Origin of the sequence: Rhodococcus sp. BL-253-APC-6A1W (assembly GCF_012843405.1) — a bacterium.
In the GTDB taxonomy this organism is placed as follows: Bacteria; Actinomycetota; Actinomycetes; order Mycobacteriales; family Mycobacteriaceae; genus Rhodococcus.
Genome location: NZ_JABAFB010000004.1, coordinates 57672 through 115342 on the forward strand (window position 1 = coordinate 57672; position 57671 = coordinate 115342).

51 protein-coding genes, 3 tRNA genes and 1 pseudogene (2 of these 55 cut by a window edge) are annotated in these 57671 nt (G+C 67.0%); 31 read left to right on the plus strand and 24 right to left on the minus strand.

Translation table 11 applies throughout. The features are described 5' to 3' along the window. Positions 1–824: the 5' portion of an alpha/beta hydrolase gene (locus tag HF877_RS06900; RefSeq protein WP_169620446.1), read on the minus strand. It extends 22 nt beyond the left edge of the window; the window shows 824 of its 846 coding nt (coding positions 1–824); its start codon is at positions 822–824; its stop codon lies beyond the left edge, outside the window. 24 nt (positions 825–848) lie between these two features. Beyond that, positions 849–1490, minus strand: coding sequence for a TetR family transcriptional regulator (locus HF877_RS06905; protein ID WP_169620447.1), 642 nt, complete (start codon positions 1488–1490; stop codon positions 849–851). Between the two features lie 152 nt (positions 1491–1642). On the opposite strand from HF877_RS06905, the gene HF877_RS06910 reads away from it, so the two are divergent. From HF877_RS06910 to HF877_RS06920, 3 genes are read left to right on the plus strand one after another with little or no spacing between them, the layout of a single operon-like run. Continuing rightward, complete coding sequence (locus HF877_RS06910) at positions 1643–2764, plus strand: ferredoxin reductase (protein WP_169620448.1); 1122 nt, start codon at positions 1643–1645, stop codon at positions 2762–2764. 44 nt (positions 2765–2808) lie between these two features. Next, positions 2809–4029 carry an acyl-CoA desaturase gene (locus tag HF877_RS06915; RefSeq protein WP_169620449.1) on the plus strand — a complete coding sequence of 407 codons (1221 nt, stop codon included), beginning with the start codon at positions 2809–2811 and terminating at the stop codon, positions 4027–4029. Positions 4030–4040: 11 nt separating this feature from the next. Next, a complete protein-coding gene (locus HF877_RS06920; RefSeq protein ID WP_169620450.1) occupies positions 4041–4274 on the plus strand; it encodes a hypothetical protein in 234 nt (77 codons plus the stop codon). 105 nt (positions 4275–4379) lie between these two features. On the opposite strand, the gene gdhA is transcribed toward HF877_RS06920, so the two are convergent. From gdhA to HF877_RS06950, 6 genes are all read right to left on the minus strand, one after another. Further along, complete coding sequence (gene gdhA / locus HF877_RS06925) at positions 4380–5723, minus strand: NADP-specific glutamate dehydrogenase (RefSeq protein ID WP_169620451.1); 1344 nt, start codon at positions 5721–5723, stop codon at positions 4380–4382. A 360-nt stretch (positions 5724–6083) separates the two neighbouring features. Next, a complete protein-coding gene (gene bsh / locus HF877_RS06930) occupies positions 6084–7055 on the minus strand; it encodes a choloylglycine hydrolase (RefSeq protein ID WP_169620452.1) in 972 nt (323 codons plus the stop codon). A 228-nt stretch (positions 7056–7283) separates the two neighbouring features. After that, positions 7284–7360 (minus strand) — tRNA-Arg (locus tag HF877_RS06935). Between the two features lie 49 nt (positions 7361–7409). Beyond that, positions 7410–8090, minus strand: a complete 681-nt coding sequence (locus HF877_RS06940; RefSeq protein ID WP_169620453.1) for a DedA family protein — start codon at positions 8088–8090, stop codon at positions 7410–7412. 96 nt (positions 8091–8186) lie between these two features. After that, positions 8187–8828, minus strand: a complete 642-nt coding sequence (locus tag HF877_RS06945) for a response regulator transcription factor (RefSeq protein WP_169620709.1) — start codon at positions 8826–8828, stop codon at positions 8187–8189. A 78-nt stretch (positions 8829–8906) separates the two neighbouring features. Then, positions 8907–10133, minus strand: a complete 1227-nt coding sequence (locus tag HF877_RS06950; RefSeq protein ID WP_169620710.1) for a histidine kinase — start codon at positions 10131–10133, stop codon at positions 8907–8909. 195 nt (positions 10134–10328) lie between these two features. Here HF877_RS06950 and HF877_RS06955 point away from each other — a divergent pair, with 195 nt between their 5' ends. After that, on the plus strand, positions 10329–10946 hold the full coding sequence (locus tag HF877_RS06955; protein ID WP_169620454.1) for a DUF4352 domain-containing protein: 618 nt from the start codon (positions 10329–10331) through the stop codon (positions 10944–10946). A 106-nt stretch (positions 10947–11052) separates the two neighbouring features. Next, complete coding sequence (locus HF877_RS06960) at positions 11053–13086, plus strand: cytochrome c oxidase assembly protein (RefSeq protein WP_169620455.1); 2034 nt, start codon at positions 11053–11055, stop codon at positions 13084–13086. Positions 13087–13116: 30 nt separating this feature from the next. Here HF877_RS06960 and HF877_RS06965 read toward each other — a convergent pair whose 3' ends face one another. Then, positions 13117–13962, minus strand: coding sequence for a tryptophan-rich sensory protein (locus HF877_RS06965; RefSeq protein WP_169620456.1), 846 nt, complete (start codon positions 13960–13962; stop codon positions 13117–13119). Between the two features lie 152 nt (positions 13963–14114). On the opposite strand from HF877_RS06965, the gene HF877_RS06970 reads away from it, so the two are divergent. The 6 genes from HF877_RS06970 (at position 14115) to HF877_RS06995 (ending at position 23459) form a co-directional block, all read left to right on the plus strand. Then, positions 14115–15224, plus strand: coding sequence for a lipase family protein (locus tag HF877_RS06970; protein ID WP_296550964.1), 1110 nt, complete (start codon positions 14115–14117; stop codon positions 15222–15224). Positions 15225–15296: 72 nt separating this feature from the next. Beyond that, entirely contained in the window at positions 15297–16970 is a 1674-nt protein-coding gene (gene ettA, locus HF877_RS06975) for an energy-dependent translational throttle protein EttA (protein ID WP_169620458.1), read from the plus strand. A gap of 4 nt (positions 16971–16974) precedes the next feature. Then, positions 16975–17415 carry an acyl-CoA thioesterase gene (locus tag HF877_RS06980; protein WP_240952149.1) on the plus strand — a complete coding sequence of 147 codons (441 nt, stop codon included), beginning with the start codon at positions 16975–16977 and terminating at the stop codon, positions 17413–17415. A 163-nt stretch (positions 17416–17578) separates the two neighbouring features. Next, positions 17579–22330 carry an NAD-glutamate dehydrogenase gene (locus tag HF877_RS06985; protein ID WP_240952150.1) on the plus strand — a complete coding sequence of 1584 codons (4752 nt, stop codon included), beginning with the start codon at positions 17579–17581 and terminating at the stop codon, positions 22328–22330. 3 nt (positions 22331–22333) lie between these two features. After that, positions 22334–22768, plus strand: a complete 435-nt coding sequence (locus tag HF877_RS06990; protein ID WP_169620461.1) for a thioesterase family protein — start codon at positions 22334–22336, stop codon at positions 22766–22768. Beyond that, positions 22761–23459, plus strand: coding sequence for a hypothetical protein (locus tag HF877_RS06995; protein ID WP_169620462.1), 699 nt, complete (start codon positions 22761–22763; stop codon positions 23457–23459). Before HF877_RS06990 ends, HF877_RS06995 begins: the two co-directional genes overlap by 8 nt. A gap of 5 nt (positions 23460–23464) precedes the next feature. On the opposite strand, the gene HF877_RS07000 is transcribed toward HF877_RS06995, so the two are convergent. Continuing rightward, on the minus strand, positions 23465–25081 hold the full coding sequence (locus HF877_RS07000) for a glycoside hydrolase family 13 protein (RefSeq protein WP_169620463.1): 1617 nt from the start codon (positions 25079–25081) through the stop codon (positions 23465–23467). 80 nt (positions 25082–25161) lie between these two features. Between HF877_RS07000 and HF877_RS07005 the strand changes: the two genes are divergently transcribed. Continuing rightward, the gene (locus tag HF877_RS07005; RefSeq protein ID WP_169620464.1) at positions 25162–25584 is read left to right on the plus strand and encodes a cupin domain-containing protein; all 423 of its coding nucleotides are present in this window, start codon (positions 25162–25164) and stop codon (positions 25582–25584) included. A gap of 18 nt (positions 25585–25602) precedes the next feature. Here HF877_RS07005 and HF877_RS07010 read toward each other — a convergent pair whose 3' ends face one another. Beyond that, the gene (locus HF877_RS07010; protein WP_169620465.1) at positions 25603–25995 is read right to left on the minus strand and encodes a globin; all 393 of its coding nucleotides are present in this window, start codon (positions 25993–25995) and stop codon (positions 25603–25605) included. Between the two features lie 185 nt (positions 25996–26180). Between HF877_RS07010 and HF877_RS07015 the strand changes: the two genes are divergently transcribed. The 3 genes from HF877_RS07015 to HF877_RS07025 all read left to right on the plus strand — a co-directional run bounded on the left by HF877_RS07015 (position 26181) and on the right by HF877_RS07025 (position 27597). Beyond that, positions 26181–26807 (plus strand): HNH endonuclease, encoded by a 627-nt coding sequence (locus HF877_RS07015; RefSeq protein ID WP_169620466.1) that lies wholly within the window; start codon positions 26181–26183, stop codon positions 26805–26807. Between the two features lie 63 nt (positions 26808–26870). Continuing rightward, the gene (locus tag HF877_RS07020) at positions 26871–27137 is read left to right on the plus strand and encodes a hypothetical protein (RefSeq protein ID WP_169620467.1); all 267 of its coding nucleotides are present in this window, start codon (positions 26871–26873) and stop codon (positions 27135–27137) included. Then, entirely contained in the window at positions 27124–27597 is a 474-nt protein-coding gene (locus HF877_RS07025; protein WP_169620468.1) for a DUF5130 family protein, read from the plus strand. The genes HF877_RS07020 and HF877_RS07025 overlap by 14 nt, the downstream gene beginning before the upstream one ends. Positions 27598–27741: 144 nt before the next feature. Here HF877_RS07025 and pepN read toward each other — a convergent pair whose 3' ends face one another. Next, a complete protein-coding gene (pepN, locus tag HF877_RS07030) occupies positions 27742–30324 on the minus strand; it encodes an aminopeptidase N (RefSeq protein ID WP_169620469.1) in 2583 nt (860 codons plus the stop codon). Positions 30325–30508: 184 nt separating this feature from the next. Between pepN and HF877_RS07035 the strand changes: the two genes are divergently transcribed. The 3 genes from HF877_RS07035 (at position 30509) to HF877_RS07045 (ending at position 32535) form a co-directional block, all read left to right on the plus strand. Next, positions 30509–31135, plus strand: a complete 627-nt coding sequence (locus HF877_RS07035) for a DsbA family protein (RefSeq protein ID WP_169620470.1) — start codon at positions 30509–30511, stop codon at positions 31133–31135. Positions 31136–31254: 119 nt separating this feature from the next. After that, positions 31255–31728 carry a ribose-5-phosphate isomerase gene (locus HF877_RS07040; RefSeq protein ID WP_169620471.1) on the plus strand — a complete coding sequence of 158 codons (474 nt, stop codon included), beginning with the start codon at positions 31255–31257 and terminating at the stop codon, positions 31726–31728. 9 nt (positions 31729–31737) lie between these two features. Continuing rightward, positions 31738–32535: an Fpg/Nei family DNA glycosylase gene (locus HF877_RS07045; RefSeq protein ID WP_169620472.1), complete on the plus strand. Its 798-nt coding sequence runs from the start codon at positions 31738–31740 to the stop codon at positions 32533–32535. Here HF877_RS07045 and HF877_RS07050 read toward each other — a convergent pair. Together HF877_RS07050 and HF877_RS07055 are read right to left on the minus strand one after the other, a co-directional pair. Then, positions 32523–33710, minus strand: coding sequence for a wax ester/triacylglycerol synthase domain-containing protein (locus HF877_RS07050; protein WP_346765085.1), 1188 nt, complete (start codon positions 33708–33710; stop codon positions 32523–32525). The genes HF877_RS07045 and HF877_RS07050 overlap by 13 nt on opposite strands. 155 nt (positions 33711–33865) lie before the next feature. Continuing rightward, positions 33866–33939 (minus strand) — tRNA-Gly (locus tag HF877_RS07055). A 140-nt stretch (positions 33940–34079) separates the two neighbouring features. Here HF877_RS07055 and HF877_RS07060 point away from each other — a divergent pair. The 5 genes from HF877_RS07060 (at position 34080) to clpX (ending at position 38570) form a co-directional block, all read left to right on the plus strand. Further along, positions 34080–34156: transfer RNA gene (locus tag HF877_RS07060), tRNA-Pro, on the plus strand. Between the two features lie 74 nt (positions 34157–34230). Further along, positions 34231–35613: a trigger factor gene (gene tig, locus HF877_RS07065; protein ID WP_169620474.1), complete on the plus strand. Its 1383-nt coding sequence runs from the start codon at positions 34231–34233 to the stop codon at positions 35611–35613. Positions 35614–35723: 110 nt separating this feature from the next. Continuing rightward, positions 35724–36350, plus strand: a complete 627-nt coding sequence (locus tag HF877_RS07070; protein ID WP_169620475.1) for an ATP-dependent Clp protease proteolytic subunit — start codon at positions 35724–35726, stop codon at positions 36348–36350. 51 nt (positions 36351–36401) lie between these two features. Next, a complete protein-coding gene (locus HF877_RS07075; RefSeq protein ID WP_169620476.1) occupies positions 36402–37064 on the plus strand; it encodes an ATP-dependent Clp protease proteolytic subunit in 663 nt (220 codons plus the stop codon). A gap of 228 nt (positions 37065–37292) precedes the next feature. Beyond that, entirely contained in the window at positions 37293–38570 is a 1278-nt protein-coding gene (clpX, locus tag HF877_RS07080) for an ATP-dependent Clp protease ATP-binding subunit ClpX (RefSeq protein WP_169620477.1), read from the plus strand. 102 nt (positions 38571–38672) lie between these two features. On the opposite strand, the gene HF877_RS07085 is transcribed toward clpX, so the two are convergent. Continuing rightward, positions 38673–39596: a 3-oxoacyl-ACP reductase gene (locus HF877_RS07085; protein ID WP_169620478.1), complete on the minus strand. Its 924-nt coding sequence runs from the start codon at positions 39594–39596 to the stop codon at positions 38673–38675. 382 nt (positions 39597–39978) lie between these two features. On the opposite strand from HF877_RS07085, the gene HF877_RS07090 reads away from it, so the two are divergent. From HF877_RS07090 to HF877_RS07115, 6 genes are all read left to right on the plus strand, one after another. After that, positions 39979–40608 (plus strand): TetR family transcriptional regulator, encoded by a 630-nt coding sequence (locus tag HF877_RS07090; RefSeq protein WP_169620479.1) that lies wholly within the window; start codon positions 39979–39981, stop codon positions 40606–40608. A 125-nt stretch (positions 40609–40733) separates the two neighbouring features. Further along, positions 40734–41897 carry a steroid 3-ketoacyl-CoA thiolase gene (locus HF877_RS07095; RefSeq protein ID WP_169620480.1) on the plus strand — a complete coding sequence of 388 codons (1164 nt, stop codon included), beginning with the start codon at positions 40734–40736 and terminating at the stop codon, positions 41895–41897. A 30-nt stretch (positions 41898–41927) separates the two neighbouring features. After that, entirely contained in the window at positions 41928–44117 is a 2190-nt protein-coding gene (locus tag HF877_RS07100; protein ID WP_169620481.1) for an acyl-CoA dehydrogenase, read from the plus strand. 7 nt (positions 44118–44124) lie between these two features. Continuing rightward, positions 44125–44994, plus strand: coding sequence for a MaoC/PaaZ C-terminal domain-containing protein (locus HF877_RS07105; protein ID WP_169620482.1), 870 nt, complete (start codon positions 44125–44127; stop codon positions 44992–44994). Then, entirely contained in the window at positions 44991–45647 is a 657-nt protein-coding gene (locus HF877_RS07110) for a PaaI family thioesterase (protein WP_169620483.1), read from the plus strand. Before HF877_RS07105 ends, HF877_RS07110 begins: the two co-directional genes overlap by 4 nt. A gap of 42 nt (positions 45648–45689) precedes the next feature. Then, positions 45690–46478, plus strand: coding sequence for an SDR family oxidoreductase (locus HF877_RS07115; protein WP_169620484.1), 789 nt, complete (start codon positions 45690–45692; stop codon positions 46476–46478). Between the two features lie 10 nt (positions 46479–46488). Here HF877_RS07115 and fdhD read toward each other — a convergent pair whose 3' ends face one another. Then, positions 46489–47319, minus strand: coding sequence for a formate dehydrogenase accessory sulfurtransferase FdhD (fdhD, locus tag HF877_RS07120; protein WP_169620485.1), 831 nt, complete (start codon positions 47317–47319; stop codon positions 46489–46491). A 246-nt stretch (positions 47320–47565) separates the two neighbouring features. On the opposite strand from fdhD, the gene HF877_RS07125 reads away from it, so the two are divergent. Next, positions 47566–48903 (plus strand): ammonium transporter, encoded by a 1338-nt coding sequence (locus HF877_RS07125; protein ID WP_169620486.1) that lies wholly within the window; start codon positions 47566–47568, stop codon positions 48901–48903. Between the two features lie 66 nt (positions 48904–48969). Here the strand turns inward: HF877_RS07125 and HF877_RS07130 are convergent, their stop codons facing one another. The 7 genes from HF877_RS07130 to HF877_RS07160 all read right to left on the minus strand — a co-directional run bounded on the left by HF877_RS07130 (position 48970) and on the right by HF877_RS07160 (position 56504). After that, on the minus strand, positions 48970–49617 hold the full coding sequence (locus HF877_RS07130; RefSeq protein ID WP_169620487.1) for an XRE family transcriptional regulator: 648 nt from the start codon (positions 49615–49617) through the stop codon (positions 48970–48972). An 86-nt stretch (positions 49618–49703) separates the two neighbouring features. Further along, a complete protein-coding gene (locus tag HF877_RS07135; protein ID WP_169620488.1) occupies positions 49704–51029 on the minus strand; it encodes an FMN-binding glutamate synthase family protein in 1326 nt (441 codons plus the stop codon). Positions 51030–51060: 31 nt separating this feature from the next. Continuing rightward, positions 51061–51756, minus strand: a complete 696-nt coding sequence (locus tag HF877_RS07140) for a protein glxC (protein WP_169620489.1) — start codon at positions 51754–51756, stop codon at positions 51061–51063. A 43-nt stretch (positions 51757–51799) separates the two neighbouring features. After that, complete coding sequence (locus HF877_RS07145) at positions 51800–52687, minus strand: glutamine amidotransferase (RefSeq protein ID WP_169620490.1); 888 nt, start codon at positions 52685–52687, stop codon at positions 51800–51802. An 18-nt stretch (positions 52688–52705) separates the two neighbouring features. After that, positions 52706–54106 (minus strand): type III glutamate--ammonia ligase, encoded by a 1401-nt coding sequence (gene glnT / locus HF877_RS07150; RefSeq protein WP_169620491.1) that lies wholly within the window; start codon positions 54104–54106, stop codon positions 52706–52708. 142 nt (positions 54107–54248) lie between these two features. After that, complete coding sequence (locus HF877_RS21275) at positions 54249–54791, minus strand: pentapeptide repeat-containing protein (RefSeq protein WP_169653227.1); 543 nt, start codon at positions 54789–54791, stop codon at positions 54249–54251. Between the two features lie 522 nt (positions 54792–55313). Continuing rightward, positions 55314–56504 (minus strand): FAD-binding oxidoreductase, encoded by a 1191-nt coding sequence (locus HF877_RS07160; RefSeq protein WP_169620493.1) that lies wholly within the window; start codon positions 56502–56504, stop codon positions 55314–55316. A gap of 113 nt (positions 56505–56617) precedes the next feature. Here HF877_RS07160 and HF877_RS07165 point away from each other — a divergent pair. Next, positions 56618–57222: pseudogene (locus tag HF877_RS07165) on the plus strand (GNAT family N-acetyltransferase). A 24-nt stretch (positions 57223–57246) separates the two neighbouring features. On the opposite strand, the gene HF877_RS07170 reads toward HF877_RS07165, so the two are convergent. Then, positions 57247–57671, minus strand: the 3' portion of a protein-coding gene (locus HF877_RS07170) for a hypothetical protein (RefSeq protein WP_169620494.1). It continues 604 nt past the right edge of the window; 425 of the gene's 1029 nt are visible here — the last part of the coding sequence; the start codon falls outside the window, past its right edge; the stop codon is at positions 57247–57249.

Below are 57671 nucleotides of genomic sequence, written 5' to 3' on the forward strand. Positions count from 1 at the left end.
GCCCGGCGCCGGATGGCGTCGGCGGCGGCGGCGGGTGCTTCTTCCGGAATCCAGTGCGAGACGTCCGGAAGTACGACGAATTCGTAATCGGCATCGACGAATTCGTGGCACCGCTCCGCCGCGGCGGAACCGATCGCCGAGTCCCCGGTGCTCCAGACGTAGGTTGTCGGCACCTGTACCGGCGGGGTCGACTCCCACTCGCGCGACATGGCGCGATACCAGTTCAGTGCCGCGGTGAGCGCGCCCGGACGGGACAGCGTCCGGACGTAATGGTCCACCGAGTCGCGGTCGACGCTCGGATCGAACATCGCCCGCAGCCTACGGGCGTCGTCCTCGAGCAACACGGATTCGGCCTTGTCCTCCATGCGCAGCAGCTGGATGTACGACGAGCGGGCGCGCTGGTCGTCGTCCTCCCGCAGTGCCCAGCCGTACGCAGCGAGATGCGGCACCGAGAACCCGGTGAGCGTGGAGACGCGGTCGCGGTGGTGCGCGGCGGTGTGCCATGCGACCGCGGCGCCCCAGTCGTGTCCCACGAGGTGAGCCTGGTCGATCTCGAAATCGTCGAGCAGTCCTATCACGTCTCCGGCGAGGGCGGAGATCCCGTAATGCCCCACGCCCTCGGGTCGTGCACCGGGAGAGTAACCGCGCTGATCGGGTGCGATCACCCGGTATCCGTCGCGTACGAGCAGGCGGGCGACGGCCGTCCAACTCCGTGCAGTCTCGGGAAAACCGTGCAGCAGCACCACCGGAGGGCCGCCGGGCGGTCCCGCAACCCGGACATCGAAGGTCAGATCACCCAGTGTCGTTTCGGCGTTTCCGCTCATGACCTCCACGGTACGGAGATCGGGTCAGTTGTGTGTCGGCTTCCAGGCGGCCATGCCGAGCAGGATCAGCCGCATCTGTTTTTCCGCGCGGGTGATCACTTCTGCTTCCTCGGGGCTACCGGGGCGTGGCACCGACAGCAGTTCCAGCACGACGTCGAGCATCGCGGTGACCAGCAGGTCGGCCACCATCTCGAGGTCGTCGAACGGCCACTGTTCGAGCCCGGGTGTGCGGGCGAGGTCTGCGGCCAGTTCGCCGGCGAGCAAACGCAGTTCGGTCGTGATGGCGCGCGCGACTTCCGGTTGGCCTCCGTGACGTTCACGCGCGAGGAAGCGGAAGGCGGGCTCGTGTACCCGCACTTCACGCACCAGGATGCGGAGTGACTCGCGGGCGGTGGCGGGACCGGGGGAGCGTCGCGCGTCGCGCAGCAGGCGTCGCAACACGCGCATCGTATCGGCGGCGAGGGTGACGCCGAGCTCTTCCATGGAGGCGAAGTGGCGGTAGAACGCGGTCGGCACGATTCCGGCGTGCCGTGCGACCTCGCGCAGGCTGACGCCGGCAAGGCCCCGGTCCGAGGACAGCTCGAGCGCCGCGTCGAGAAGTGCCTGACGGGTGCGTTCCTTGCGCTGTGCTCGGGTCGTGGAGGACGGGGCGGGTGCTGCGGACACGGTTCGAGTGTAGGCAGATCGGTGGTCGGCACGGGCAGCGGGTGTAATCGGGGTCACAAACAGGTTGACACGGGGGAGCTACCGCCTGTCACACTTACTTGAGTGCACGGATGTGCACTCAGAATCCGATGTCGTTCGGAAGGCAGGCACCAATGATTGCGCGCCACCTCCCCCCTGTAGACCATGCGCGGACCTTCGCTCGAAAAGTGCTCGTCAGCGCCCTGGGGACCCTCTCGAGTCCGCATCATCCCGATCGGTACCTCGAGCTTGTCGATCCTCTGCTCGCCACTTCCGTCACCCGTGCTCGGATTACACACGTGGACCGAAATGCCTCAGGATCGGTGACGTTCACCGTGAGCCCGGCACGTCCCGTGCGGTTCGAACCGGGAAGCCACGTTCCGCTGTCGATCACGGTCGACGGCGTGCGGCACACCCGGACCTACTCACCTGCGTACGCCCCCGGTGCAGTACGTGACGGCAGCGGGCCGATCGTGTTCACGGTGGGCTTGCACCCGGACGGGATCGTCTCCCGCCACCTCTACGAACACGCGCAACCCGGACTCGTCGTCGAACTCGGTGAACCGGCGGGCGATTTCGTGCTCCCCACACCGCGATCCGAGCGACTCATCCTCATCGGCGGTGGATCGGGGATCACCCCGGTGCTGTCGATGCTCGAGGGACTCGCCGCCGAAGGGCACACCGGTGCCGTCACGTTTCTGTACTACGCCCGGACTCCGGCGCATGTCCCGCGGCGGGAGGCACTCGATGCCCTTGCGGCGCTCCCCAACGTCGAGGTCGTTGTCGTGTACACCCGGTCCGGTGACGGCGCTCTGCAGGGGCGTTTCGACGCCGCCCACCTCCAGGCTGTCGCACCCTGGTTCGCCGGTACTCCGGTATACGTGTGCGGGCCGGCGGGCCTGGTGTCCCGCGTTCGGGACGTCTACGCCCGAGACGGCGCCGAGAACCTCGTCCACGTCGAGGAATTCACACCGCCGACCTACACGGTCGACCCGGACGACGCCACCGGCACGGTGTCGTTCGCCTCGTCGGGGGTCGTCGCCGACAACACCGGCGTCACGGTTCTCGAGCACGCCGAGAACGCGGGTCTGACACCCGAGCACGGTTGCCGGATGGGAATCTGCCACTCGTGCACGGCTGTCCGGCTCTCAGGCTGCACCCGCGACGTGCGGACCGGTGAACTCGATTCGGAGCCCGGAACGCGAATCCAGATCTGCATCAACGCCCCGGTCGGCGACGTCGCCGTCGATCTCTGACGCTCGACTCCACAGCATCCAGACCGATACCACTGGAGGACACCATGTTCGGACTGTCCCTGCCCTCGATTCCCTTCCTGCCGTTCCTCTCGGGATCCTCCGCGCCCGCGGATCCCGAACCGCTGGTGCTCACCCGGGAACACATCGACGAACTGGGCCGCGAGCTCGACGCGTTGCGCGAGGAGACCGTGGCATCGCTCGGCGACGAGGATCGTGAATACATCTATCGCATCATCAAGGCGCAGCGCGGATTCGAGGTCACCGGCCGCGGCCTGATGTACCTCGGCTTCTTCCCGCCCGCGTGGGTTGCGGGGGTCGCGGCACTGAGCGTGTCGAAGATCCTCGACAACATGGAGATCGGGCACAACGTGATGCACGGCCAGTACGACTGGATGAGGGAGCCGTCGCTGAACTCGCGCACCTTCGAGTGGGACACCGTGTGCCCCTCGGACCAGTGGCGGCATTCGCACAACTACATGCACCACACGTTCACCAACATCGTCGGCAAGGACCGTGACATCGGGTACGGGATCCTGCGGATGGACCCCAACCAGAAATGGCACCCGTACTACCTCGGCAACCCCGTCTATGCGGCGGCACTGATGCTGCTGTTCGAGTGGGGAGTGATGATGCACGACGCCGAGGCGGAGAACATCGTCGCCGGCACCCGGTCGTGGCGAGACGTCCTTCCGCTCGCGCAGGGCTGGTGGCGCAAGGCGCGTCGTCAGGTCGTCAAGGACTACGTGGCGTTCCCGCTGCTCACCGGCCCGCTGTTCGTGCCCACTCTGGTCGGCAACGCGACCGCGAATGTGGTCCGCAACGTGTGGGCGTATTCGATCATCTTCTGCGGCCACTTCCCGTCGGGCGTGCAGTCGTTCAGCGAGGACGAAACGGCCGAGGAGACGCGGGGCGAGTGGTATGTCCGGCAGCTGCTCGGGAGCGCGAACATCTCCGGATCGCCGCTGTTCCACATCATGTCGGGCAACCTGTCGCACCAGATCGAGCACCATTTGTTCCCCGACCTGCCGGCGCACCGATACCCGGAACTCGCGCCGCGTGTCCGGGAGCTGTGTGAACAGTACGGATTGCCGTACAACAGCCGCGGCCTCACCGCCCAGGTGGCATCCGTGTGGAAGAAGATCTTCACGTTCGCACTGCCGCCGAACTGGGTGTCGCAGACCCCCGACATCTCGGTGCTTCTCGAGCGTTCGCCCCGCGAGCAGGCCGACGACGCTGCGGGTACCCTCGCACGGGAGAACGTCTGAGGGGGAGTGCCATGGTCGGGAAGTTCGAACGCAACAAGGACACCATCCAGGAGATGACCGAATCGGCGGCGACGCGAGTCGGCGCTATCGCGGGGATCATCACCGGAGCAGTCCGTGACGTCACCCGCGAGGTCGGCGGGTGGATCACCGATGGCATCGAGATGCGTGAAGCTGCCCGCAAGGCGCGTAGCGACGAGGAGCGCGGGGCTGCCGAGGGCGGCCCGACGGTCTCCACGACGGAGTAGCGCGCCGCGCACGCTGCCGGAAATCACGCAGCACAGTAGTCGGCCGCAAACGGCGGGCCCCGGAAAAATCCGGGGCCCGCCGTTCGTCGTCGGTGCGGAGAAACGTCAGATGACGCCGAGTGCGAACATGGCGTCCGCGACCTTCACGAAGCCCGCGATATTGGCGCCGTGGATGTAGTCGCCGGGCTTGCCGTACTCGGCAGCGGTCTCGATGCAGCGGCCGTGGATGTCGCGCATGATGCGGGCGAGGCGCTCGTCGGTGTAGTCGAAGTGCCACGAGTCGCGCGAGGCGTTCTGCTGCATCTCCAGCGCGGAGGTCGCGACGCCACCGGCGTTGGCGGCCTTGCCCGGGGCGAAGCCGACACCGGCGTCGCGGAACACGGCGATGCCGCCGGGGGTGGTGGGCATGTTGGCGCCCTCGGCGACGACCTTCACGCCGTTGTTGACGAGGGTCTTCGCGGATTCCTCGTCCAACTCGTTCTGTGTGGCGCAGGGGAGCGCGATGTCGCAGGGGACGTTCCAGATGTTGCCGCCGGGGTAGAAGTCGGCGTCGCCGCGCTCGTCGAGGTACTCGGAGATGCGTCCGCGCCGGACTTCCTTGATCTCCTTGAGCAGCTCGACGTCGATGCCCTTGGGATCGTGGATGTAGCCCGAGGAGTCGGAGCACGCGACCACGGTGCCGCCGAGCTGGTGGATCTTCTCGATGGCATAGATCGCGACGTTTCCGGAGCCGGAGACGACTGCGGTGCGGCCTTCGACGGAGCTGCCGGCGTGCTTGGCCATCTCGGCGACGAAGTACGCCGCGCCGTAGCCGGTGGCCTCGCGGCGCACCTGCGATCCGCCCCAGGTGATGCCCTTGCCTGTCAGCACGCCCGACTCGTACGAGTTCGTGAGGCGCTTGTACTGGCCGAACAGGTAGCCGATCTCGCGGCCGCCGACTCCGATGTCACCGGCCGGGACGTCGGTGTACTCACCGATGTGGCGATGCAGTTCGGTCATGAAGGACTGGCAGAAGCGCATGATCTCCTGCTCGGACCGGCCCTTGGGGTCGAAGTCCGAACCGCCCTTGCCGCCGCCGATGGGCAGGCCGGTGAGCGCATTCTTGAAGATCTGCTCGAACCCCAGGAACTTCACGATGCCGAGGTTCACGCTGGGATGGAAACGCAGTCCGCCCTTGTAGGGGCCGAGCACGCTGCTGTACTGCACGCGGAACCCGCGGTTGACGTGCACCTGACCGTGGTCGTCGATCCACGGCACGCGGAAGATGATCTGGCGTTCGGGCTCGCACAGGCGCTCGATGAGGCCGTATTCGAAGTAGCCGGGGTGGCGCTCGAGCACGACATGCAGGGACTCGAACACTTCGGCAGCTGCCTGGTGGAATTCAGGCTCGCCCGCGTTCCGGGCCTTGACCTGCTCGTAAATCTCTGCGATGCGGTCCGAAGTCGACACGCTACCTACCTGACTATGTGAGGATTCTGTAACACGGCCTTTACATCTGAACTATAGGACGTGCCGCCGATCCACTGTTAGCCCGGTCTGCCGGTGCGATCGGAAACACACGGCTCTGAAGGGTGTCCGGCCACAAAAGCCCAGGAAATGATGTATGTCCGTGGGGTCCGAGGATGTCCGAGCAGACCTGACGGCACGGTGCGCGCTCCCGTCCCCGAGATCGGAGCCCTGCCCTGGAACCATCCCGATTCCGGCTCCCGGAGACGGTTCACCACCGGGGTCCGGGACGCGGCCTCGAACGCTGCGAGCGCAGCAGCCCAAACACAAGATCGGCTCGACGGGTTGGTCACACGGACACGGTCAGTTCTTCATGAGAATCTGCTGCTCGGTGACCAGCGGGTACGACGCCAGTTCGGTTCCGTCCAGATCTTCCTTGTGCATGTCCACGCCGGTGATCTGACTGTTCTCGTAATGCCGGTAGTAGTAGATACCTTTGTCGGTGTTGCAGCACGACGAGTAGATGGTGATCTCGTATTTGTCGCCGAGACGAACGCATCCCCGCTGCTGTTCCACGGAACCGAGAATGTGGAAGAACTGACTGATCGCCTCGGATTCGGACCGGCCCGACACCGAGTTCACCTTCGTGAATGCGGCCTTCACGAATCGCGACATCGAGGACAGGTCGCCCGGCAATCCGACAGCACCGAGCCCTCGGCTGTACACGTCGAACGGTATTTCCTTCGAGAAATGCGGCTCGGGCGGGTCGATCGACAGACTCATGTAGTTGTTGATATTGAACAACTGGATATCGAATGTCGGATTGTTGGTGAGCACCTGCAGCGGATTGTCGTGAACTTTCAGGCCCTCGGCCACGGACTCGACCACAACGGACTCGTTGCGGTCGGAGATGATCCAGTGCAGGGGAGAGGGCGGAAAGTCCGCGCTGAAGGCGGTGTCGACGATGCGTACGTCCGTCAGTGCACTCTTCACCTGGGCGACGGTGTCGAACTGTGCCAGGACCCACGGAATGAACTCGAAGGAAGCGACATTCGTGCCCTCCTCCGAAACGGGTTTGTAGTCGGCGTTGCCGGGAAAATTCAGTCCCGCCATGCTCAAACCCTTCTCGTTCGTCCCGTCGTAGTACAGCGGATAACCGTCGGCGACGGTGGCCATGCCGATCATCGCGTAATGCGTAGCCTGCCGCGGCACCCTTCGGAACTCGAAGGGAAAGTTCCGAGGCGTCACGGTGACCGCTTCGTGGTAGGAGTATTCGAGGTCCAGGTTGCGGCCGAAGTAATGATCCTCAGCGGTGTAGTTGGCGGCTGTGCACATGCGACTACCTCCGAACTCGCGGTCCACCCCGATGCCGTGAGGGAGCGAGGTGGGCACCATGTGGATGCCTCGGTCGACGGAAGAGAGGGAACGCGTTGCCGCACGCCCGTCGGTGTCCGATGCTCAACGCTCACGGTATCCGAATGGCTGCACGCTCGTGGAAGGTTCGGATGGACGCGGTCTCGGGTCGGCACGGTCTCGAGCCGGCACGGTCGCGAAACGGCATTGTGGTGCCCCCGGCAGGAATCGAACCTGCGACCTAGAGATTAGAAGGCTCTTGCTCTATCCAACTGAGCTACGGAGGCGCGGCCAGAATCTTAACGGCTCGGCGGCCAGCCGTGTGCGGGTACCCCTCTACGCGTTGCGCGCGGAGCCGGGGTTGTCCTCCTGGGCCTCCGGTGCGGTGCCGTTCCCCGGCGGGGAGACGCGCGGAATGTCCACCTCGCCGCCCTTGACCCTCTGCAGCACATGGTCGATCCCGATCCCCAGGACCACCGCGACACAGACGGAGATCACTGCGCCGAGCAACGGCTGGGATTCGAACCAGCCACCGACGAGCCTGCCCATCAGCGACGAGTACAGAGCCCAGGTGATGCCGCCGAGGATGGTCAGCGGCACGAACTTCTTGCGGGGGTATCGAGTGGCGCCGGCCGTCATGTTCACGGCGATACGGCCGATCGGGATGTACCGGGCGGTGAGGATGACCGCCGCGCCGCGCTTGTCCAGCCCGCGGCGGGCCCACGCGAATGCGGCCTTGCCCTTCGGGCTGCGCATCCACCGGAACCGGTCCGTGCCGGCCCGTCGTCCGATCGTGTACGCGATGTTGTCTCCGAGGATCGCCCCGACCGCTGCGATGACGATGATCGCGGCGAGGTACGGCCGACCCGTCGAACCCGACAGCGACGCCAGCGTGACGAGCACCGTCTCGCTCGGGACCGGCGGGAAGAACCCGTCGACGGTGCACACCACGAAAAGCAGCGGGTAGACCCACAGCGCAGCCGCCTGACCGGTGATGAATTCGTTGATCACATCCATGGGCTGGTGGTGTGCTCCCGTCGGTATCGCGCACGTGCTCACCCCACGGTATGCGGTCGGGGCGGAAGTGGGAACGACTGCGACGCCCCGACGGACTCAGGCGACCAGTCCGGCCCGGAACGCGGCCAGAGCCGCCTCCACTCGATTGCGGGTTCCGAGTTTGGTGAAGACCGCCGAAAGGTGCGTCTTGACAGTCGTTTCGCTCAGGAACAAGCGGCCCGCGATATCGGCGTTGGACGCTCCGGTGGCCAGCACGCGCAGCACGTCGCGCTCCCGCTCGGACAGTCGAGTGAGGTCCGTCACCGCGGGCGCCGGGGTTGCCGCGTGGTGGTGCGCCACGATGCGGCGCAGCGAGTCGGCGCTGAACAGTGTGTTCCCGGCAGCAACCGCCCGCACCGACTGATGGAACGTCTGCGGCGGCTCGTCCTTGCTCAGGAAACTGTGCGCGCCGGCAGCGACGGCCTGCACCACGAGATCGTCGACGTCCATCGCCGTCATGGCGATCACGCGGGGAGGGTGGGGCATCGACATGAGTTGCCGGGTCGCCTCGAGGCCGCCCACTCGGCGCATCTTCAGATCCATCAGCACCACGTGCGGTGAGAACCGGTGGACGGCGTGGGGGACCCGGTCGCCGTCGTCGACATCGGCCACGACCACGATGTCGTCGGTCGCGGCGAAGATGTCGGTGACGCCTCGGCGAACGAAGGGGTCGTCGTCGACGACGAGCACGGTGATCATCTCGGCAGCAGCGGGCACGGGTCGAGCCTAGGACCCGCCCCCGACACGAGGCGTGCTCCGTCCCTTACAGAATCCCCGTCAGGCCGACCAGGGCACCCAGCAGTCCACGACGAACTCGGAGCCCACCACCCCGGCCCGGAGCGTGCCCCCGATCTGATGGGCCTGCTCGGTGAGACCGGTCAGGCCCGCTCGCGAGCCGATGGGCACGGTCGGAGGCAACGAACTGAGCCCATTGCGCACGTCGATCCGGATGCCCTGGTGGGCAGCGCCGGTGATGGTGATGCGCACCGTCTGGTCCGACGCGTACTTCTGAACGTTGGTGAGGGCTTCCTGCACCACCCGGTACGTCACGTGGCCGGACACGGTTCCGACGTCACCGGGCTGGAGATCGGTGAACAAGACGGTGTGCAGCCCGGCCGCGCGCGCGGACTGGACGAGATCGGCCACGGCATCTATCCCTTGATGTCCGCTGGCCCGCGACGCGCCCGCCGTCCCACGAAGCACCCCGACGATGCTCTTGAGCTCGTCGAGAGATTCGTGCGCGGTACTGCGGATCATCGCGGCCGTATTGGCTGTCTTCTGCGGATCATCGGCCCCACCGACCTGCAGTGCTCCCGCGAACAGGGAGATTCGGCTCAGTCCTGCGGCGAGCGTGTCGTGCATGTCGCGGGCGATCCGGGTTCGTTCCTCGGTACGGATCATCTCGTCGTGGATCGATTCCGTCTTCGCCGTCGCGCGGTCGCGCACGCGTTCGGCGACGGTCAGCTGCGAGCGGGTCTGCTCGAGCAGCGCGAGCACCACCACGACCGTGACGAGCGCCGCCGCGACCAGCAAGGGGATCCACCAGGCGACCTCCCACATCGGCTTGGATGCGGTGTCCTCCGGGCGCATCGTGCCTATCGTGAGTACCGAGTTGTCGCGGGTGCGGTGCGCGTCGTACGTGAGTGAGATACCGCACGCGACGAAGACGGCACCGGCGGCTCCGGCAAGTCGTCCGCTGCGTTCCGATTTGACGACGGCGTACAGCGCGATGAGCGCGGCGGTGGCGTCGGTGGAGAACAGCAGAGGTCCGAGGAGCGTGACGGCGAGCACCGTCCAGGGGCTCGAGTGGCGCCACACCAGAGCAAACGCTGCGACCAGGCCGAGCACGAACCCGAGTGCGAAGTTCCATTCGGGAACCGTGTTCGAGTCCGACGACAGTCCCAGGGTCAGCAACGTGCAGAACAGGCTCAGTGTCACGGCACCGGTGGTCCAGGCACGCCGGCGCCACACCGGACGCCGGAGACCCTGAGCGGAAGTAACCATCACTCGGTGCACGCTACGCAATCGCGTGGCACACCCACATGGTCCGAACGGTCCGCAGCGATCGGTCCGAAAGGAGGAGGTGGTCCGTCCGATCGGACGAGGTGCCGGACCGGGCAACTCGGGTGAGCTGTTCACACCGGAGGAGCGGCACCGCCCGCTCCGCATCTCCAGCCCAGACCAATGAGGAGAAGTGTGATGACGCACCCCATCTCGTACCCCGACCCGAACCAGAACCCGTCCGGACAGCCGCCGCGCGCCAAGCGCCGGATCTGGCCCTGGATCGTCGTCGGGGTGCCCGTCCTCCTGTTCGGTGCCTGCTCGGTCGCCGTGGTCTCCAGCGTCGGCGGCGAGAAGGAGGCCACCGTCACATCCGGTCCCGCCGGCGACGAGGTAGTGGCCGATCGGGGGCCGGAATTCTCCGGGAAGCTCGACCACGACACCGCCGCGGTGGCCGGCGCCACCATCACCCGCGACGATCTCGCCTACACCGTCGGGCCGCTCCAGCTCATCGACTCCGTACTGGGCAGCTACCTCTGCAGCGAGGTGACGATCGTCAACGTCGGAACGGACCAGAACGACTTCAACGGATACATGGACTGGCATGTGCAGGACGCAGGCGGCGCGATCCGCAATTCCACCTTCGGCGCCGACCGTCCGATGCTCAATTCGGGCCGCCTCGCGCCGGGCGGCGCCGCAACCGGAAACGTGTGCTTCGACGCCCGGGCCGGTGCCGCTCCCGGCACGTACGTCGTCCTGTTCGAGGACACGTTCTCGCTGTCGACCGATCGGCTCGCCTGGGTTTCGACACTCTGATCCGACTGTTCGATACGTGCCCGTCGGAGTGATCCCCGGCGGGCCGTCACAGTGATGTCCGACGGGGCGTCGTAGTTACGGTTCGGGAGGTCCTACCCTGGTAGGCATGGCAGCACCCGAGCTCGCGTCCGACGCGCAGCATTCAGTGCCCGCGTCCGGACGCGGGAACCCGTCTGTTTTGTTCGTCCTCTTCGGCATCCTCGCCGCCATCGTCGCGGCACTGATCGTCGGCGCGTCCGCCGCGCAGGCGCTGGTGCTGCTCGGCATCCCGGACCCGGGGGCCTTGACCACGTACGGTCTGCCCGCCGTTCGTGCGGTGTCCGAAATCGCGACCGTGATCACGATCGGTTCGCTGTTCTTCGCGGCGTTCCTGGTGCCGCCGCAGAAGAACGGTGTCCTCGATGTCGACGGGTACCGCGCGGTCCGGACCGCAGGCGTCGCGGCGGTGGTGTGGGCCGCGACGGCCGCGCTGCTCGTGCCGCTGACCCTGTCCGACACCTCCGGCGCGTCGTTCACCGAGGCGCTCCGGCCGGAGAACCTGTTCAGTGCGCTCGGCCAGGTGGAGACCGCGTCGGCCTGGGCGTGGACGACGGTGCTCGCCCTGATCACCGCGCTGCTGATCCGGATGGCGGTGCGCTGGTCGTGGGTGCCCTATCTGCTTCTGCTGTCGCTGGTGGCATTGATGCCGGTCGCCCTGACGGGCCACTCGTCCTCGGGCGGATCGCACGACCTCGCCACCAACAGCCTGGTGCTGCATCTCGTGGCCGCGTCGGTCTGGGCCGGTGGCCTGTTCGCACTTCTCGCGCATTCGTGGCGCGGCGGCGCGTACACCGACGTCGCGGCGCGACGGTTCTCCTTCGTCGCCGGTCTCGCGTTCGTGGTCATGGCTGTGACCGGCGTGATCAACGCGGGAGTGCGGGTCTCGCTCGACGACCTCACGACAACCACGTACGGCAGGCTCCTGATCGCCAAGATCGTGGCGCTGGTAGTGCTCGGGCTGTTCGGCTGGCTGCAGCGGCGACGGGCACTTCCGGCGCTCGAAGCCGATCCGACCAGCCGGGGTGCCCTCGTCCGGTTCGCCGCCGTCGAGTCGTTCGTCCTCGCCGCGACGGTGGGCCTGGCCGTCGGGTTGGGCCGCACCCCGCCGCCGGCCCCGGATGCCGTGCCCACGGTTCAGGAAGTGGCCCTCGGATACAACCTCGAGGTGCCCCCGTCGTTCGCCAACCTGTTCTTCGGGCAGTGGCGATTCGACCTCATCTTCGGCACCCTCGCGATCGTTCTGGCCGTCGCATACGCCATCGGCCTGTGGACGCTGCGCAAGCGCGGTGACGCCTGGCCGGTGGGCCGGAGCATCGCGTGGTTCTCCGGTTGCTTCGTGCTGCTGGTCGCCACGTCGTCGGGTGTCGGCATGTACTCCGCCGCGATGTTCAGCGTGCACATGGGCGCGCACATGGCCATGTCGATGCTCGCGCCGGTGCTCCTGGCACTCGGCGGTGCGATGACCCTGGCGCTGCGCGCGTTCAAGCCGGCCGGCCGCGGTGCTCCTCCGGGACCCCGCGAGTGGATCCTCGAATTCCTGCACAGCCCGCCGTCGCGGTTCTTCACTCACCCGATCGTCGCGTCGGTGATGTTCGTCGGCGGCTTCTACGCCTTGTATCTCGGTGGCATCTTCGAGACCTTCGCCGACAGCCACACCGCGCACGTGCTGATGAACCTGCACTTCCTGATGAGCGGCTATCTCTTCTACTGGGTGGTGATCGGCGTCGATCCGTCGCCACGCGACCTGCCGCCGGTCACGAAACTCGGCATGGTCTTCGGTTCGCTGCCGTTCCACGCATTCTTCGGCGTCACCCTCATGAGCATGGGAACGGTGATGGCCGAGTCGTACTACCGCGGTCTCGCGCTGCCGTGGAACTACGACCTGTTCGACGACCAGAAGGTCGGCGGCAGTATCGCGTGGTCGGCGGGTGAGATCCCGCTCGTGCTCGTCATGCTCGCATTGCTCGTGCAGTGGTCGCGCAGCGATACACGGACTGCGCGCCGGGTGGATCGGGCCGCGGATCGTGACGAGGACGCCGACCTCGCCGCGCACAACGCGATGTTCGCGGAGTTGGCCCGCCGGGACCAGGAAGCGCGCTAGCGGCCCGCGGGAGCGCCTGCGGTCCGGGTCTCACACGGGTTTTCGCGTGCGGGCCCGTTCGGTGGCGATCCGCACGGCAACTGCGGCCACCACCGCCACGACCGCGGCGACCACCGCCGCAACCGCCGCCGGTGTCGAGTTCCAGCCGTCGTCGGCGGTGCGGCCGACCGCGATCCAGCCCAGACCCCAGGCCATGGCGGCGGCAACCGCGAGACGTCCGTGCCCGGCGAACGCGACCACCACCGACACGGCCGCGACCACGGCGAGGATGACCACAGCCCACACGTCCGCGCCCCAGCCGAACGGGTCGATGTCCTCGGCGTTCAGGAATGCCGAGGTGTTGGCGACCGTCGCGACCGCGACCCACCCCAGGTAGACGAACATCGTGCCGTCGACGACGACGGCCTCGAGCCGACTCGACGGAGCAGTTGCCGTGAGTCCGAGGAACACGCGCACCAGGACCACGAGCAGTGCGACGATCACCACCACGCTGAGGCCGACCTGATCGATCTGGATCGCCCCGATCCACAACGCGTTGAGCAGCATGGACGCGGCAATCCACCAGCCGAGAGTGCGTTGCCGCGGGTCGGTGTGGTGGGCGGGCAGCAGTTGCCACACAGCCAGCGCGATCAGCCCGATATAGATCAGCGTCCAGATCGAAAACGCGGCGCCGCCGGGGGCAACGGCCGTCGCATCCGACGCGAGGGCTCCGCCCGCCGCTTCGGCGACGGGCGTCCCGGCGACCGCGCCGGAGCCGAGAAACGAGCCCGCGACGGCGATTACCGCGCTCACCGCCACCGTGACGACGCGTGCGACGTCCCGCCCGGTCCTGGACTCCACGGCGGGAGGCGACGAGGTCGAGGAATGTGATGTCATACACACAGGTTGCCCGGCGCGGCGCTCATCCAACCGGAATCTCTCCGCACCGATCCTCGATGCCGTCCGCCCGGTGTGCACGTATGGTGCTCGCTGTGACTGCGCGCAGGGGGACGGACGAGACGACATCGCACGGACGTGTCGGGAGTGTGATCGCGGGTTTTCTCGCGTGTCTTCTTGCCGTCGGAGCGCCCGTTGCCGTCTCCGGTACAGCGCACGCACAGCCGGCACCCGGAGCGGTGGTGTCGGAGGCCCCGCTCGACAGCCGATTGTCGTTGCCGGGAGCCGCCTCGGCTCGTGCGCTCTCGTACACGACGCAGTGGCGCTCGGGTGAGACGGCGACTGCCACCGGGGTGGTGTTCGTACCCGGCGGCGAACCTCCCGCGGGCGGCCGGCCCGTCGTCGCCTGGGCACACGGCACCACCGGTCTCGCCGACGACTGCGCCCCCTCCCGTAATCCGCGGAGTGAACGCGACACCGCCTACCTCGAGCATTGGCTCGATCAGGGATATGCCGTCGTCGCGGCCGACTACCCGGGTCTCGGATCCGACGGTCTGCATCGATACCTCGACGGGCAGAGCGCCGCGAACAGCATCGTCGATCTCGTGCGTGCGGCGCGCGCGGTGGAGCCGTCGCTGTCGGAGCGCTGGGTGGTCGTCGGGCAGTCGCAAGGAGGGCACGCGGCGCTGCACACGGCGAATACCGCCACCGATCGCGCGCCCGAACTCGACTTCCGCGGAACACTCACGACGGGGGCGCCGTCGAATCTCGAACTGGTCTTCCCGATCGGCTTCCCGGAGTTTCCGGATCTTCCGCTCGACGGACTGACCGCCTTCGGAGCGTTCATCTTCGCTGGGCTGCGCGAGGCGGATCCGGGACTCGATCTCGACGGCTATCTCACCGGTCTCGGGCGGGAAGTCGTCGATGCGGCGGAGTCGCTGTGTTACGACGAGATGCTCGCGCGCTACACCGGCGTCGGGATCGGGGACCTGCTCGCCCGACCGCTCGGCGACGACCGGTTCCCGGCGGCCCTGTCCGATTACCTGGGAGTTCCGGTGAACGGTTACGACCGGCCGCTGTTTCTCGCCCAAGGCCTCGACGACCGGGTCGTGCCGGCGCCGTTGAGTGTCAAGCTGGTCGCGGACCTGTGGGCCGGGGGAGCGCAACCCCGGTTCGCCACCTATCCCACGGGGCATTCGGAGACCATGGCGGCGTCGCTTCCGGACACCACACCGTTCGTCGCGGAGTTGTTCGCGGGCTGATCGGAGGTCCCGCTCGGGCGGGACGACGCGCAGGATGTGGGTTATCCCGCCGGGGCGGATACGCTGGTCGTCATGGCGGAGTTCATTTACACGATGAAGAAGGTGCGCAAGGCGCACGGTGACAAGGTCATCCTCGATGACGTCACCATGAGCTTCTACCCGGGCGCGAAGATCGGCGTCGTGGGACCCAACGGCGCGGGAAAGTCGTCGATCCTCAAGATCATGGCGGGCTTGGATCAGCCCAGCAACGGTGAGGCTTTCCTCGATCCGGACGCGACGGTCGGCATCCTCCTGCAGGAGCCCCCGCTCAACGAGGAGAAGACGGTCAAGCAGAACGTCGAGGAGGGCCTCGGCGACATCAAGGTCAAGCTCGACCGGTTCAACGAGATCGCCGAACTGATGGCGACGGACTACTCGGACGAACTGATGGAAGAGATGGGCGTCCTCCAGGAGGAGCTCGACCACGCCAACGCGTGGGATCTCGACTCGCAGCTCGAACAGGCGATGGACGCGCTGCGCTGCCCGCCGCCGGACGAGCCGGTCACGCACCTCTCCGGTGGTGAGCGCCGCCGTGTCGCGCTGTGCAAGCTCCTGCTGAGCAAGCCGGACCTGCTGCTTCTCGACGAGCCCACCAACCACCTCGACGCCGAGTCCGTGCTCTGGCTCGAGCAGTTCCTCGCGTCGTACCCCGGCGCAGTCCTGGCCGTCACTCACGACCGGTACTTCCTCGACCATGTCGCGCAGTGGATCTGTGAGGTCGACCGCGGCAAGCTGCACCCGTACGAGGGCAACTACTCGACGTACCTGGAGAAGAAGGCCGAGCGCCTCGAGGTGCAGGGCAAGAAGGACCAGAAGCTGCAGAAGCGCCTCAAGGAGGAGCTCGAGTGGGTCCGGTCCGGTTCGAAGGCCCGGCAGACGAAGAGCAAGGCGCGCCTCGGACGCTACGAGGAGATGGCAGCGGAAGCCGAGAAGCACCGCAAGCTCGACTTCGAAGAGATCCAGATCCCGACGCCTCCGCGCCTGGGCAACGTCGTCGTGGAGGTCGAACACCTCGACAAGGGCTTCGACGGCCGCGTGCTCATCAAGGACCTGTCGTTCACCCTGCCGCGTAACGGCATCGTCGGCGTGATCGGTCCCAACGGCGTGGGTAAGACCACGCTGTTCAAGACCATCGTGGGTCTCGAGGAGCCGGATTCGGGCACCGTCAAGGTGGGCGACACCGTCAAGCTGAGTTACGTCGACCAGAACCGCTCCAACATCGACCCCACCAAGAACGTGTGGGAAGTCGTGTCGGGCGGCATGGACTACATCGAGGTCGGGCAGAACGAGATGCCGTCGCGCGCGTACGTCAGCGCGTTCGGTTTCAAGGGACCGGATCAGCAGAAGAAGGCCGGCGTGCTCTCCGGCGGTGAGCGCAACCGGCTGAACCTCGCGCTGACCCTCAAAGAGGGCGGCAACCTGATCCTGCTCGACGAACCGACCAACGACCTCGACGTCGAGACCTTAAGTTCGCTCGAGAACGCGCTGCAGCAGTTCCCGGGCTGCGCCGTCGTGATTTCCCACGATCGCTGGTTCCTCGACCGCACCTGTACCCACATCCTCGCCTGGGAGGGCAACGTCGAGGAAGGCAAGTGGTTCTGGTTCGAGGGCAACTTCGAGGCGTACGAAGCCAACAAGGTCGAGCGTCTCGGCGCGGATGCGGCACGTCCGCACCGCGTCACCCACCGGAAGCTCACTCGTGACTGATCGTCTGGAGACGAAGCCGAACGGTGTCGGGACGAACACCGTCGGCGAGCCGTTCCGTTGTTCGCTCGAGGTGCGCTGGGCCGACTCCGATCGGCTCGGTCACGTCAACAACACCAAAGTCGTCGAGTACATGCAGGAAGCGCGGATCAAGTTCCTGGTCAGCCACCTTTCTGGGCGCGGTGTCGTCGCGGTCCGCAAGATGGACGCCGAGTTCCTGCGGCCCATCAAGGACGCATCGGGCCCGCTCGATGTCGAGATCGCCGTGTTGCACGTGGGTACCTCGTCGTTCACGCTGCGCCACACGATCCTCGACCGGCACGGGGTGGTGTGTGCCCACGGGGACGCTGTTCTCGTCGGGTTCGACGTCCACACCGATCGGTCGAGGCCGCTGAGCGATCTCGAACGTGAGGTCCTCGACCGGTACCGGGTCGCGGCGCCGGGCTGACAGCCCGCGTGTCCGGCCCCCAACCTGTGGCGCCGCGGATAGGCTCGAACTCGGGCCCGTCCGCGGCGCTCGGTTTTGTCCGGCAAGCAGGTCAGGGAGTGAAGTAATGGCGGATTCAACTGCGTCGCAACTGGATTCGTCGTTGGTGGCGACTCTCGTGCAGATGTACGAGCAGTCGGGCGAGGAAATCGGCGCACCCGAAGCAGTGGCCGCCGCCCATCTCGAACTGGGACGCGAGCGTGCGCCGGGCACGGCGGCGATCCGGGTTCGTCCGCCGGGAGGCGACCCACTGGGATCGACCGCCCAGATCGTCACCGACGACATGCCCCTCCTCGTCGAGGCCGTCCTGGCACTCTTCGCCCGCCTCGGAGTGGGTGTCGATGCGGTGGTGCACCCGGAGTTCTCGGCACTGCGCGACGACGCGGGACTGCTGCGCGACCTCTCGCCCGGAAACCCGTCGCTCGACGACGAGGACCCTGTGCACCGGATCGCCGAGTCGTGGATGCACGTGCAGTTCGCACTCGGAGCCGACGGACCCACAGTCGACGAGATCGACGACGGACTCCGCCGTGCGCTGGCCGAAGTGCGGCAGGTCGTCTCCGACACCGAACCGATGCTCGCCCTGCAGCGCGAACTCGCCGGTGCACTCGACGCGCTCGCGGTCGTTCCGCCGCCGCAGCACACCGCCACCGTTCTCGCCGAAACCGCCGATCTGTTGCGCTGGCTCGCCCGCGGGCATTTCACCATGCTCGGTTACCGGCGCTACGAGTTCGTCGACACCGATGGATCAGGCGTGCTGCGAGCGCGCCCCGTCCGGGGCAGCGGACTGGGGGTCCTGCGCACCGAGGGCCCCGACAGCGATCCACTCGAGTTGCCGCCCGGTGCGCACCCCGACCGGCGGCCGTTGCTGGTCCTCACCCAGGGGGCGCTGCCGACGACCGTGCACCGCTCGGTCTATCCGTATTTCGTGGGGATCGCAGTCCTCGATGCGGAAGGTCGCGTGGTCGGTGAGCACCGCTTCCTCGGAGTGCTGACAGTGACCGCGCTCAACGACAACATCCTCGACATCCCGCTCATCTCCCGCCGGGTGCGTGCCGTGATCGCCCGTGCCCACGTGGACATTTCGTCGTACAGCGGTCAGGCGATGCTCGAGATCATGCAGACCATCCCGCGTGCCGAACTCTTCTCGATGGACACCGCCACCCTCTACGACACCGTCACGTCGGTGGTCGACATCCGCAGGCAGGTCCGGTTGTTCGTACGCGTCGACACGCACCGCCGGTACGTGTCGTGCCTGGTGTACCTGCCGCGCGACCGGTACACGACGAAGGTCCGCATCGCGATGCAGGACATCCTCTTGAGCGAGTACGGCGGGGGAGTCCTCGACTACACCGCGCGGGTCTCGGAGGGGGAGCTGGCTCTCCTGCACGTCACGATCAGGTTCCCCGGGCGCGGCCGGCACGAGATCGACACCTCCGACGAGAACCGCATCCGGATCCAGGCGCTGCTCGCGGCGACCAGCAGGAACTGGACCGATCGGCTTTCCGAGGCCGCCGCCGGCGATGCCCGCGTCGACGCCGCACTGGTGCAGCGATACGCCGACGCGGTGCCCGAGGCGTACAAGGAGGATTTTCCGTCGGAGCGCGCGCTCTCCGATCTGGTGGTGCTCGAGGGTCTTCGGGTCGGTGAGATCGAGACGCGGCTCTGCCGGTCCGACGGCGCAGCACCCGGGGCGTGGCGCTTCACCCTGTACGTCGGCGACGAGCCGGTCACCCTCGGCCGGGTGCTTCCGGTGCTGCAGAGCCTCGGCGTCCAGGTTATCGACGAGCGCCCGTACCGGGTTCCACGGTCCGACGGAATCGATTGCTGGATCTACGATTTCGGTCTCGGGCTTCCGGGCGATCTCTCGCCGGACACTCTGGACTCCGACCCGACGCTCGCGGGCCGTTTCACCGACATGTTCGTCGTCGCCTGGCGCGGCGACTCCGAAACCGACAGATTCAACGAACTGGTGTTGCGCGCCGGGCTGGTGTGGCGTCAGGCGGTCATGCTGCGTGCGTACGCGAAATACCTGCGGCAGACCGGTTTTCCGTACAGTCAGCACAACATCGAAGGCGTACTGCTCGACTACCCCGAGATCACGGTCCTGCTGGTCCGGCTGTTCGAGGCCCGATTCGATCCGGAGGTTGCCGAATCCGAGAGTGAAGAACGCATCTCCGGCGAGCTCACGTCGAAGATCGAGGCCGTGACAGGACTGGTCCCCGACCGGATCCTGCGGGGGCTGTTCTCGCTGATCCGCTCCACCCTGCGCACCAACTACTTCGTCCCCGCGGACGACGACTCCGCCCGCGGCCGCGTCCTGTCGATGAAGCTCGATCCGGCCGGCATCGCCGAACTCCCGCAGCCACGACCGAAGTTCGAGATCTTCGTCTACGCACCCGATGTGGAGGGCGTGCACATGCGGTACGGCGCCGTCGCCCGCGGTGGTCTCCGATGGTCCGACCGCCGTGAGGATTACCGCACCGAGGTTCTCGGGCTCGTCAAGGCGCAGGCGGTGAAGAACGCCGTCATCGTTCCCGTCGGGGCGAAAGGCGGATTCGTCGTCAAGCACGCGCCGCAGCCCACCGGCGACGCCGCTGCCGATCGTCGAGCCGTCCGTGAGCGCGGCGAACAGTGCTACCGCCGGTTCATCTCCGGGCTGCTCGACGTCACCGACAACCTCGATCGGTCGCGCACCACGGTGATCCCACCGGAACGGGTGGTGCGCCACGACACCGACGACACCTACCTCGTGGTGGCCGCCGACAAGGGCACCGCGTCGTTCTCCGACCTGGCCAATTCGGTTGCGGCAGACTACGGCTTCTGGCTCGGTGACGCGTTCGCATCCGGCGGCTCGGCCGGATACGACCACAAGGAGATGGGCATCACCGCGCGCGGCGCATGGGAGAGCGTCAAGCGGCACTTCCGTGAGCGCGGACTCGATACGCAGACGGAGAACTTCACCGTCGCCGGCATCGGTGACATGAGCGGCGACGTGTTCGGCAACGGGATGTTGCTCAGCGAGCACATCCAGCTCGTCGCCGCGTTCGACCACCGCCACATCTTCCTCGATCCGGAGCCCGACGCGGCTCGCTCGTTCGCCGAACGACGGCGGATCTTCGAGCTTCCCCGCTCGTCGTGGGCCGACTACGACCCGGCACTGATCGGCGAGGGCGGGGGAGTGTGGGAACGCACCCGCAAATCGATCCCGGTCAGCGAACAGGCCCGCCGGGTGCTCGCCCTGCCCGACGACGTCACCGAACTCGCCCCGTCCGAACTGATCCGGGCGATCCTGCGCGCACCCGTCGACCTGCTGTGGAACGGCGGCATCGGCACCTACATCAAGGCGCGCTCGGAATCCCACGCCGACGTCGGGGACAAGAGCAACGACTCCGTGCGCGTCGACGGCGACAGTGTGCGGGCACGGGTGGTCGGCGAAGGCGGCAATCTCGGAGTGACGCAACTCGGGCGTATCGAATACGCCCGCACCGGCGGAAAGATCAACACCGACGCTATCGATAACTCGGCGGGCGTGGACTGCTCCGACCACGAGGTCAACATCAAGATCCTGCTCGACTCGGTGGTCACCGCCGGCGAACTCCGGACCGAAGACCGTAACCCGCTGCTCGCCTCCATGACCGACGACGTCGCGGAACTCGTGCTCGCCGACAACATCGGGCAGAACAATGTCCTGGGTCTCGAGCGAGCGGCCGCGCCATCGCTGCTCGGTGTACACCAGCGGCTCCTCGGCGCGCTCGAAGCCGAGCACGGACTCGACCGTCGCCTCGACGCGTTACCCGACGACGCCGAGATCGCACGCCGGTTCACAGCGGGGGAGGGCCTCACCTCGCCCGAGTTGTCCCAGCTGCTCGCCCACGTCAAGCTCGCCCTCGTCGAGGAACTTCTCGCCACCGACGTGCCCGACAGCGACACGTTCGCGTCGCGCCTGCCCGGTTATTTCCCGCCCGCGCTCCGGGATCGGTTCGCCACCGCAATCAAGGCGCACCCGCTCCGCCGGCAGATCGTCGCGACCATCCTCGCGAACGAAACCGTCGACAACGGCGGCATCTCCTTCGTGTACCGGCTGACCGAGGAGACCGGAGCGTCGAGCACCGACGCGGTCCGCGCATACGCCGCGGTCACCGCGATCTTCGGGCTGCCCGCGATCTGGGACCGGGTCCGCAGCGAGCGGCTTCCCACCGACGTCGAGGACGACCTGCTCCTCGAATCGCGTCGGGTCCTGGACCGCGCGTCGCGGCGGCTGCTCTCGACACGGCCGCAACCCCTCGCGGTGGGCGCGGAGATCAGCCGGTATCGCGACCGCTTCGCACGACTCGCCCCGCGGGTCGGCGAATGGGTGCGGGGGCATCACGTCGAAGACTTCGCCCGCAGGACCCGGCCCGTGCTCGATCGGGGTGCGCCGGCCGAACCCACGGATGCGGTGTACTACCTCCTCGTGCAGTTCGCGCTGCTCGATGTCATCGACGTCGCGGACATCGTCGAGCGGGACGACGAGGAGGTCGCGGAACTGTACTACGCACTCGACGCGCATCTCGGAATCGACCGCCTTCTCAGTGCGGTCTCTGCCCTCGAACGAGGAGACCGCTGGCACTCCCTCGCCCGCTTGGCATTACGCGACGACCTGTACGGATCGTTGAGTGCCTTGGTGCTCGACGTGTTCGCCGGGGCGGAGCCGGGCGAGACCACCGCGGAGATGATCGAGGACTGGGAGTTGTCCAACGGGTCGAGGCTCGTGCGTGCGAGGGCGGCGCTCGAGGAGATCTTCGCGTCTGGGAACCTGGACCTCGCCGTCCTGTCGGTGGCGGCACGTCAGATCAGAAGCATGGTGCGCACCGGCGCATCCGATCGGAGGTAACGAGTGGGCAGCGCGGGGGAACAGTTCGGATTCCACACCGAGGTGATGGTGCGGTGGTCCGACATGGATGTCTTCCAGCACATCAACCACGCGCGGATGGTGACGTTGCTCGAAGAGGCGCGCATCCCGTGGCTCTTCGCCGACGGCCGGCCCACCCAGAGCCTGCGCGAAGGTGCCGTGATCGCAGATCTCCACGTGCGGTACCGGCGGCAACTCCGCCACTCGGACGGCCCGCTCGACATCATGATGTGGACCGAGAAGGTCCGGGCGGTCGACTTCACCATCGGTTACGAGGTGCGTCCCGGTGGCGCTCCGGCCGACTCCGCACCGGCCGTGATCGCCTCCACCCAGATTGCGGCGTTCGACATCGACACCCAGCGGCTGCGGCGGCTCGACGACCACGAACGTGAGTTCCTGCTGCGGTGGCGGCGTGACTGACACAGCCGGCCGGGGCCGCGGTGAACGCGCGATACGTCTCGACGGGCCCGCCGAGCGCACCGACCTCGCCAGCTTCCTCACCCATGTGCTGCGCATGGACGACGCGGCTGTCGTACGCCTGCGCCGCCGGGGCGACGGTGTGCTCGGCGTGTGGGCGCAGACCGGCTTCGAGGTCCTCGCGTCGCGGGTCGTGCGCGGCACCGTCGATCCTGCCGACACGTGCGTCGCCGCCGACGGCCTGCGCGCCGCGCTCGTCGGGGCGTCGGGTCCGCACCCCGAGGTGGACCCGGGATGGGCGATGGATTCGGCCTGGCGCGGTGCGCTGCCCCCCGAGGGCGGCTACACGCACGTCGACGACGTCCCTGCCCGCGTGCTCGTCGAACTCGCCCACCGCGGCGTGACCGTGACCCGCGAGCAGGGCGCGCAAGGACCTCCGGCGTCGCTGCTCGCGCAGGAAGTACTGGAAGTGAGCGGCGGTGACACGACGGTGGGGGTGCCCATGCGGATGGTCTTCGCGCTGGGCGCAATGGGATTCGTCCCCACCTCGGGCCGGGACTCCGGCGATGTCGAGGGCATCGATCCCGCCGAGGTGGTCCGGGTTCGCGCCTCCCCGACGTGGCTGCGCCTCGATGCACGGTACGGGTCCGTCCATCTGCGCCGGACCGGTGGTCTCGGTCTGAGTGTGGTGTAGCCCGGTCAGACGAGCCAGGCGGCACTGTCGGGCGGGAGATGCCGGCCCGCGATCGGTGTGCTGGACAACAGCACCGTGCCCGGCGGGAGCACGACCGGCTCCGTGCCGGCGTTGAGCACACACGTCACTCCGCCGGTACGCCGGAACGCGAGACAGCCGGGCGGGCTGCCGTACCAGCCGATGTCGTCGCCGGAGATCTCCGGACGTTCGTGCCGCAGCTCGATGGCGCGCCGGTACAGCGACAGTGTCGATCCCGTGTCGGCGAGCTGCGCTTCGACGGTGAGCGCGGCCCAGTTCTCGGGCTGGGGCAGCCACGACTGCGACGCGCCGGTGAATCCGAACGGAGGGGCCGTGCCCTCCCACGGCAGAGGGACGCGGCATCCGTCCCGGCCACGGTCGGTGCGCCCCGAGCGTTCCCACACCGGGTCCTGCAGCACCTCGTCCGGGAGATCCACGTTCGGTAGCCCGAGTTCGGCTCCGTTGTAGACGAACGCCGCACCCGGTAGCGCCAACTCCACCAGGATCATGGCGCGGGCCCGGGCGAGGCCGCGCGCACCGCCTCCGTAGCGGCTCACCTCCCGGTCCACGTCGTGGTTCGACAATGTCCAGGTCGGGGACGCCGGTGTGCCGGCGACAGCGGCGAAGCCCTTGTCGATCGCTTCCTTGATCTCGTTCGCATCCCAGCCCGCGAGAGTCAGGTGGAACTCGAAACCGAGGTGCAACTCGTCCGGCCGCAGATAGGCGGAGAACCGCTCGTGATCGCTGACCCAGATCTCACCGATCGTCACCGCATGCGGATACTCGTCGAGCACTTCCCGGATAGCCCGGTGGATGGCATGGACTTCGGGATTGTCGAAGCGGGGATCGGACGCGGCATGTCCGAGGAGTTCGTTCTCCTCCCAGCCGTCGTGGTCGGCCAGGTCTGCGGGCTTGGCCATGCCGTGCGCGACGTCGATGCGGAACCCGTCCACGTGCCGGTCGTGCAGCCAGAACCGGAGAGTCTTCTCGAGGTCCTCGCCGACATCCGGGTCGGCCCAGTTCAGATCGGGTTGCTGCGAGGCGAACACGTGCAGGTACCACTGGCCCGGGGTGCCGTCGGGCTCGGTGACCCGGGTCCAGGCCGGACCTCCGAAGATGCTGGGCCAGTTGTTCGGCGGCTCGTCGCCGCCCGGTCCGCGACCGTCCCGGAAATGGAAACGGTTGCGTTCCGCGCTTCCCGGTGGCGAGGCGAGTGCCTCGTGGAACCAGGGATGTTCGCTGCTGACATGGTTCGGCACGAGGTCCATCACGACACGAATGCCCCGCGCGTGCGCCTCGCCGACCAACGCGTCGAAGGCGGCGATGTCACCGAAGAGAGGGTCGATGTCGCGGGGGTCGGATACGTCGTACCCGTGATCCGCCATCGGCGACCGCATCACGGGATTGAGCCAGAGCGCGTCGACTCCGAGGAGTTCGAGGTACCAGAGGTGGCTGCGGATCCCGGCGAGATCGCCGACCCCGTCTCCGTCCGAGTCGGCGAACGACCGCGGATACACCTGGTAGAACACGGCATCGCGCCACCAGGCCCGCGCGGGGACGGGACCGTCGGTCGGCGCATCGCTGGGGCGGGCCACGGGAGTCATCGTGACAGATGCGCGCCGCGTGGACAGGTCGAACCGTGGCAGCGAATTCCTGTCCGCGCACACGTGATAGGACAATCCTCATGAATTGGACGCCGATCGTCGCTGTCTCCCTCGACGACGTGGAACTTCACGAAGATCCGATCGACCCGGACTGGATCCACGACGGGACGCCGGTGGCCCGCAGCGGTCAATGGTCGACAGGGAGCGACCTGACCACCACCACCCATGTGTGGGACTGCACGGCGGGCCGTTTCACATGGCACTTCGGCGCCGACGAGATCGTCCACATCGTGGAAGGTTCGGTGATCGTCAGTTCCGACGACGCCGATCCGCGGATCCTCCGTGCCGGGGACGCGGCCCTGTTCCGGGCCGGCACGTCCGCGCTCTGGGAGGTTCCCGAGTACGTCCGCAAACATGCGATTCTGCATCGGGTGATGCCCGCACCGCTGATCTTCGGATTCCGCGTCGCCGGAAAGCTCAGGTCGCTCGTGCGGAGGGGCTGACCCGTTCCCGGGACGGCGTCACACGGCCGAATTCATCATCGAGTCGGCTGCCATGTTCATGTAGTCGAGCAGTTGGCGGCGGTGGGCGTCGTCGAGGGTCTCCTCGTCGATCGAGGCGATCGCGGTGTGCATACAGCGCAGCCACGCGTCGCGCTCGAGCGGTCCGATGCGGAACGGGTGGTGCCGCATGCGCAGGCGCGGGTGGCCGCGTTCGTCGGAGTAGGTGTGCGGCCCGCCCCAGTACTGCTCGAGAAACATGCGCATGCGCCGCTCGGCCGGGCCGAGATCTTCCTCGGGGTACAGCGGACGGACGATCTCGTCCGCGGCCACCTCTTCGTAGAAGCGCGCCGTGATCTTACGAAACGTCTCGGCGCCGCCCACTGCGTCGTAGAAGGTCTGCTCGTCACTCATCGGTTTCTGCTCACCATCCCTCTCGAGTGTCCATTGTGCCCGTTGCAGCGGCCCGCCCGTCGCGGCAGCGGTATCCGTGTCCGGCGGCTCCGGAAGTTCACATACCCGACCTCGGCAAGTCGCACGATTCAGGGTGCGATTTTCGACCATCCGTGATGCACTGTTTCCAGTCTTCCGGAGGTCGTATGAAGCACCGCAGCAGCGCACATCGACAACTCCCGCCCGCGGATGCCCCGATGGGGGCGCCGGGGGCCAACACCCTGCGCGTGGTGCGCGACAGCACGGCGGTGCCCGACTGGGTCAAACGACGGGTGCTGCTGCTCAATGCCACCTACGAACCTCTCACGGCGCTGCCGGCCCGGCGCGCCGTCATTCTCATGACCGGTGGTAAGGCCGATACCGTCCACGACGACCCGCACGCGCCGTTCGTCCGCTCAGCGGAATGGTCGGTGCAGTTGCCTTCGGTGATCCGCCTGCGCAGTTACGTCCGGGTGCCCTATCACGCCCGGGTACCCATGACCCGCGCGGCGCTCATGCACCGCGACGGAAACCGCTGCGCATATTGCGGCGCGAAAGCCGAGACGATCGACCACGTGGTGCCTCGCAGTCGCGGAGGCGAGCACAGCTGGGAGAACTGCGTCGCGTGCTGCGCGCCCTGCAACCACAAGAAGGCAGACAAGATGCTCGCCGAACTCGGGTGGACGATGCGCGCCGTTCTCACCCCGCCGAAGGGCAGGCACTGGCGCCTGCTCGCCACCCTCCCGGAGTTGCACCCCACCTGGCTGCCGTACCTGGGAGAGGGCGCCGCCTGACGGCACGGTACGGAATCAGGGGCGTATGCGGCCTTTCCCGGGTGCCTGGGCTACCGTTTGCGTGTGAGCATTCTCGAGACAACCCTGATCTTCGTCGGCATTCCGCTGCTGATCATCTTGGTCTTCGCCGGTCTGTCCCTGACCGGGCAGCGATACCCGGGCCCCGTTCCGTCCGATACCGCGTACACCCTCGGCCAGAAGTGGGAGTACGAGCCGGTGCTGTGGACCGCCACGGACGAAGTGACGCGCCCCGGGCATCACGCCCATCACGGACATGTCGTCGGTAACCCGGCGGATCTGATCGGAGGTACCGCAAGTGGCAAGTGGTGACGTGATCCACACTCCCGCCCGTTCCCAGGAGACTCTTCCGTACGGCGCGGCACTCACGACGAGCGGCCGAGTTTCGAGCGCTCGCCCGCTCGGCGAGCCGTTCGCCGGACCGCCGTTCAAGGACAGCGACCTCATCCGGCTCGACGACACGCTGACCGATGCCATCCGGGCAACCCACGTGCGGTTCTCCGTGTACATCGGTGATGCCGTGAACCCGGCTGCCGAGACCGACGCGCTGCTGCCGGCGACCCCCGACGCGGAGAACTCGGTGCTGATCGCCGTGTACCCCAATCAGCGGGCCATCGAGATCCGTTCCGGACGCGAGGCTTCCGCCCGCGCGACGGATCGCGTCCTGCAACTCGGCGTCACCGCCGCGCTGGCGTCCTTCGGCCAGGGGAACCTGCTCGACGGCATCACCAGTGCCGTCCGCGTGATGGCCAACGCGATCATCGCACCGTAGGTCTCGATGCTTCTGTAGTTTCGGCGGTCTCGCGGCGCCGGCGACCCTGCCGTCTCTGCGCTCCGCCACCGTGGCCCGGTGCCGCGCTCGGTCCGACGACCGGGTGCGGCACCGGGCCACAGGCGTTTCACATGCCGTGTGAGATCACGACGCGTCGAACGAGCGTGCCTTCAGCGACCGGACGATCCCGGCGCGGCCCTCGACGATGAGCCGGCGCAGCGCCGGCGGATGCTCCCCGGCGAGGAAGTCGTCGGCCGCTGCCACCGCATCCTCGGTGACGGCCCACGACGGGTACAGACCCACCACTACCGTCTGCGCGACCTCGCTCGAGCGCCGCCCCCACACCTGCGGAACCTCGGCGAAGTACCGTGCGACATACGGTGCGAGCAAGTCGCTCTGACCCAGCGGCGCGAACCCGCCGATGACGGCTCGGGCGGTGACGTTGGGGACGGTGTCGTCGTGCACGACGGTCTCCCAGACCTGTTCCTTCACTTCCGCCTGTGGCCGGGCGGCGCGTGCCGCAGCTGCCTGGCGGGCGCCTGCCGCAGTGGCGTCGCGGCGGGCCTCCGCGTCGATGAACGGCGACTCGACCCCGTCACTGTCGATCTCGCCCGCCGCGGCGAGCGCGTGGACGATGCGCCAGCGCAGGTCCGTGTCGACGACGAGTCCGTCCAGTCCCACCGACGCCGGGTCTGCGTCGAGCAGTTCGGTCAGTACTTCGGTGTGCCACGGCGACAGTTGCGCGCTGCTCAGCGCATTGACGAACGCGAGCTGGTGATCCGATCCCGCCTCGGCCTCGCGGGCAAGCTCGAGCAGCCGGTTCGCGAAGTCGGGCCAGCCTCGCTCGTTCGCCCACGACGGCTCCGAGTAGCTTGCCAGTGCGGTGGCCGCTTGCATCAGCAGACGCTGCACGACGCCCACTTCGGTTTCGGCGGCGATGCCGCGCTGCACGAGTGCGACGAAGTCCCGAGCCTTCAGTTCCGCCTGCCGGGTCATCTCCCACGCGGCCGACCACACGAGGGTGCGCGGCAACGAGTCGGTGATGTCGCCGATGCGCTCGAGGACCGTCGAGAGCGACTCGTCGTCGAGGCGCACCGAGCAGTACGTCAGGTCGTCGTCGTTGACGAGCACGAACTTGCCGCGGGGCACTCCCACCAGTTCGGGGACGTCGGTGCGCTCGGCCGCGTCGACATCGATCTCGACGCGGTGGGTCCGGACGAGCTTGCCCGAGCCGTCGTCGTCGTACACACCGATCGCCAGACGATGGACCCGCAGTTCACCGGCGCCGGGCAGGGCGCCTTCCTGAACCACCGCGAAGCGGGTGAACGTGCCGTCGGCGGCGACCTCGAAATCGGGTCGCATGATGTTCAGCCCGGTGGTCTTGAGCCACTGCGCTCCCCACCCGGACAGGTCGCGTCCGGAGGACTTCTCGAGAGCAGCGAGCAGGTCGTCGAAAGTGGCGTTGCCGTACGCGTGCTCGCGGAAGTAGTCGCGCAGCCCCGCGAGGAACGGTTCCTGCCCCACATAGGCGACGAGTTGCTTGAGCACCGACGCGCCCTTGGCGTAGGTGATGCCGTCGAAGTTGACCTCCACGGCGGCGAGGTCGGGGATGTCCGCGGCGATCGGATGCGTGGACGGCAGCTGATCCTGCCGGTACGCCCACGACTTCTCGACGTTCGCGAAGGTCGTCCACGCGTTGGTGTACTCGGTTGCCGACGCCTGGCACAGCACCGACGCGAAAGTCGCGAAGGACTCGTTGAGCCACAGGTCGTCCCACCACCGCATGGTGACGAGGTCGCCGAACCACATGTGTGCCATCTCGTGCAGCACCGTCTCGGCGCGGCGTTCGTACGAGTACCGGGTCACCTTGGAGCGGAAGACGTAATCCTCGAGGAATGTCACCGCCCCCGCGTTCTCCATTGCGCCGGCGTTGAACTCGGGCACGAACAGCTGGTCGTACTTGCCGAACGCGTACGGCACACCGAAGTTGTCGTGGTAGAAACCGAAACCCTGCTTGGTTTCGGCGAAGAGGCGGTCGGCATCCATGTGTTCCGCGAGCGACGCGCGGCAGTAGAGGCCCAGCGGGATGGTGCCGTGCGCGTCGCTGTACTCGTCCGTCCACTGCGCGTACGGACCGGCGATCAGCGCGACGAGGTAGGTGCTCATGCGCGGTGTCGTCCGGAAGATGTGCTGCCCCGGTTGCGCGGCCGCCGTCTGCACCTCCGCACCGTTGGAGATGACCTTCCAGCTCTCGGGCGCGGTCACGGAGACGTCGAACGTCGCCTTGAGATCGGGCTGATCGAAGCACGCGAACATCCGCTTCGCGTCGGCGGTCTCGAACTGGGAGTAGAGGTACACCGCGTCGTCGGTGGGGTCGACGAATCGGTGCAGACCCTCGCCGGTGTTGGTGTAGAGGCACTCGGCGTCGACGACGAGTTCGTTCCGTGCCGCCAGGCCCGTCAGGGCGATCCCGGTGTCCTCGGTGTAGCCGGACACGTCGACCGGGGCGCCGTTGAGGGTGGCCGAGGTGACCGATTTCGCGATGAGGTCGATGAACGTCGACGCACCTTCGGTCGCGTCGAAGCGCACGGTGGTGAGAGAGCGGAACGTCGTGGTGCCGGGTGCTCCGGCTCCGTCCGTCAGATCGAGCTCGATGCTGTAGTTGTCGACGGACAACACGGCGGCGCGCTCGGCGGCCTGCTCGCGGGTGAGATTGGGTGGTGCCACAGAAGAGCTCCTTTTCACGACGGGATGTCGGCAGGCATCCATCCCATCATGATCGGGGTAGCGCCATGGTCGGGACGTCGGAACGTCGCCCGTGCGGACAGGGCGGGGAAGAATACGGCCCGACAGACTGTTGGACGGCGTATCGCGGCAACCGCCGGGTTCGGACCATCCTGAGGAGACCTTCGTGAGCGACTCGACCACCCCCACCGGCAAGGACACCGCCGATTTCTGGTTCGACCCGCTGTGCCCGTGGTGCTGGGTGACCTCACGCTGGATTCTCGAGGTCACGAAGGTGCGCGACATCGAGGCACGCTTCCACGTGATGAGCCTGGCAGTGCTCAACGAGGGCCGCGATCTCCCGGAGGAGTACGCCGAACGCATGAAGGACGCATGGGGTCCCGTGCGTGTCGCCATCGCCGCGGCACAGAAGTACGGCGACGACATCCTCTCGCCGCTCTACACCGCGATGGGCACCCGGATCCACAACGAGGGCAACGAGAACCTCGACGACGTCGTCGCCGGCGCGCTCGCGGAACTCGACCTCGATCCGTCGCTGGCCGACGCCGCGACCAGCACCGAGTACGACACGGCGCTGCGTGCGAGTCACGCCGCGGGAATGGACGCCGTGGGCCAGGACGTGGGAACGCCGACCATTCACGTCAACGGCATCGCGTTCTTCGGACCGGTGTTGTCGAAGATTCCGCGCGGTGAAGAAGCCGGCACCGTGTGGGACGGCGTCGTCGCACTCGCGTCGTACCCGCACTTCTTCGAGCTCAAGCGCAGCCGCAACGAGGACCCGACGTTCGACTGAGGTCCGAGCCTGCCCGGTGCTTCGGACGCGAGACGCGTTCGAAGCACCGGGCGCGGCGTCTTCGGGCACATCCGGGCAGGGCGTCGCTCCGCACACCGGGGACTCGTTAGACTCTGCTCATGCGCGTGTACCTGGGAGCCGACCATGCCGGTTTCGAACGTAAGAATCAGATCATCGAACACCTGACCGCGAACGGCCACGAGGCGATCGATTGCGGCGCCTTCGAGTACGACGCTCAGGACGACTACCCGGCGTTCTGCATCGAGGCCGCCCGCCGCACCGTTGCCGACGAGGGAAGCCTCGGACTGGTGCTCGGTGGCAGCGGGAACGGCGAGCAGATCGCGGCGAACAAGGTCCCGGGCGCGCGGTGCGCGCTGGCGTGGAGCGTCGAGACCGCCACCCTCGCCCGCGAACACAACAATGCTCAGCTGATCGGCATCGGCGGCCGGATGCACACGCTCGAGGAAACCCTCGCGATCGTGGATGCCTTCCTCGCGGCCGAGTGGTCGAACGAGGAACGTCACCAGCGTCGCATCGACATTCTTGCCGAGTACGAGAAGACCGGTGTGGCTCCGGCCGTGCCGGGCGCATAGAACTGACCTGTGCCCGAAGGACATATCCTGCACCGGCTCGCCCGGTTGCACACCGAGTGGTATTCGGGTGCGCCGGTGCGGGTGTCCAGTCCCCAGGGACGCTTCGAGGACGGTGCCCGGGCAGTCGACGGGCGGGTCCTCGTCCACGCCGACGCGTGGGGCAAGCATCTGTTCCATCATTACGACGGTGGCCTCGCGGTGCATGTCCACCTCGGTATCTACGGAGCCTTCACCGACACGGAGTTGCCGCTGGGCGAACCGGTGGGGCAGGTCCGCATGCGGATGATCGGTGCTCGTCACGGCAGCGACCTGCGCGGTCCTGCGGCGTGCGAGGTGCTCACCGAGGGTGAGGTCGACGCGATCGAGGCGCGCCTCGGACCGGATCCGCTGCGTCCGGACGCCGACGCGGAGCGGGTGTGGACACGAATGAGCCGCTCCCGCAGCCCGATCGGCTCGCTGCTGATGGATCAATCCGTGATCGCCGGGGTCGGCAACGTCTATCGCGCGGAAGTGTTGTTCCGCCACAACATTCATCCCGGTCGGCCCGGACGCGATCTCACACGCGACGAATTCGATGCGCTGTGGAGCGATCTCGTCGAACTCATGGAAGTGGGGGCGCAGCGCGGGCGAATGCACGTCGTCCGCACCGAACACGACGACGGGATGCCCTCCTATGCGAAGGACCGTCCCCGCACGTACGTGTACCGCCGTACCGGTGAGCCCTGTCGTGTGTGCGGGACCCCGGTGCTGCACAAGGTGATGGGTGCGCGGAACCTCTTCTGGTGCCCGACGTGTCAGCCGGACTGACCAGCGGCCGGGTCGACGCCGGGATCGCCGGCCGAGCCGACGACAGCGTCGACTCCGATGCGTAGGCATTCGTCGAACACGTCCCGATCCGGCACCGCGACGGGATCGACGGTGACCCCGATCCCGCATCCCGCCCGGTACGACATGAGCGTCGCGTTGAACGCGGCGCCGTGCGTCGGGCCGAAACCGTAATACCGCTCGACTTTCGCGCCACCGATGTAGAGCGGCGCGCTCGACCCGGGGAGCGTGGCGGTCAGTACGTCGTGCGCGCCGAAGAGCGCCTCGCTGTTCGACAGTGTGGTCACCGGTTCTCCGCGCAATCCCCGGCCACCCGCGGGACGTGAGTCCGCGCCGTCGGGAAAACTGGTGCGATCCGTCTCGATCCGGCGCATCAGTTCTTCCGGGTTCGAAGCACTGTCGAGCAACTCGACCGTGACGGGGTTGCTCGTGGACACCGGAATTGCGGCGCGCAGGGTGTCGGCCTTACGCCCCTGGCGGTGCCGGTATGCAGCGCACGCGAGCAGCATCGCGGCGGCGAAGCCGCTCTCGAGTCCGCAGTTCGACCGGTCGGTTGCGACCCGGAGGTCTGCGAGCGGAACGTCGACCACATGAAGCCGGTACGGCAAGTGCCGGTGAGAGGAGTGGTCGGACGCCGTGCGCCCATCCGGGGTGTCTGCGGGTTCTCCCAGAAGAGTCTTCACGACGGAAGTCGCAGTGCGGGCCAGTCCGCGTGTGGCCGAGCGTGCCCACGACCGGACGGGATCGCCCGTGTCGTCGGGGGCCGCGAGGTGATGCAATCGGATCACCAGGGCAGACCGCCCGCCCGTCAGTCCGTCGAGCAGTGTCAGCCCCCACAGAGGGTGCCGCACGGCCGGTGTCGGGGGAGCGGTGCCCGCGAAGTCGAGTACGTCGGCGAACGTGGCGTGCGGGGGTAAGGACACCCGGTCGAGGTGCCACGGCGGATCGGAATCGGGGTCGCCGGCCCATCGCGGAGCTTCGAGCCCGAACGGCACGTCGACGACCCGGTGCCGGAAGCTCGGCGCCTCGTGATTTCCCGGTGCCAGCATGCCGGTGACGCGATCCCAGTCCGGAACGGCGTCGAGGGCGACGACCGCCACGACGACCGAACGCGGCACGGGAACGGTGGTTCCGTCGCGGTCGGGTCGGTCGGTCACAGTGGGGACGCTCTCACACGATCCGGCCCGCGACACCGATCTTGTGTGGCGCATCGCGGATTCGAGTCGAAACGGTGATCCGCCGTCGCCGGCGCGCAGACCGGGACGGAAACGACAAAACGTCCGCCGACCTGGTGGTCGGCGGACGTTTGCCCTGGAGGGGATGACGGGAATCGAACCCGCGTAGCCAGTTTGGAAGACTGGGGCTCTACCATTGAGCTACATCCCCGTTGCCGTTGCTTTCACCGTTTCCGCGGTGTCCGCTCCGTGCAGGATGAGACTGTACCGAACCTCGCTTTGGATTTCATAATCGGGGGGCCGTAGGATTCTGCTGCGGGTCCCCAGGGATGCTCTAGGGGTAGCCGGTGACGGGATGTGGCGCAGCTTGGTAGCGCATCCGCTTTGGGAGCGGAGGGTCGCAGGTTCGAATCCTGTCATCCCGACCAGATCGAACGGCGTCAGCGCGCTCAGTAGTGACACGAACGACCGACCAGACAGCACGACAGAAGGAGCATGTCCCGTGAAGAGCACCGTCGAGCAGCTGAGCCCGACGCGAGTCCGTATCAACGTTGAGGTGCCCTTCGAGGAACTCCAGCCTGATTTCGACCGCGCCTTCCAGTCCCTCGCAGGACAGGTGCGCATCCCGGGCTTCCGTCCGGGCAAGGCGCCCCGCAAGATCCTCGAGGCCCGTGTCGGACGCGGCGCCGTGCTCGAGCAGGTCGTCAACGACGCCATCCAGTCCCGCTACAACGAGGCTGTGACCAGCAACGAGGTCAAGGTCCTGGGCCAGCCCGAGATCGACGTGACCAAGCTCGAGGACAACGTGGAGCTCGTCTTCAACGCCGAGGTCGACGTGCGTCCCGAGATCACCCTGCCGGACTTCTCCGAGATCGCCGTCACCGTCGACCCCGTCGAGATCACGGACGAGGACATCGAGGAGCAGCTGCTGTCGCTGCGTCAGCGCTTCGGCACCCTCAAGGGCGTCGAACGTCCCGTGCAGAACGGCGACTTCGTCTCCATCGACCTGTCGGCGACCGTCGACGGTGAAGAGGTCACCGAGGCCGCCACCGAGGGTCTGTCCCACGAGGTCGGTTCCGGACAGCTCATCGACGGACTCGACGACGCGATCATCGGCACCTCCGCCGGTGAGTCGAAGGACTTCAACTCCACCCTCCTGGCGGGCGAGTTCGCCGGCAAGGAAGCGGTCGTCACCGTCAAGGTGAACTCGGTCAAGGAGCGCGAGCTCCCCGAGGCCGACGACGACTTCGCGCAGCTCGCGAGCGAGTTCGACACCATCGACGAGCTGACCGCCGACCTGCGCGAGCGCGTCGAGCGCGTCAAGAAGGTCGAGCAGGCCGGCCAGATTCGCGACAAGGTCCTCGAGGTTCTGCTCGACACCGTCGAGATCCCGCTCCCCGACGCGGTCGTTCAGGCCGAGGTCGACAGCGCGGTCCACGACGCGATCCACGAGCTCGATCACGACGAAGCCCAGCTCGACAAGCTGCTCGAGGCTCAGGGTTCGAGCCGTGAGGAGTTCGACAAGGAGGCTCGCGAGTCGGCCGAGCGTTCCGTGAAGACCCAGCTGCTGCTGGACGCGATCGCCGAGGCAGAGGGCACCACCGTCGAGCAGCAGGAGCTGACCGAGCGGATCTTCTTCCAGGCGCAGCGCTACGGCATCCCGCCCGAGCAGTTCATCCAGCAGATCAGCCAGGCCAACCAGCTCGGCGCGGTGTTCGCCGACGTGCGTCGCGGCAAGGCGCTCGGCTCGGTGGTCGATCGCGTGACCGTCACCGACACCACCGGTGCGTCGGTCGACACGAGCGAGCTGTTCGGCACCAAGAAGGACGACGCGGATGCCGAGGATTCGGCTGCCGAGAGCACCGAGGATTCGGCCTCCGAGTAGTCGGTTTTTTTCCGCTTTGAGCGAAGAGGGGCGGCACCGGGCATCCGGTGCCGCCCCTCTTGGTTAGTGTCAGTGTCAGCAATCCACGATTGACGAGAAGGCAGGTACCCGTGACTCATCAGAATCCGGCGACATCCATCGGTCCGACGATGACCTCGGCCACCGCTGGGCTCAATCTCAGCGACTCGGTGTACGAACGCCTGCTCCGCGAGCGGATCATCTTCCTCGGCACCCAGGTCGACGACGACATCGCCAACAAGCTCTGCGCGCAGATCCTCCTGCTGTCCGCGGAGGACCCCAACCGCGACATCTCGCTGTACATCAACTCCCCGGGTGGTTCGGTCACCGCGGGTATGGCGATCTACGACACGATGAAGTTCGTCGAGTGCGACGTCGCGACGTTCGCGATGGGTCTGGCTGCGTCGATGGGCCAGTTCCTGTTGGCTGCAGGTACCAAGGGCAAGCGTTACGCGCTTCCGCACGCGCGGATCATGATGCACCAGCCGTCCGCAGGGATCGGTGGCACCGCGAGCGACATCGCGATCATGGCGGAGCAGTTCGCGCACACCAAGCGGGAGATGGCAGAGCTGATCGCCGAGCACACCGGGCAGAGCGTCGAGCAGATCACCGCGGACTCCGACCGCGACCGGTGGTTCACGGCCAAGGAAGCACTCGAGTACGGCTTCGTCGACCATGTCGTCGCACGGGCCCAGCAGGCCGGCGGCACCGGCAACTGATCCCCGGGATCCACCGACCCGCTCCACGCCCCACGAATTCTTGGAGAAGCGATGACCAACATGTTCGATCCGCGCCAGCTCGGCGGCCAAGCTCCGGCTTCCCCGGCGAGCCGCTACATCCTGCCCTCGTTCATCGAGCACTCGAGCTACGGCGTCAAGGAATCCAACCCGTACAACAAGCTGTTCGAGGAACGCATCATCTTCCTCGGCGTGCAGGTCGACGATGCGTCGGCCAATGACGTCATGGCGCAGCTGCTGGTGCTCGAGTCCCTCGACCCGGACCGCGACATCACGATGTACATCAACTCGCCCGGTGGCTCGTTCACCTCGCTGATGGCCATCTACGACACGATGCAGTACGTCCGCGCCGACATCACCACCGTGTGCCTCGGGCAGGCCGCGTCGGCAGCAGCGGTGCTCCTCGCTGCCGGCACCCCGGGTAAGCGCCTCGCGCTGCCCAACGCGCGTGTGCTCATCCACCAGCCCTCGACCGGCGGAATCCAGGGCCAGGTCTCGGACCTCGAGATCCAGGCCGCGGAGATCGAGCGGATGCGGCGCCTCATGGAGACGACGCTCGCGCGGCACACCGGCAAGGACGCGGATCAGATCCGCAAGGACACCGATCGTGACAAGATCCTGACCGCCGCGGAGGCCGTCGAATACGGATTGATCGACAACGTCCTGGAGTACCGGAAGCTCTCCGCACAGAAGTAGCCGAACGGCCCGGCCCGACCGCGTGTCTCGCGGTCCGGGTCGGGCCGATGTGCAATTGTGATCGGCACCATGTGCAGGGCATATAAATATGGCCGGAAACGCCGAGAAGCGGTCGACCCGACTGCCGGACTCCGGGTACGGTCGAGCCAACGGCCCGTTCCCAGGGCCGGCGCGCAACGAGAATCGCGGCAGCAGTTGCACGCACACGAGGAAGTAGGGACCTGACAGATGGCACGTATCGGTGACGGCGGAGATCTGCTCAAGTGCTCGTTCTGCGGAAAGAGTCAGAAGCAGGTCAAGAAGCTCATTGCGGGTCCCGGTGTCTACATCTGCGACGAGTGCATCGACCTCTGCAACGAGATCATCGAGGAAGAACTCGCCGAAACCAGTGAGGTCAAGCTCGACGAGCTACCCAAGCCTGCCGAGATCCGGGACTTCCTCGACAACTACGTCATCGGCCAGGACTCCGCCAAGCGGACGCTCGCCGTCGCGGTCTACAACCACTACAAGCGCATCCAGGCCGGCGACAAGGCCCGCGACGCTCGTGGCGAGACCGTCGAACTGGCCAAGTCCAACATTCTGCTGCTCGGGCCCACCGGCTGCGGCAAGACGTACCTCGCCCAGACCCTCGCGAAGATGCTCAACGTGCCGTTCGCGATCGCCGACGCCACCGCTCTCACCGAGGCGGGATATGTCGGCGAGGATGTCGAGAACATCCTCCTCAAGCTGATCCAGGCAGCGGACTACGACGTCAAGCGCGCCGAGACCGGCATCATCTACATCGACGAGGTCGACAAGATCGCTCGCAAGAGCGAGAACCCGTCCATCACGCGCGACGTGTCGGGTGAGGGCGTGCAGCAAGCCCTGCTGAAGATTCTCGAAGGCACCCAGGCTTCGGTGCCCCCACAGGGCGGGCGCAAGCACCCCCACCAGGAATTCATCCAGATCGACACCACGAATGTGCTGTTCATCGTCGCGGGCGCGTTCGCGGGACTCGAGCGGATCGTCTCCGACCGGATCGGCAAGCGCGGCATCGGGTTCGGTGCCGAGGTGCGCTCGAAGGCCGAGATCGACACCACCGATCACTTCGCCGACGTCATGCCCGAAGACCTCATCAAGTTCGGTCTGATCCCGGAGTTCATCGGCCGTCTGCCGATCGTGGCATCGGTGACGAATCTCGACAAGGAATCGCTCGTCGAGATCCTGTCCGAGCCGAAGAACGCACTCGTCAAGCAGTACGTCCGCCTGTTCGAGATGGACGGCGTCGAACTCGAGTTCTCGCAGGACGGCCTCGAGGCGATAGCGGACCAGGCAATCCTGCGGGGCACGGGCGCTCGCGGTCTCCGCGCCATCATGGAGGAAGTCCTCCTGCCCGTCATGTACGACATCCCCAGCCGCGACGACGTCGAGAAGGTTGTGGTCACCGCCGAGACGGTCACCGACAACGTGCTTCCGACGATCGTCCCGCGCAAGACCGATCGTGACCGTCGCGAGAAGTCGGCCTGACCGCCTTCGGGCAACGGCTCTTCGAACGACTCGGCCCCGGCAGGATTCCTGCCGGGGCCGAGGTCTGTTCGGGTGAAGGTCGCGCCGTAGCTCGGGGCGTGATCAGTCGACCGCGAGTGCGGTCTTCTCCAGTTCCGCGATGCTGTAGGCGGCGTAGTTCTCGTACTTCCCGCGTCCGGTGAAGTACGACGACAGCTGTTCGTCGAGTTCCTCCACGGTGAATGCGGAGCCTGCTGCGTCGAAACGGTTCTCGACCTTCGGGGAGTCCATGAGCGCGACCATCTTGCCGTACACCACGAACACCTGGCCGTTGATCTCGTGCGAGGCGGGGGAGGCAAGGTACGTGACGAGGGTGCCGACGCGTTCGGGCGCGAGCGGGTCGAGACCGGTGTTCGCAGCGTCGGCCTCTCCGAACGCCTCGGCGGTCATGGCCGTCCGGGCGCGCGGGCAGATGGCGTTTGCAGTGACGCCGTAGCGGGAGAGTCCCTGTGCGGTGGACAAGGTCAGGGCAGTGATGCCTGCCTTGGCGGCCGAGTAGTTGGGCTGTCCGGCCGAGCCGAAGAGGAATGCCTCCGACGAGGTGTTGATGACCCGGCCGTACACGGGACCACCGGTTTCCTTGCTGGCGGCGCGCCAATGGACGGCGGCGGCGTGAGACGTCGCGGCGTGACCCTTGAGGTGCACGCGAATCACGTCGTCCCAATCGGATTCGGTGAGGTTGAAGATCATTTTGTCGCGGAGAATGCCGGCGTTGTTGACGAGGATGTCGAACGAACCGAATGCCTTGACGGACTCTTCGACGAGGCGTCCTCCGAGCGACCAGTCGGAGACGTCGCCGGTGACGGCGATTGCCTGCCCGCCCGATGCGACGATCTCTTCCGCGACCTGGTGTGCGGCGTCGCCCATGTCGTTGACGACGACGGCGGCACCGGCGGCGGCCAGTGCGAGAGCCTCGGCCCGGCCGAGCCCGGCTCCGGCGCCTGTTACTACTGCGGTACGACCGGCCAAACCGACTGTTTCACCCATGCGTTCGTCTCCCGTGTTCGTTTCCGTGCCGAGCTGGAGCCCGCAGGAAAAGTGATATTCATTCTAGTTTGGTCCTCGGGTGGGTCCGGACGGGTCGTACGGTCTCACTGGGCGGGAGTGCCGCGACCGCCGCTACCGGGGTCTCCGTCGCCGGTGGTGCATTGTCGCGGCGGGGATGACCTCCGCTGATGCGCGTCGCCACCCGAGTGCGGACAACGAGCGAAAAGTGTTTGCGCCCAGTGTGTTCGAATCCCCGTTCCGGTCGCTTCGCAGGAGGCGACGAGGTGCGAGATCTCACTGACCGGTACCCGAACCGCCCGGGACGGTAGGGGTGAGGATCTACGCTCTGCTTTCGTCCGAGGTGAACGAAGGGGGATGCGAGATGCCCAGGATCGGGGCGGCACGCGACGCGGCGGAGCCCAGCTCGACGGAACAGCACGCGCGATACGACCGGATCCTGACGGCTGCGGCACGACTGGCGGGGGACAAAGAACTCGAGCGCGTACAAATGCAGGACGTCGCCAAGGCGGCAGGGGTCGCGATCGGCACGCTCTATCGCTATTTCCCGTCCAAGACCCACTTGTTCGTCGCGGTGATGGTCGACCAGATCGACCGCATGGGCATCCAGTTGTCCCGGCGTCCCTCTGCCCCGGCCTCGCCGTCCGATGCCGTCTACCAGGCATTACTGCAGGCGACGCGGGCGCTGGTGCGTACGCCGCTCCTGGCGAACGCCATGATCCGGTCCGCGTCGTCGTCGAATGCCGCCACCATTCCCGATGTCTCGAAAATCGATCAGCACTTCGATCGACTGCTCCTCGCGGCGGCGGGAATCTCCGAGCCCACGGTGCGAGACGCGACGGTGGTGCGGCTGGTGGTCGCCCTGTGGTTCGGTCTCGTCCAGGGGGCACTCAACGGCCGGACCTCCATCCCGGAAGTCGAGTCCGACCTGCGCGTCGCCTGCGACCTGCTCCTCGTCGATCTATCGGTGGGCCGGCCTCGATCGAACGGGTGAGCTGCGGCGGCACCCGAGGAAGCCTCCTCTCGCACTGCAAGTCCCGCTTGCCGGGACAAGTGCGGAACTCCGGCCGGCGACAGAAATAGAATAAATTTCAGAAACGCCGACACTTCAGGAGTGGCATGAGCAACGTCGTCATCGTCGAGGCCGCACGTACGCCGATCGGCCGCCGCCGCGGACAGCTGGCCGGAGTGCACCCCGCCGTGCTTCTGGGCACCGCCCAGAAAGCACTGCTGGACCGCACCGGACTCCCCGCCGGGCAGATCGGCCAACTGGTCGGTGGCGCGGTCACGCAGGCGGGGGAGCAGTCCAACAACGTCACCCGGCAGGCGTGGCTGCACGCCGGCCTCCCGTACACGGCTGCCGCCACCACCATCGACTGCGCGTGCGGTTCGTCGCAGCAGGCGGTGCACATGGTCGCGGGACTGATCGCGTCCGGGCAGATCGACGCCGGTATCGGCTGCGGCGTCGAAGTGATGAGCCGAGTTTTCCTCGGTCAGGCCAACGCACCCGGCACGGGTAACCCGTACCCGGCGGACTGGTCGATCGACATGGGTGACCAGTTCACCTCGGCGGAGCGGATTGCCGCCAACCGTGGCATCACGCGCGCCGATGTCGACGCCTTCGGGCTGGAGTCGCAGCGTCGCGCCGCGAATGCGTGGGCCGAGGGACGGTTCGACCGTGAAATCGTGCCCGTCGACGCGCCGGTCGTGACCAAGGACGGAGAACCCACCGGTGAGATCGCCACCGTGACGCGCGACGGTGGTCTCCGCGACACCTCCGCGGACGCCCTCGCGGGGTTGAAGCCCGTGATCGAGGGTGGTATCCACACCGCCGGCAACTCCTCACAGGTCAGCGACGGTGCCGCCGCAGTCCTGCTGATGAGCGAGGACAAAGCACGGGAGGCGGGGCTGCGGCCACGCGCCCGGATCCTTGCGTCCACCCTGGTGGGCTCGGACCCGTACTACCACCTCGACGGACCGATCGACTCCACTCGGGCGGTGCTCGACCGCACCGGAATGTCGTTGTCGGACATCGATCTCGTCGAGATCAACGAAGCGTTCGCCTCGGTCGTGCTGTCCTGGGCACAGGTGCACAAGGCCGACCTGAGCAAGGTCAACGTCAACGGCGGTGCCATCGCCCTCGGGCATCCGGTGGGCTCCACCGGAGCGCGACTGATCACCAGTGCTCTGCACGAGCTCGAGCGGTCGAATCGCTCGACCGCACTGATCACGATGTGCGCAGGCGGCGCACTGTCCACAGCCACCGTCATCGAGCGCATCTGACGCCGTGATCTTCTATCAAGGGACCCGTTCATGACTTTGGGATTGAGTGACGAGGATCGCGAGCTTCGTGATTCCGTACGCGGCTGGGCGGCACGACACGCGACGCCCGAGGTGATCCGCGCGGCTGTCGATGCCGAGGCGGAGACCCGGCCGTCGTTCTGGGGTTCGTTCGCCGACCTCGGCATGCTGGGACTGCATCTGCCGGAAGACGTCGGCGGCGCCGGCTTCGGTTATCTCGAAACCGCTGTTGTCGCCGAGGAACTGGGCCGAGCCATGGTGCCCGGACCGTTCCTCCCGACGGTGATCACGTCCGCGGTTCTGAACGAGGCGGGGCGTCGAGCGGAACTCGAGGGACTGGCGAACGGTGCACTGTACGGTGCGGTGTCGCTGCAACCGGGCCGGCTGCGCCTCGTTCGCGACGGAGCCTCGGTCAGCCTGTCCGGCACATCGGGAGTCGTGCTCGGTGGCCAGGTGGCCGACGTGTTCCTGCTCGCCGCCGACGACGGGGGCGAGCGCGCCTTCGTGGTGGTCGCTCGTGACCGTATCGGCGTCACGGACCTGCCGAGTTACGACGTGGTGCGGCGCAACGCCGAGATCACCGCGGACGGGCTGGCCCTCTCCGATGATGACGTGCTGACCGTGGACCCCGGCCGGGTACTCGACATCGCCGCAACGTTCTTCGCAGCCGAGGCGGCCGGCCTCGCGGACTGGGCCACCACGACCGCCGCGGACTATGCGCGGGTGCGCCGGCAGTTCGGCCGTGTCATCGGCCAGTTCCAAGGCGTCAAGCACACCGTCGCACGAATGCTCTGTCACACCGAGCAAGCCCGCGTCACGACGTGGGATGCGACTCGCGCACTGGGCGAGGACATTTCCGCCGATGAGGCCTCGCTCGCCGTAGCCGTCGCTGCGTCCGTCGCCCCGGAAGCGGCATTCCAGGTCACCAAGAGCTGCATCCAGGTTCTCGGCGGTATCGGTTACACCTGGGATCACCCCGCCCACCTCTACATGCGGCGCGCTCAATCTCTGCGAATCCTGTTGGGCTCCACGGCGTCCTGGCGTCGCCGAGTGACTGCTCTCACGCGCGCCGGTGCCCGCCGGGTGCTCACGGTCGACCTTCCACCCGAGGCGGAGCAGATCCGAGCGGACGTCCGCGCCGAACTCGAGCCGGCCACCCTGCTCGACGATGTGAAGCAGAAGACGTATCTGGCGGAGAAGGGCTACACCACACCGCACCTTCCCGAGCCGTGGGGCAAGGCTGCCGACGCCGTCACCCAACTCGTCATCGCCGAGGAGCTGCGCGCAGCAGAGCTCACACCACACGACATGATCATCGGCAACTGGGTGGTGCCGACGCTGATCGCGCACGGCAACGCCGAGCAGATCGAACGGTTCGTCCCGCAGTCGTTGCGCGGCGATCTCGTGTGGTGCCAGCTCTTCTCCGAGCCCGGTGCCGGCTCCGACCTCGCGGCCCTGTCCACCAAGGCCGTCAAGGTCGACGGCGGCTGGAAGCTCAACGGGCAGAAGGTGTGGACGTCGATGGCGCGGGTCGCGGACTGGGGCATCTGCCTCGCCCGTACCGACGTGGACGCACCCAAGCACAAGGGTCTGTCCTACTTCCTGATCGACATCAAGAACACCGAAGGTCTCGACATCCGGCCGTTGCGGGAGATCACCGGTGAAGCTCTGTTCAACGAAGTGTTCTTCGACGATGTGTTCGTGCCCGACGAATGCCTGGTCGGTGAGCCCGGCGACGGGTGGAAGCTCGCACGCACCACCCTCTCCAACGAGCGGGTGTCCCTGTCCCACGACTCCACGTTCGGGGCCGGCGGCGAGGCCTTGCTGGCACTGGTGGAGAACGCTCCCGGGGGACCGGACGACGAGCAGCTCAGCGTCCTCGGCAAGGTGCTGAGCGACGCGCAGTCCGGTGGCCTGATGGGGCTACGCGCCGCCATCCGCTCCTTGAGCGGTGGCCAACCGGGTGCCGAGTCGTCGGTCTCCAAGCTGATGGGTGTCGAACACATCCAGCAGGTCTGGGAACTCGCGATGGACTGGGCCGGTCCCGCCTCGCTGGTCGGTGAGCAGGATCGCTCGTCCGCAACGCACATGTTCCTCAACGTGCAGTGCATGTCCATTGCCGGCGGTACGACGAACGTCCAGCTCAACATCATCGGCGAGCGGATCCTCGGTCTGCCCCGCGATCCCGAACCCGGAAAGTGAACGCACCATGCCTATCGACGTGAACGCCGCACTCACGGCCGCTCCCACGGTCCGCGAGGCCGGATGGACCGAACGGGACGTGATCCTCTACCACCTCGGTCTGGGTGCGGGTGTCGACTCGCTGAACCCGGCCGAGCTGGAATGGGTCTACGAGAAGAACCTGAAGGTCCTTCCGACATTCGCCATGGTTGCGGGACAAGGCGTCTCGGCCGGCGCGGTCACAGCCGCCGGGCTGAACCTGCCGGGAATCGACATCGACCTGCGCAAGATTCTTCACGGCGGGCAGTCCCTCACCGTGCACGCCCCCATCCCGGTCTCGGGCGCCGCCACGATTTCGTCGCGTGTCGCCGACGTGTGGGACAAGGGCAAGGCGGCGGTGATCGTGCTCGAGCAGTCCGCGCAGGACTCCGGTGGAAAGCCGTTGTGGACCACGGCGATGCAGATCTGGGCGCGAGGGGAGGGCGGCTTCGGCGGCGATGCCGGGCCTGACGCGTCGAACGCAGTGCCGGAGCGGAGCCCGGACAAGGTTCTCGTGTCTCCGACGAGTACGCAGCAGGCGCTGATGTACCGGCTCAGTGCCGATATGAACCCTCTGCACGCGGACCCGGCATTCGCGAAGATGGCAGGTTTCGACCGGCCCATCCTGCACGGGCTCGCCTCGTACGGCATCGTCTGCAAGGCGGTGGTCGACGGTGTGCTCGACGGAGACCCCACCCGTGTCCGGACGTTCTCGGTGCGGTTCGCCGGATCGTTGTACCCGGGAGAAACGATCGAGACCGCGGTGTGGCGCGACGGCGACACCCTCACCGTGCTCGCGACCTGCCCCGAGCGCGACGGGCAACCGGTGCTCACCCACGCCACGATGGAGATCCGATGAGAGTCGATCCGAACGTCCACCCCACCGTCGGGAATGCGCCCGACGGCACGATCCTGACGTCGGCTCCGCAGGACACCGCCGTCGACCGGGCCGCAGCCGCTGCTCGGCGCGTGGTGGACGCACTTCTGCGTACCGACCGCACCAACGCGAATCTCGAGCGGGTCGCGGAGGAACTCGACAGTATCGCCGCCCACCTCGAGGAGCACGCTCCCGAGGTACAGGAACGGCTGGTCGATATGTGGCACGGAGAGGGCGTCACCCGGCACGATCCCGTCACCGGTCCGGAGAATGCTCTGGCGCCGCCGCTGGTGCTCGCCGGTCGTGAAGACGGATCGGTGGAAGGGGTTGTGACGCTGACCTTCCCGTACCAGGGCCCGCCCGGGCACGTGCACGGCGGTGTCGCGGCGCTGCTCATCGACCACACCCTCGGTGTCGCGAATGCCTGGGCAGGACGCAGTGGGGCGACCGCGCAACTCAATGTCAGGTACCACCGTCCCACCCCGTTGTTCGAACCGCTGACCGTGACCGGCCGGCTGGTTCGGGAAGAGGGCCGCAAGATCGAGACGGTCGGCGAGATCAAGACCGCGGACGGCGCCGTCTGTGTCTCCGTGGAGGCACTGTTCATCGACAAGACGGTTCCCCGTCCCCGCTGACGGCAGCGACAGACCGACATCACAGATCTGGGAGGAAGCGGCATGGGGAAGCTGGACGGACGGGTGGCAGTCGTCACCGGAGCGGGCATGGGCATCGGTCGCGGTGTCGCCGGTGCACTCGCCCGCGACGGGGCGGACATCCTGGTCGCCGACGTGGACGCGGAGGCCGGTGCCGACACCGCGCGGTGGCTCACCGACCGGTGGGGCGTGCGGGCGGAGTTCGTCCACACCGACGTGACCGATCGGGAGCAGGTGCACGCGATGGTGGACACTGCCGCCCGGGAGTTCGGCCGACTCGACATCCTCGTCAACAACGCCTGGCGGTCGCTGGGGTTCGCACGGATGGAGAAGACACCGGAGGACTCGATGCGGGCAGGCTTCGACATGGCCGTGATGGCCGCGTTCTGGGCGATGCAGCGCGCGTTCCCCGAGTTGGCGCGGCACGGAACCGGACGGGTGATCAACATGTGCAGCCTCAACGGCGTCAACGCGCACATGTACTCGGTGTCGTACAACGCCGCGAAGGAGGCGTTGCGCAGCATGACCCGCACTGCGGCCCGCGAGTGGGCGCCGAAGCAGGTGTGCTGCAACGTGATCTGCCCGGGCGCACAGAGCGCGGCCTACCGGCGTGTGGCGGAGGCCGATCCGGAGATGGCTGCCACGCAGGCCGCCGCGAACCCGATGGGGCGGATCGGTGACCCCCTCGACGACATCGGCACCGTCGCCGCATTCCTCGCGAGCGACGACTCGCGATATCTGACCGGCAACACGCTCTTCGTCGACGGCGGCAGTCACATCAACGGCGTTCAGTGGGCGCCGAACGTGGACTGACCGCGCCTGCTCAGCCGACCTTGACGCGCTCGGTCGCTGTGTAGACGTTCATCGTGTCGCCCCGCAGGAATCCCACGAGGGTCAGTCCCGACTCGGCGGCGAGGTCCACCGCGAGGGACGACGGCGCCGAGACCGCGGCGAGCACCGGCACCCCGGCCATGACCGCCTTCTGGACGAGTTCGAACGACGCGCGCCCGCTCACCATGAGCACGCTGTTCGAGAGCGGGACGCGGCCGTCGGTGAGCGCCCAGCCGAGCACCTTGTCGACCGCGTTGTGCCGTCCGACGTCCTCGCGCACTGCGAGTAGTTCGCCGTCCGGAGTGAACAGTGCCGCCGCGTGCAGGCCGCCGGTCGAGGCGAACACCTGCTGCTTGTCGCGCAGGGTGTCGGGCATCGTCGTGAGGGTTCCGGCCGCGAGCATGGGCGAGTCCGCGTCGGTGAGGGGAAAGCGGGTACGCGTGCGCACCTGATCGAGCGACTCCTTGCCGCACACACCGCACGCCGACGTGGTGGTGAACGAGCGCCGGCCGACGCCTTCTCCGATCGTGACGCCGGGGGCCAGTGCGACGTCGAGGACGTTGTACGTGTTGGCCCCGTTCTCGTCGACTCCGTCGCAGTAGCGGACCGCCGCGACATCCTCACGGTCGCTGATCATGCCTTCGCTCAACAGGAAGCCGTGCACCAGATCGACATCGTGACCGGGCGTCCGCATCGTGATCGTCAACGCGTCGCCGCCGAGTCGGATTTCGAGCGGTTCCTCGACGGCGAGGGTGTCCGGTCGCCGCGACACCCGGTCCGCCGTGATGCGCAGGACAGGTCGGCGGGCGGTCACGCGTCCCATCGTTCACCTCCGGTGTGTCGTCTTCCCACGATACGGAACTCGTCGCGTGATCGCTCCCGGGGTCGGGCAGATCCGGGTGGGTCGCCCTCGGGGGGCTGCTCCGGCACTGTAACGAGATCTTCACGGGGTGGGCGCGTGCGGGTTTACATGCTCGGTCCACTCTCAGGGAACGGTGATGAACAAGGAAAGACTCTCGCCGATCGATGGGCCGAAAGGTCTTCCCTCAGGACTGGACAAGGTGACCCTATGGAACAGGCACTTGCTGCCGCGGATACCGCCTGGATATTGGCGGCGTTCACGGCCGTCGCACTGATGGTCCCGGGCCTCGCGCTGTTCTACGGCGGCATGCTCGGTGTCAAGAGTGCGCTCAACATGATCATGATGGTGCTCGGCGGGTTCGCCGTAGCGGGCGTGGTGTGGGTCTTCTTCGGTCCCGCGGCGGTGCTCGGCGACAGCGTCGGCGGACTCGGCCTCATCGGCAATCCGTTCACGGACGTCGGACTCGCCTCACTTCTCGAGGAAGACCCGGCCGGCGGGATTCCGGCCGCACTCACCGCGGCCTTCCACCTCCTCTTCGCAGGAATCACGGTGGCGATCATCGCGGGCGCGGTCGCCGACCGCATGAAGTTCTCCGCCTGGCTCGTGTTCTCCGGAATCTGGCTCGTGCTCGTCTACTTCCCGGTCGCGCACTGGGTGTTCGCATTCGACGACGAGGAGGCCGGCACCAAGGGTGGGTGGATCGCCAACACGCTCGGCGCCCACGACTTCGCCGGCGGCACCGCCGTCCACATGAACGCGGGAGTCGCCGCACTCGCGGTCGCGATCGCCCTCGGTGCCCGGCGCGGCTTCCCGCACGTGGCCCGGCCGCACAGCCTGCCGCTGGTCGTACTCGGCGGCGGCATCCTGATGTTCGGCTGGTTCGGATTCAACGGCGGATCGGCGGGCGGCGCCAACCACACCGCCGGTGTCGTCGTCCTCAACACGATGGCCGCCGCGGTAGCGGGCCTTCTCGGCTGGATCCTGGTGGAACGCATCACGGAGAAGCACGCCACCACCCTCGGAGCCGTATCCGGCATGATCGCCGCCCTGGTCGGCATCACGCCCGCCGCCAGCCTCGTCTCACCGCTCGGTGCTCTCGCGATCGGTGTCGTCTCCGGTGCGGTCAGCTGCTTCGCGGTGGGATGGAAGTTCAAGATGGGTTACGACGACTCGCTCGACGTCGTCGCGATCCACCTGATGGGCGGTGTCGTCGGCACGACCCTCATCGCGTTCATCGCAACGGCCGCTGCGCCCGCGGGTGTCGACGGCTTGTTCTTCGGCGGCGGCATCGATTTCCTCGGTCGCCAGATCGTCGCGATGGCTGCGGTCTTCGCGTATTCGTTCGCGGTGACCTTCCTGATCGCCAAGGTCCTCGACAAGACCATGGGTATCCGGGTCGATGCCGAGACCGAGAAGATCGGTATCGACGTGCCGGTGCACGGTGAAACCGCCTACGTCATGGATTCGTTCGCGGCCGGTGCGCCGTCGAAGATGCGTCCTTCCGATTTCGCGGAGGATCGTGACATCGTCGTTCCCACGACCTGACGGTCACCCCACGAGATCGTGCACGGATGATGCGCCCCCGCCGGTTCTCCCGGCGGGGGCGCGTCGTCATCCCTGGTGATTGTCGGGGTATGCCGTCACCGCGAGGAACCGGATCGGCAATGTGACGAGTTCGTTCGGCCCGTGGACGCCCTCGCCGTCGAGCAGCAGTGAATCGCCGGCCGTGAGGCGGTACTCGGAATCGCCGTGGCCATAGACCATTTCGCCTTCGAGCATGTACAGCAATTCGGTTCCGGGGTGCTGGAAGAGAGGGAAGATGTCGCTCGCGTCGGTGAGGGTCACCAGGACCGGTTCGAGACGCTGGTGCTGACCGCGGAGCGCACCGAGCAATTCGTAATGATGGCCTGCGCGGGTACCGCGGCCGACGATCTCGGCGCCGTGGCCGCTCTTGGTGAACACCGCCTCGCGGTGTGCGTCGGCACCCCGGAACAGGGAGGTGACGGGCACGTCGAGACCCGCGGCGAGGCGTGCGAGGGTGGACAGGCTGCACGAGGTCTGCGCGTTCTCGATCTTCGAGAGCATCGCCTTGGAGATGCCCACCTTCGCAGCCATGTCGCCGACCGACAGTCCACTGGCCAGGCGCAGTGCCCGCACTTGGTGTGCGATGGCCCGTTCGAGATCGACGCCCGTGGGGGTGTCCCGAGGGACCTCGCGGCCGGAGGTGTCGTGGAGGACGGCGCGATCCGGTGTGGTCATATCAGCAGACTACAACCTGTTTCCCGGCAGTAGACAGCCCGCGGCACCTCCGGCCGGAGCATCGGAGGTGCCGTGGGGACGCGGAGTCAGAACGCTCGTCCGGGAATCCACTCGGTGCCGGCGAGGGGCACGCGGGCCATCGCCGCGGATTCGATCGTCAGGGCCACCAGGTCCTGTGGTTCGAGATTGCGCAGGTGCGACTTGCCGCACGCGCGCGCGATGGTCTGAGCCTCCATGGTGAGGACGCGCAGGTAGTTCGCGAGCCGCCGTCCACCCTCGATCGGATCGAAATTGCGCTGCAGTTCCGGGTCCTGCGTCGTGATGCCCGCGGGGTCCTTGCCGTCCTGGAAGTCGTCGTAGAAGCCCGCGGCCGAGCCCAGTTTCGCGTACTCCGCCTCGTACTTCGGATCGTTGTCGCCGAGTGCGATCAGCGCGGCGGTCCCGATCGCCACGGCGTCGGCGCCGAGTGCCATCGCCTTCGCGACGTCGGCGCCCGACCGGATACCACCGGAGACGATGAGCTGTACACCACCCGGCGTGCGGTGCATTCCCATCTCCTGCAACGCCTGCACGGCCTGGGGGATGGCAGCGAGCGTGGGGATCCCGACGTGTTCGATGAAGACATCCTGGGTCGCGGCCGTGCCGCCCTGCATGCCGTCGACGACGATCACGTCCGCGCCGGCCTTCACGGCGAGCTTGACGTCGTAGTACGTGCGGGTGGCCCCGACCTTGACGTAGATCGGCTTCTCCCAGCCGGTGATCTCCCGCAGTTCGATGATTTTGATCGCGAGGTCGTCGGGTCCGGTCCAGTCGGGGTGCCGGCATGCGCTGCGCTGGTCGATACCCACGGGCAGTGTCCGCATTCCTGCCACCCGCTCGGTGATCTTCTGGCCGAGCAACATTCCACCGCCACCGGGCTTGGCGCCCTGACCGAGCACGATCTCGATGGCGTCGGCCTTGCGCAGGTCGTCGGGATTCATCCCGTACCGGGACGGAAGGTATTGGTAGACCAGATATTTGGATTGTCCGCGTTCCTCCGGTGTCATGCCGCCGTCTCCGGTGGTGGTGGAGGTGCCGACCTCACTCGCGCCGCGTCCGAGGGCATCTTTCGCGCCGCCCGAGAGGGCGCCGAAACTCATTCCGGCGATGGTGACGGGGATTTCCAGGTGAAGCGGGTACTTCGCATGACGATCTCCGAGGACGACATCGGTCTCGCACTTCTCCCGGTATCCCTCCAGGGGATATCGCGACATCGATGAACCGAGGAACAGCAGATCGTCGAAGTGTGGGACCTTGCGTTTGGCGCCCCAGCCACGAATGTCGTAGATGCCGGTGTCGGCGGCACGCTGGATCTCGTGAACGACGTTGCGGTCGAAGGTTGCCGATTCGCGCAGACCGGGCCGGAATGTCATGGAAGTCTCCTCGCTGTCGAGCGGGTCGGGATCAGTACGCGGACGCGTTGTCCACATGGAAGTGGTAGAGGCTGCGGGCGGAGCCGTACCGGGTGAAGTCGGTGGGATCGGCGTCGAAGCCGGCCGCGTCGAGCAGTTCCCGGAGTTCCGCGAGATGTTCGGAGCGCATCGGTTTGGCGATGCAGTCTGCGCCGAGGGAGGCAACTGTGCCCCGCACATAGATGCGCGCCTCGTACAGCGAATCGCCGAGCGCCTCACCCGCATCGCCCAGTACGACCAGTCGCCCGGCCTGCCCCATGAACGCGCTCATGTGGCCGATGTTGCCGCCGACGACGATGTCGACGCCCTTCATCGAGATCCCGCAGCGAGCGGCGGCGTTCCCTTCGATCACGAGCAAGCCGCCGTGGGCGGTGGCTCCGGCGGATTGGGACGCGTCGCCTTTCACCCGCACCGTGCCCGACATCATGTTCTCCCCGACGCCGACGCCTGCGTTGCCGTCGATCGTCACGCGGGCATGCTGGTTCATCCCGGCTGCGTAGTAGCCGACGTGTCCGGAGATGTGCACCTCTATGGGCCGGTTCAGTCCGCACGCCAGTGCGTGCTGCCCCTGTGGATCGGTGACGTGCACGGTGGCGGGTGCCTCGGTCGCCTGGAGCGCCGTGTTGAGTTCCCGGGTGGTGGTCACGTCGAGGTCGTATGCGGCGGTGGGCAGCGTGTCGGTGGTCATGAGTTTCTCCGGCGTCGAAGTGGCAGCGGCAATGCGGGTCCGGTCAGCGGTGCCATACGTAGACCCGTTCGGGTTCGGGTTCGAAGATGTGTGCGTCCGATATCCCGGGAAGATGTGCGAGAGCACGGAATTCGGAAGCCATCGCCACGTAGGAATCCGTTTCCGCGACGACGGCAGGTTTGCAGGCGATCGGATCGCGCACCACGGCGAACGCATCGGCCGTGGAGACGAGCAGCGTGTAGAAACCGTCGAACCGCTCCCCGAGCAGACGGAGCGCCTTGTCGAGGTCTGCTCCCTCGGCGAGGTGCTTGGCCACGAAGCGTGCACCCACTTCGGTGTCGTTGTCGCTGTCGAACACCACGCCCTCGTCTTCCAGTTCCCGTTTCACGGAAAGATGGTTCGAGAACGAGCCGTTGTGCACCAGGCACTGGTCCGGCCCCACGGCGAACGGGTGGGAGCCCGCTGCGGTCACCGCGGATTCGGTGGCCATGCGGGTGTGGCCGACGCCCTGACGACCCGACGCCCGGGGAAGTCCGAACTGCTCGGCCAGCAGCAACGGGTTGCCCATTCCCTTGAGGACCGTGACTTCGTCGCCGAAACCGATCACGGTCGCGCCCGGGTCCACTCTGCGAACGGCGTCGGCCAGTACCGCGGCGGGAATCGGTGCGTGGACCACGGTGGTGGGGGAGAGGTCGATGCCGGTGACGGAGACGCCCAGCGCATTCCTCAGGGCGCCGGCAAGATTCGCCGACGCTCCCAGGACGGAGACCGAGGAGTGTCCCGCAGGGGAGAATGTCGGATCTCCGTAGATGGCGACGCCCGCCGAGTCCGGTCCACGGTCCACCATTCGGCCGAGCATGCCTGTCAGCAGGTTACCCAGACGTGGTTCGAGTGAGGCGTCACGGAGGTGAAGCCCGACGATTCCGCACATGTCTTCTCCTGGTCGGTGTCAGAAAGCGGTCAGGTAGTTGTCGATCTCCCACGGCGTCACGGTGTTGTGCCACTGGAAGAATTCCTCGCGTTTGAGGGAGGTGAAGTACTCCGCGACCCCGGGTCCGGCAGCATCGAGTGCTGCGGTGACGACGGGATCGGCGGCGAGGGCGTCCATGGCGTGCAGGAGCGTCATCGGTAATGCGTCGGAGGCGACGCCCGCACCCGGCGTACCCGGATCGAGTCCGCGTTCGACACCGTCGAGTCCGGCGGCCACCGTCGCAGCGATCGCAAGATACGGATTGGTGGAGCCGTCACCGCCTCGTAGTTCGACGCGGTGGGAGTCCGGAACCCGGATGTAGTGGGTGCGGTCGTTGCCTCCGTAGGTCGCACGACGCGGCGACCAGGTGGCGCCGGAGGTGGTCGCGGTCGCACCCGTGCGCTTGTACGAGTTCACCGTGGGTGCCAGCACGCCCTGCAGGGCGCACGCGTGATCGAGAATTCCGCCGATGAACGAGTAGGCGAGGTCGGACAGGCCCAACCCCCGGAGGTCCCCGGCGTCGGGGAACGCGGCACGGTCGCCGTTCCACAGGGACATGTGCATGTGCATGCCGGTACCGGTTCGGTCGGCGAAGGGCTTGGGCATGAAAGTTGCGGTCATGCCGCGTTGCTCGGCGAGGACGGAGATCAGGTACCGCAGGGTCATCACGCGGTCGGCCGTGACGAGGGCCTCGTCGTAGCGGAAGTTCTGTTCGAACTGGCCGTTGCCGTCCTCGTGGTCGTTGGCGTAGTTGCCCCAGCCGAGAGTGTTCATCGCCGACGAGATGGAGGTCAGGTGCTCGTACATGCGGGTCACGTCGCGGGCGTCGTAACACGGCTGGCGCGAGGTGTCGAGGAGATCGGCGGTGCGCAGGGTCCCCTTCTCGTCGCGCTGGACGAGGAAGTACTCGATCTCGGCGCCGACCTTGACCGTGAGTCCCTTTTCCGCCGCGGCGGCGAGCGCCTTCTGGAGGATGATTCGCGGGGCGAAGGGCCAGGGCTTGCCTTCCACGTGGGGATCGCAGTGGACGAGCGCGAGGCCGTCGCGGATGAAGGGGATGGGGGTGAACGAAGAGAGATCGGGGATCGCGACGAGGTCGGGATCTTTCGGCACCTGGCCGATGGAACCGGCTGCGTAGCCGGCGAATCCGACACCGTCGTTCTGGAGTTCGTCGGCCGACTCGACCGGAACCAGCTTGGCACAGGGCTTTCCGGACAAGGTCGTGAAGACGGCCAGGATGAAGCGGGTGCCGGTGGCGCGTGCGAGGGAAGCGAGATCTGTGGCCTGGTCCGCGATGGTGCCGGACGCAGTGCTCGGGTGCGGGTGACCGTTCGTCGACTGCGACCGCCGGGAGATGAGGTCGGTGGCTTCGAGCGTCATGGGAACTCCTGTGGTTCGGCGGCGGGGTTTCATGATGTGAATCGCTGTCGAATGTAATGAAACATAGCACGCATGACGACGGCGTTACGGAGCGGAGAAACGTCTGTGACACTCCGCCCCGTCCCAGGCCGATATCGACGCGCTAGCTGCCCCAGTGAGCCGGCGGTGAGAGGCGGTGCGGCAGCGTGGTGTCCGCACTACCCCGGGCGGCCGCGATCTGTGGCTGCGTCACATACAGTGCGGTCGAAAGGTCTGCGCCCTCGATCCGGGCATCCCGCAGGTCGGCGCCGAGGAGATCGACACCGGCCAGGGTGCTTCCCCGCAGATCTGCCGCGATCAGACACGCGCCTCTGAGGTCGGCGCCGCACAGGCTGTGCGCGCGCAGGTCTCTGCCCGCCAGGTCGGCACCCGGATATGCGTCGGGCACGGTCGCTCGTGCGTCCGCCCGATACCCGGCGCGCACCTCTTCGCTGACCTGCCGGAGTGCCAGGGCGACGCGGGCATGCAGTGCGTTCACATCCGTCCTCAACAGCGCATCGATCGTCCCGCGCGCCGTGCGTGCGACGAGTTCGGCGAGATGCAGCGCCGCTCGCGCTGCGTCGGGATCGAAGGTGCGTGCCCGCGCCTCCGCGAGGTGCCAGAGCATCTCGTGTAGTTGCCGCACGACCGCGAACGCGGCAAACATCGTGCGGCGCTCCTGCGAGTCCCGATCCGGCTCGGTGCCGTGGAAGAGGCGTTGGGAGACCGCTTGACCGGCGCCGAAGCAGTCGAAGGCCGCACAACCGCGGAACCCTCTGGCGTGCAACGTCCTGTGGATTCCACACGAATGGTCGGGCTCGAGGTTCGGGCACGGTACGCCGGCAGGTTTGTCGATGGGAAAGTCCGCCGATCTCGAGAATCCGAAAGCGTTACAGCACAGCGCGAAACAGTTCGAACAGTCGGCTTCTAGTTCCGAGGAGAGGGGGATGGTGACGGGCATGGGTGCTCCAGAAGGTGATGTGGGTGCGAATCGGGGAGCGGGGAACCAACGTCCGGTTCCCGGTCGAAACACACGGAATCACCACACCGCGGAGAGGCGACGAGAAGTCGTCGCGGTGGGTTCGGCTCACAGAGACAGCATGCGTATCACTTCCGACACCGTAACAAGCGCTGAGGCGGACCATCAAGACGCGCGAGGAGTCGGTCACGCGTTCTCACTCGCACACCTCTAGCGCATTTCACCGGCGCCCGCGTAGGGGTGCAGACTCGCCAAGGGCTTGCCCTCCTCGAATCGCGAAAACCGGAAGTCGTCGCCGTCCACCTCGGGCGTGCCGGAGATGCCGTCGAGCAGTAGATCGGCGGCCAATCGCCCGACAGCGGGAGAGATCTTGTAACCGTGGCCACTGAAGCCGACGAGCAGGAACAGGCCGGGAGCGGGGGACGGGCCGATGATCGGGTTGTAGTCGGGTGTGACGTCGTAACAACCGGCGTAGGACGACGCCAGTCGCGGGTCGGGCATGTGGGGGAGCAGGCGATCCAGTTTGCCGATCGCGGCGGCGACGACGTCGTCGCCGGCGCGGTTGGAGTAGGTGTCCGGATCGGCCCACTCGGGGGTCGAGTGGTCGCTGTTGCCGACGAGCAGGTCGCCGTTCGGCTCGCGCCTGAGGTACTGCAGGTTCACCAGATCCGAGAATGTGGGCGCATCCGGTGTGGGGGTTCCCTGGTCGACGAGCAGAATCGACTCGCGTTGCACGCGTACGGGGATGTCGATGCCGGCGGTGGCGCCGAGCGTCGGAGACCATGCTCCCGTCGCGAGCACCACTGTGTCCGCGTGAATTTCGGATCCGTCGGCGAGAACGACACCGTAGACTTCGCCGTTCCCGCGCTGCAGAAGGGCGGTGACCTCGGCCGCCTGCCGGATTCGGACCCCGAGGCGTCGTGCCTGCGCGGCGTAGGCCATACCTGTCATATACGCGTCGCCGTGCCCTCCGAGGGGTTCGTAGGCGAACGCCGCGAAATCGTCGAGGGCGATACCGGGCCATATGTGCGCGACCTCGTCGGCGTCGAGCGACTCCACGGGTATACCCAGATCGCGGTGCATCTCGGTGTTGGCGGTCATGGGTGCGACGTTGTTCGCGCCCACTCCCACGATGTACCCGGTCTGCCGGAAGCCGATGTCCGTACCGAAGATCTCCTCGGCAGCCGAGAAGACCTGAACCCCGTGCCAGGCCATCGCCGCGAGCGATCGCACACCGTAGTGGCAGCGGACGATCCCGCTCGATTTTCCGGTCATGCCGGAACACAGCGTGTGTCGCTCGAGAACGAGGACGTCGGATTCACCGCGTTCGGCAAGTGACCAGGCTGCGGCCAGTCCCTCGAGTCCGCCACCGACGATCACTACACGGGTGCTCTTTGTCATCGGTCCTCCACAATCGTGTTTCTTAATGAGAGACAGTGTTGCATACGAAGAAACGTAACGACCCGTCGGCGTGTGACGTGAACGTAAAATATTGGCCCGGTAGCGTCGATGCTGTGAGCGTGACTGTGCGTCCGGCGACGAAGACCGATGTCCCTGCCGGCGCAACTGTGCTGGCGGATGCGTTCTTCGACGACCCGGTGATGGCGTGGATGTGGCCCGACGAAGGGCGTCGTGAGCACGGGCTACGACGGTATTTCGCTGCCGAAGCCCGATTTCATTCCGTGCCGGTCGGCGGTGCCGACATTGCGGAGAGGGACGAAATCGTGGGCGGTGCCGCATTGTGGGGCCCCCCGGTGCATGGAAGCCGACGGTATGGCAGTCGCTTCGCATGTGGCCCCGGCTCGCGGTCGCACTCGGCAGTCACCCGCGCGCCGGAATCGCCGTCAGCGCAGCACTCGAGGCAGTTCATCCCGCCGAACCGCACTGGTACCTCTCGACGCTCGGTAGCGCGTCCCACTCGCGCGGAGGAGGATTCGGTGCCGCCCTACTCCGCTCCCGACTCGACCGCTGCGACGCGACGCACGCGCCGGCCTATCTCGAATCCAGCAAGGAAGTGAACATCGGCTACTACGAACGCTTCGGATTCGAGGTCACCCGCGAGATCGTGATTCCCCGCGGCGGGCCCACCCTCTGGGCCATGTGGCGGAATCCGCGCTGAGCGACAGGGGACTCGACCGCGCTGTCACAAGCTCCACTTCCGGAGGAACTCGTCGCGACCCGTGGAGCCCGGTACGAGACGGGGGACGGGAACCGGACGTCGCTGGGAGCGCCACCACGCTGTTGTGGCGTGCGACCGCAGGACTTCGACAGTGCGAGCGATGGCTTCCGGGTCGCGCAATTCGCGACGGGCGTCGGGGTTTTCCATGTAGTGCTCGACCGCTGCGTCGATGAGCTCGGGAGAGATCCTGAAAGGTCGGCGGTCGACGTGCACGAAAAACCCCTCTTCGTCTGAGCTGAAACCCTTTTTGATGACGGTACTGTCGAATTTCTTCCACAGTAGGGCCGGGCGGAAGAAGTTTGCGCGATGGCCGTCACGGATCCAGACCGTGAGGTATTTCCGATCGCTGTTGGGTTGGACGAGTAACAGGCTGTCCCAAGGTATCCACG

What these genes read in the sequence shown, in the direction of transcription:
- HF877_RS06985 (WP_240952150.1), top strand. Translation starts at nt 17,579, where the DNA reads ATGTACGAGCAGTCGGGCGAGGAAATCGGCGCACCCGAAGCAGTGGCC.
- HF877_RS07160 (WP_169620493.1), bottom strand. Translation starts at nt 56,504, where the DNA reads ATGACAAAGAGCACCCGTGTAGTGATCGTCGGTGGCGGACTCGAGGGA.
- HF877_RS07115 (WP_169620484.1), top strand. Translation starts at nt 45,690, where the DNA reads ATGGGGAAGCTGGACGGACGGGTGGCAGTCGTCACCGGAGCGGGCATG.
- HF877_RS07135 (WP_169620488.1), bottom strand. Translation starts at nt 51,029, where the DNA reads ATGACATTCCGGCCCGGTCTGCGCGAATCGGCAACCTTCGACCGCAAC.
- HF877_RS07010 (WP_169620465.1), bottom strand. Translation starts at nt 25,995, where the DNA reads ATGAGTGACGAGCAGACCTTCTACGACGCAGTGGGCGGCGCCGAGACG.
- ettA (WP_169620458.1), top strand. Translation starts at nt 15,297, where the DNA reads ATGGCGGAGTTCATTTACACGATGAAGAAGGTGCGCAAGGCGCACGGT.
- HF877_RS07140 (WP_169620489.1), bottom strand. Translation starts at nt 51,756, where the DNA reads ATGACCACCGACACGCTGCCCACCGCCGCATACGACCTCGACGTGACC.
- HF877_RS06910 (WP_169620448.1), top strand. Translation starts at nt 1,643, where the DNA reads ATGATTGCGCGCCACCTCCCCCCTGTAGACCATGCGCGGACCTTCGCT.
- HF877_RS07040 (WP_169620471.1), top strand. Translation starts at nt 31,255, where the DNA reads ATGCGCGTGTACCTGGGAGCCGACCATGCCGGTTTCGAACGTAAGAAT.
- HF877_RS21275 (WP_169653227.1), bottom strand. Translation starts at nt 54,791, where the DNA reads ATGTTTGCCGCGTTCGCGGTCGTGCGGCAACTACACGAGATGCTCTGG.
- HF877_RS07095 (WP_169620480.1), top strand. Translation starts at nt 40,734, where the DNA reads ATGAGCAACGTCGTCATCGTCGAGGCCGCACGTACGCCGATCGGCCGC.
- HF877_RS07125 (WP_169620486.1), top strand. Translation starts at nt 47,566, where the DNA reads ATGGAACAGGCACTTGCTGCCGCGGATACCGCCTGGATATTGGCGGCG.
- HF877_RS06955 (WP_169620454.1), top strand. Translation starts at nt 10,329, where the DNA reads ATGACGCACCCCATCTCGTACCCCGACCCGAACCAGAACCCGTCCGGA.
- HF877_RS06945 (WP_169620709.1), bottom strand. Translation starts at nt 8,828, where the DNA reads ATGATCACCGTGCTCGTCGTCGACGACGACCCCTTCGTTCGCCGAGGC.
- HF877_RS06915 (WP_169620449.1), top strand. Translation starts at nt 2,809, where the DNA reads ATGTTCGGACTGTCCCTGCCCTCGATTCCCTTCCTGCCGTTCCTCTCG.
- clpX (WP_169620477.1), top strand. Translation starts at nt 37,293, where the DNA reads ATGGCACGTATCGGTGACGGCGGAGATCTGCTCAAGTGCTCGTTCTGC.
- HF877_RS06965 (WP_169620456.1), bottom strand. Translation starts at nt 13,962, where the DNA reads ATGACATCACATTCCTCGACCTCGTCGCCTCCCGCCGTGGAGTCCAGG.
- bsh (WP_169620452.1), bottom strand. Translation starts at nt 7,055, where the DNA reads ATGTGCACAGCCGCCAACTACACCGCTGAGGATCATTACTTCGGCCGC.
- HF877_RS06950 (WP_169620710.1), bottom strand. Translation starts at nt 10,133, where the DNA reads ATGGTTACTTCCGCTCAGGGTCTCCGGCGTCCGGTGTGGCGCCGGCGT.
- HF877_RS07145 (WP_169620490.1), bottom strand. Translation starts at nt 52,687, where the DNA reads ATGTGCGGAATCGTCGGGCTTCACCTCCGTGACGCCTCACTCGAACCA.
- HF877_RS07100 (WP_169620481.1), top strand. Translation starts at nt 41,928, where the DNA reads ATGACTTTGGGATTGAGTGACGAGGATCGCGAGCTTCGTGATTCCGTA.
- HF877_RS07005 (WP_169620464.1), top strand. Translation starts at nt 25,162, where the DNA reads ATGAATTGGACGCCGATCGTCGCTGTCTCCCTCGACGACGTGGAACTT.
- HF877_RS07015 (WP_169620466.1), top strand. Translation starts at nt 26,181, where the DNA reads ATGAAGCACCGCAGCAGCGCACATCGACAACTCCCGCCCGCGGATGCC.
- HF877_RS06960 (WP_169620455.1), top strand. Translation starts at nt 11,053, where the DNA reads ATGGCAGCACCCGAGCTCGCGTCCGACGCGCAGCATTCAGTGCCCGCG.
- HF877_RS07085 (WP_169620478.1), bottom strand. Translation starts at nt 39,596, where the DNA reads ATGGGTGAAACAGTCGGTTTGGCCGGTCGTACCGCAGTAGTAACAGGC.
- HF877_RS06920 (WP_169620450.1), top strand. Translation starts at nt 4,041, where the DNA reads ATGGTCGGGAAGTTCGAACGCAACAAGGACACCATCCAGGAGATGACC.
- HF877_RS07105 (WP_169620482.1), top strand. Translation starts at nt 44,125, where the DNA reads ATGCCTATCGACGTGAACGCCGCACTCACGGCCGCTCCCACGGTCCGC.
- HF877_RS07075 (WP_169620476.1), top strand. Translation starts at nt 36,402, where the DNA reads ATGACCAACATGTTCGATCCGCGCCAGCTCGGCGGCCAAGCTCCGGCT.
- HF877_RS06940 (WP_169620453.1), bottom strand. Translation starts at nt 8,090, where the DNA reads ATGGATGTGATCAACGAATTCATCACCGGTCAGGCGGCTGCGCTGTGG.
- HF877_RS07130 (WP_169620487.1), bottom strand. Translation starts at nt 49,617, where the DNA reads ATGACCACACCGGATCGCGCCGTCCTCCACGACACCTCCGGCCGCGAG.
- fdhD (WP_169620485.1), bottom strand. Translation starts at nt 47,319, where the DNA reads ATGGGACGCGTGACCGCCCGCCGACCTGTCCTGCGCATCACGGCGGAC.
- glnT (WP_169620491.1), bottom strand. Translation starts at nt 54,106, where the DNA reads ATGACGCTCGAAGCCACCGACCTCATCTCCCGGCGGTCGCAGTCGACG.
- HF877_RS07000 (WP_169620463.1), bottom strand. Translation starts at nt 25,081, where the DNA reads ATGACTCCCGTGGCCCGCCCCAGCGATGCGCCGACCGACGGTCCCGTC.
- HF877_RS07090 (WP_169620479.1), top strand. Translation starts at nt 39,979, where the DNA reads ATGCCCAGGATCGGGGCGGCACGCGACGCGGCGGAGCCCAGCTCGACG.
- HF877_RS07110 (WP_169620483.1), top strand. Translation starts at nt 44,991, where the DNA reads ATGAGAGTCGATCCGAACGTCCACCCCACCGTCGGGAATGCGCCCGAC.